Below are 44,808 nucleotides of genomic sequence, written 5' to 3' on the forward strand. Positions count from 1 at the left end.
CCCGACGCCGCGCTCGGCACCCCGCTCGCGGCCGGCGGCGGGGACGCGCACCGGCCCTGGGCGCCGCCCGTCGAGGCCGCCCCCGGGCTGTGGGCCGCCCGCGTCGCCACCGGCGAGCACTTCACCGCCCTGGCGAGCGACCTCCAGGAACGCGGCGCCGCCCTCTTCGACCTGCTCGGCGCGGCTCCCCTCGACCCCGAGGAGTTCACCGAACCCCCCGGCGCCGAACCCCTCGCCGTCCTCGCCGCCCTGCGCGCCGCGCACCGCGACGACGACGGGTGGGACCTGCTCGTCGTCGACATGCCCCCCGGGCACGAGACCGTCCGCCTGCTCGCCCTGCCCGGACAGCTCCGCCGCTATCTGCGCCGGCTGCTGCCGCCCGAGCGACAGGCCGCCCGCGCCCTGCGCCCGGTGCTCGCCCAGCTCGCCGGGGTGCCCATGCCCGCCCAGCGCCTCTACGAGCTCGCCGGGCGCTGGGACGCCGAACTCGCCGCCGTCCAGGACGTGCTCGACGCCCCGGACACCACCGTCCGGCTGGTCGCCGAACCCGGCCCGCTCGCCGGGGACGCCCTGCGCGGCGTCCGCGCGGGGCTCGCCCTCCACGGCTGCCGCGTCGACGCGGTCGTGGCCAACCGGATGCTGCCCGACAGCGCGGACCCCTGGCTCGCCGCCCGGACCGCCGCCCAGCGCACCGCCCACAAGGACCTGACCGTGGAGTACGAGGGCGACGGCGTCCCCGTCCACGAGCTGCCGCACCTCGGCCGCGACCCGCGGGGCACCGCAGACCTCGCCGAGCTGGCCGCCGCCACCGGCCCCGAGCCGGAGCCCGTGGCCCTCCCGGACCCGCTCGCCGCCGTCGAGGACCGGCTGGCCACCGACAACCTGCTCGTCTGGCGGCTGCCGCTGCCCGGCGCCGAGCGCGACCGGATCGGCCTGGTCCGGCGCGGCGACGAACTCATCGTCGCCGTCGGCCCGTTCCGCCGCGCCCTGCCACTGCCGTCCGCCCTGCGCCGCTGCACGGTCGCCGGGGCCGGGCTGCGCGACGGAGCGCTCTGCGTACGCTTCGTGCCCGACCCCGGCCTCTGGCCCCGGACACCCTGACGGGGGCGTGCAGAGCCCTGAACGGCGGGGCCTCGTTCGGGTAACGTCGAAGGAAAGAGGCCAGCCCCAGGAGTCCGTCGTGAACGATGCCACCGAGCGCCCCGCCTCCCCGGCGGGCCCCGACCCCGACGCCTGGGAGAAGGCCTGCGCCGAGGACCTCGCCGCCGAGCGCGCCCGCAGGCGCGAGCGGGCCGGGCAGGACCCGGCCCCCGGCTCCGCCGCGGAGGAGCTGCGCAAGCTCGTCGAGGCGGTCGCCGACAAGGTCTCCTCCCTCCAGCTGCCGCTCGCCGGCGCCGCCGCCCAGGGGGCCGTGCAGCAGGTCGTCGAGCGCGCCAAGGCCGTCGTCGAGCCCGTCATCGAGCGCAATCCCGACGTGTTCGACCACCTCGCGTCGGCCGGCTCCGAGCTGCTCGCCGCGTACCGGGCCGCCGTCCGCGGCCAGGAGCAGCGGTGGACCCGGAGCGCGGCCGAGGACCGGCCGGCCGGCGGACGGGACGGCGGTGGCGACGGTGACGGCGGGGGAGAGGCCGCGGGCGGCGGTCCGGAGCGGATCGACCTCGACTGAGCCGGTCCCGGCCGGTCCCTCGGTGGTTCCTCGGCCGTATCGGGCGGGACCAGGGAACTCCCCGCCTCCGGTACGGTTGTCGCGGCGGGGTTCGAGCGAATGACTGAGGGACACATGGGACTCACCATCGGCGTCGATATCGGCGGCACGAAGATCGCGGCCGGCGTGGTCGACGAAGAGGGCTCGATCCTCGCGACATGCAAGGTGCCGACCCCCGACACCCCTGAGGGCGTCGTCGACGCCATCGCCGACGCGGTGCGCACCGTCAGCGCCGACCACGACGTCGAGGCCGTCGGCATCGGCGCGGCCGGCTACGTGGACGACAAGCGGGCCACCGTCCTCTTCGCCCCCAACATCAACTGGCGGCACGAGGCGCTCAAGGACAAGGTCGAGCAGCGCGTCGGCCTCCCCGTCGTCGTCGAGAACGACGCCAACGCCGCGGCCTGGGGCGAGTACCGCTTCGGCGCGGGACAGGGCCACGACGACGTCATCTGCATCACCCTGGGCACCGGCCTGGGCGGCGGCATCATCATCGGCAACAAGCTGCGCCGCGGCCACTTCGGCGTCGCCGCCGAGTTCGGCCACATCCGCGTCGTCCCCGACGGCCTGCTGTGCGGCTGCGGCAGCCAGGGCTGCTGGGAGCAGTACGCCTCCGGCCGCGCCCTCGTCCGCTACGCCCGCCAGCGCGCCCACGCCACCCCCGAGAACGCGCAGATCCTGCTCGGCCTCGGCGACGGCACCCCCGAGGGCATCGAGGGCAAGCACATCAGCCTGGCCGCCCGTCAGGGCGACCTCGTGGCCGTCGACTCCTTCCGCGAGCTGGCCCGCTGGGTCGGCGCCGGCCTCGCCGACCTGGCCTCGCTGTTCGACCCGTCGGCGTTCATCGTCGGCGGCGGCCTCTCCGACGAGGGCGACCTGGTCCTCGACCCCATCCGCAAGTCCTTCCGCCGCTGGCTCGTCGGCGGCAAGTGGCGTCCGCACGCCCAGGTGCTGGCCGCGCAGCTGGGCGGCAAGGCCGGTCTGGTGGGGGCCGCGGACCTGGCCCGTCAGGGCTGACGGTAGGGTCCGCAGAGCTTGATCATCTGAGGGACGGATCGGACGGATCCACTTCCACTTCGGCTTCAGCGGAGGGCTCATGCTCGCGGACCTGCCGGAATCCTCGACCGACGCGGACTCCTCCGTGGTCCGTGTGCTCAGCTACAACATCCGCTCCATGCGCGACGACGTGGGGGCGCTCGCCCGGGTGATCCGGGCCTGCGCCCCCGACGTCGTCTGCGTCCAGGAAGCACCCCGCTTCTTCCGCTGGCGCAAAGCCGTCGCCCGGCTCGCCCGGGCCTCCGGTCTCACCTACGTCACCGGCGGCGCCACCGCCTCCGGCCCGATGATCCTCTCCACCCTCCGCCCCCATGTGGAGCGCACCGAGGACATCCTGCTGCCCCGCACCCCCGGTCTCCACCAGCGCGGTCTCGCCACCGCCGTCCTGCGCTTCGGGCGGGCCCGGCTGGGGGTGATCAGCTGCCACCTCAGCATCCGGGACGAGGAGCGGTACGCCCAGGGTCGGCTGCTCCTCGGGCGGCTGGCGGCGCTCGGTGTTCCGTACGGCGTGGTCGCCGGGGACCTCAACGACCGGCCGTCGGGGCGGACGTTCGGGTTGCTGGCGGGGGAGTTGCAGGATGGGTGGGCCGTGAAGGGGTGGGGGCGGGAGCATACGACGCGGCTCGGGGATCCTTTGCAGCGGATCGATGCGGTGTTTGCTACGCCTGGGGTTGAGGTTTTGGGGTGTGGGGTGCCGATGGGGTTGGCCGGGGTGAGTGAGGCGGATCTTCGCGCGGCGACGGATCATTTGCCGGTACTGGCGGCGTTGCGGGTGCCGGCGGAGCCGGCGTAGGGGTGCCCCGGTCCCTCCCTTTCACCGTTTCTTGCGGGGGCAAGCCCCCGCGCCCCCGAGCGCGCCTGCGGCGCGCGTCCTCAATCGCCGGACGGGCTGAAATCAGCCCGTCCGGCGATTGAGGACAAGCGGCGGAGCCGCTTTCACGAGGTCCGGGGCTCACCCGCCCGTCAGGGCCGCTGCTTCGCCTTGTCCGTGACCGCGTAGTCGTCCAGGTACGACCCCACGACGCACCGCTGACCCTTCCACTCCCTGCAATCACCCAGGTACGCATACGTCTTCTCGTCGAAGACGAAGGTCACCCCCGGCGTCCGCAGGTCGTTCGCCCCGGCGAAGAAGACGCCGACACCACGACGCCCCTCGATGTCCTCGACGCCGCGCGTCGCCTTCACGCCCGGGATCGTCGCCATGGCGCGGTAGGCGGCGGGCCGCAGGCCGTCGGGGAGGACCTGGACGTTGCGGAGGAGTCGGGCGAGGTTGTCGAAGAGCATCCGCCGGCCCTCGGGGGTGGATTCCTCTCCCTCGTCGTAGGGGGCGGCCTTGCGGACGGCGGCCAGCAGGGCGGCGGGGTCGCGGGGCAGCTTCTCCAGGGCGGCCCAGTCGTGGACGGGCCACTGGGTCTGGCCGGGCTTCAGGGGCTCGGCCTCGTGCGGCTTCTCGCCGGTCTCGGAGACCCAGGAGGAGTTCGTGTAGGGATCGGCCGCGTGCCAGGACTCGGCGACGTACCGCTTGCCCGAGCCCTCCGCGACGCCGATGGTCCGGGTGTAGATGTACTGGTCCTTGCGCGGGGCGAGACGCTTCGCGCCGGTCTTCTCCCGGGCGGCGGCCCGGTCGAGGACCGTGCTCGCGCTCATGTAGTCCAGCCGTTCCGGCGCCGGTGCGCCCGGCGGGCGTCCCTCGCCGTCCGACGTCACCAGCAGCGTCGCCGTGACGGCCGCCGCCACCGCCCCCGCCAGGGCGATCCGGGGGACGAGCCGGCCGCGCCGCGGGAGGCGGACGGGCCGGGCCGTCGACTCGTTCATCACGGCGAACAGGCGGACGCGCACCCGGTGCCGGGCCTCGTCGGTGAGGGGGGCCGCGGCCGCGTCCCAGGAGCGGAGTTCGCGGAGATCGGGGTCGAGTTCACGCATGGGTCTCTGCCTCTCGGAAAGCTGTGGGGTCGATACCGCCCAGCGCCGCGCGCAGGGTCTTGCGGGCCCGGTGCAGCCGTGACCGGACCGTGCCGACGGGGATGTCCAGGGCCCGCGCGGCCTCCTCGTAGGCGAGGTCGCCCCAGGCCACCAGCAGCAGCACGTCGCGGTGGCGGGGCGAGAGCCGGGCCAGGGCGGCGGCCAGTTCCCGGCGGACGCCCTGGGCGCCGGCCCGGGCCACCGCGCGGTCGGCCGGGCCCTCGTCGTGGCCGACGTCGGCGGGGAGCGCGGCGAGCGCCTTGAAGCGGCGGGCCTCGGAACGGCGGTGCCGGTGGATCAGGTTGGTCGCGATGCCGAAGAGCCACGGGCGGGCGCTGTCCTGCCCGGTGTCGTAGCGGTGGCGCAGGCGGAAGGCGGTGGTGAAGGTCTCCGCCATGACGTCCTCCGCCGCCTCGGGACCCAGCCTGCGGGCCGCGTAGCGGTGGACGGAGTCGGCGTGGCGGTCGAAGAGCGCGGCGAAGGCCTCGGGGTCGTCCTGGGACCGTGCGATCACCGTGGCGTCGGAATCCTCCTTCGGTGGTGAGCTTCTGACGCCTGGTACGACGGTCATCGGGGCTCCTCTCATCCGTGCGAACGCCGTGAAGGCTCGGGCTTTTCACCCGTCCTTCGCCGCTCGCCGGATCCGGGTTCCCTTCTCGCCCCGGACGCGCGGAAGCCCGTCCGGAAGGTCCGGACGGGCTCCTGTGCGAGGTACGCGAGGGGGACGGGGGTCAGACGACCGCGCCGCGCCCCGGATCGTCGTCGTCCTCGTCGTCGTCCCGCATCCGCAGGACGAGGGTGGCGAAGCCGCCGAGGAAGCCGCCGATGCCCAGGGTGGTGATCCACCAGGTCAGTTCCTGCCGCAGCAGCACCATGACGAGGAGCAGCAGCGGGCCGCCGAGCACCGCGATCCAGGCGAAGCGGGAGGTGACGTCGCCGGCCGGCAGCGGCGGGGGCTCGGGCGGGACGAAGTGCCCCTCGTCGTCGTCCTCGTCCGCGGGGTCGGGGAGGGGCGCGTCGCGCGGGCCGACGCCGGGGGCGTAGACGATGAAGCTGCCCGGACGGTCGGGCAGCGCGGGCGGGCGCGGGGTCTCGGGCGCCGGGGGCGCCTCGTCGGCCGGGGGCGCGGGGGCGCCGTCACCGCCCGTCGCGGGCCAGCGGCCCTTCTCCGGGTCGGGCTGCTCGCCGTAGGCCGCGACGAGTTCGGCCCAGGCCGCGTCCTCGTCGAGCGGGTCCCGGCTGTCGTCGCGGTCGTGGCCCGCGTCGCGCTCAGCCACGGGGGGCCGTCCCCTGTCGGGTGAGGCGGCCGATGAACGCGTGCGTGTCCTCGAAGACCGCCGGGGCGTCGTGGTCCAGGGTGGCCACGTGGTAACTGCGCTCCAGCAGTCGTTCGGTGACATCGCGCGAGGAGACCCGGGCCAGGATGCGGGTCGAGTCGGCGGGCGGGACGACATGGTCCTCGGGGCTGTGCATCAGCAGCAACGGCTGGGTGACCTGGGGCAGTTCGCGGTCCACGAGCTGGAGGAAGCGATGGAAGGAGTACGCGGCGTGCAGCGGAACCCGGTCGTAACCCACCTCCCGGCCGCCCGGCTTGGCGATGTCGCTGGCGATGCCGGCGGTCGTGGGGACCAGGTGGCGGAGGAGCGGCAGGGCCTTGACGCCGAGGCCGTGCATCCTGTTGGCCGGATTGACGACGGCGACGCCGGAGACCGCGTCCCCGTGCCGGGCCGCGAGCCGCAGGGCCAGCGCACCGCCCATCGACAGCCCGCAGACGAAGACCTGCGCACAGCGCTCGCGCAGGGCCCACAGTTCGCGGTCCACCTCGGCGTACCAGTCCTGCCAGCCGGTGATCTGCATGTCCTGCCACCGGGTGCCGTGCCCCGGGAGCAGGGGGAGCGAGACGGTCAGCCCGCGCTCCGCGAGGTGGTCGGCCCAGGGCCGTACGGACTGCGGGGAACCGGTGAAGCCGTGGCAGACGAGGACGCCGACCTCTCCGCCGTCATGGCGGAACGGCTCGGCGCCGGGGAGGAGCGGCACCGGGATCTCCGATCGATGGAGCGTGACCGCGGGCACGACGCGCGACGGCCGCGGAAGGACAGGGTCTGTCCCTCAGCCTACGCGGAGCGCCGCACGGCGGGTAGGCAGGTTAAGGTCTCCTCGTCACACACAGGAGGTTCTCGGTTGTTCTACGGCGCTATGAAGCTGTCCATCGGCGGGTCGCTGAAGCTTGCCTTCCGGCCGTGGGTGGAGGGTTTGGAGAACGTGCCCGCCGAGGGGCCCGCGATCCTCGCGAGCAACCACCTGTCGTTCTCGGACTCGTTCTTCCTCCCCGCGGTGCTCGATCGCAAGATCACGTTCATCGCGAAGCAGGAATACTTCACCTCCCCCGGGGTCAAGGGGAAGCTGACGGCCGCGTTCTTCAAGGGCGTCGGCCAGCTCCCGGTGGACCGCTCGGGCGCCCGCGGCGCGGGCGAGGCGGCCATCAAGAGCGGTATCGAGGTGCTGGAGCGCGGTGAGCTCTTCGGTATCTACCCCGAGGGCACCCGGTCCCCCGACGGCCGCCTCTACCGCGGCAAGCCGGGCGGTCTGGCCCGGGTGGCGCTGGCCACCGGGGCTCCGGTGATCCCCGTGGCGATGATCGACACCGAGAAGATCCAGCCGCCCGGCAAGGTCGTGCCCAAGCTGATGCGGCCCGGCATCCGGATCGGCAAGCCGCTGGACTTCAGCCGCTACCACGGCATGGACGGCGACCGCTTCATCCTGCGCTCGGTGACCGACGAGGTCATGTACGAGATCATGAAGCTTTCCGGTCAGGAGTACGTGGACATCTACGCCACGGCGGCCAAGCGCCAGATCGCCGACGCGGCCAAGAAGAAGGCCGAGGAGGAGAAGGAGGCCGAGAAGGCCGCCAAGGCCTCAGGGCTCGACCAGCCGGAGAAGAAGAAGTGGCGCAAGGGCACTGAGTGACGCGCGTTCCGGCCGCGCGGGGGGGAAGGGCGGGGGGAATGACGGACGGCGCCGAGGGCACCGGACGCTCAGCGCGGGTACGCATGTCGGTGGAGCTGCCCCTGTGGCGGGCGCTCACCGGCTACCGGCTCGTGACCCTCTGCTACGCACTCGCCCTCTTCATTCCCAACTACCACGACTACGCACATCCGCTCGGTGCCGCGCTCTACATGGGCGTACTCACCCTATGGACCCTGGCCACCTGGAACCGCGTCTCCTCCGCCGAACGCTGTAACGGATGCTTCCTCGTCGTGGACCTCGGCATCGCGCTGACCGGCATCCTGCTCACCGGCGTGCTGGACACCCGGTTCCGCATCGAGGACGGCGCCGCCACCCTCCCCTCGGTCTGGACCGCCGGCGCGGTCCTCGGCTGCGCCATCAAGGGCGGCTGGCGGTGGGCGGCCGGTGCCGCGACCCTCGTCGCCCTGGCCAACACCGTCGAACGTGAGGGCCTGCCCCGCGACACCCTCCACGACGTCCTGCTCGTCTGGGTCGCCAGCATCGCCATCGGCTACGTCGTCGAGGTCGCGCGCGTCAGCGAGCGCACCCTCGCCCGAGCGCTCCAGATCGAGGCCGCCAACCGCGAGCGCGAACGGCTGGCCCGCGACATCCACGACAGCGTCCTCCAGGTGCTGGCCATGGTCCAGCGCCGCGGCGCCGCCCTCGGCGGCGAGGCCGCCGAGCTGGGCCGGATGGCCGGCGAACAGGAGATCGCCCTGCGCACCCTGGTCGCCGGCGGCCTGCTGCCCCCGCGCCGCCCCTCCGGGCCGTTCACCGACACCCCGGCCGACCCCCTGCCCGTCCCCGCCGCCCGCCTCCCCGAAGGCCCCTGCGACCTGCGGGCCCTCCTCGCCCCCTGCGCCGGCCCCGCGGTCACCCTCTCCGCGCCCGGCACCCCCGTACTGCTGGAGGCGGCGGCCGCGGCGGAGCTCGCGGCGGCCGTCGGCGCCGCCCTCGACAACGTCGAGCGGCACGCCGGCCCGGACGCCCGGGCCTGGATCCTCGTCGAGGACGAACCGGACCAGGTGATCGTCACCGTGCGGGACGACGGACCCGGCATCGCCGAGGGCCGGCTCGCGGACGCCGAACGGGAGGGCCGGATGGGCGTCGCCCTCTCCATCCGCGGCCGGCTCCGCGACCTCGGCGGCACCGCGGAACTGGTGTCCGTGCCCGGCCAGGGCACCGAAGTAGAGCTGACAGTCCCCCGGAAGAGCACGGTCCCCCGGAAGAGCACGGAAGAGAGAGTCCGATGACGGTTGCGGAACAGGCCGTGAAGGTCATGGTGGTCGACGACCACCCGATGTGGCGCGAGGCCGTCGCCCGTGACCTCGCCGCCGCCGGGTTCGACGTGGTGGCCACCGCGGGCGACGGCCCCCAGGCCGTCCGCCGCGCCCGGGCCGCCGCCCCCGACGTGCTCGTCCTCGACCTCAACCTGCCCGGTCTGCCCGGCGTCGCCGTCTGCAAGGAGCTCGTCGGCGAGAACCCGGCGCTCCGCGTCCTCATCCTCTCCGCCAGCGGCGAGCACGAGGACGTCCTGGAGGCGGTGAAGTCCGGCGCCACCGGCTACCTCGTCAAGTCGGCCGGCACCGAGGAGCTGCTGGCCGCCGTCCGCAGCACCGCCGCCGGCGACCCCGTCTTCACCCCCGGCCTGGCCGGACTCGTCCTCGGCGAGTACCGCCGCCTCGCCGCCGAACCCGCCCCGGCCACCCCCGCCGGCAAGACCGCCGCGCCGGAGACACCGCGCCTCACCGACCGCGAGACCCAGGTGCTCCGGCTCGTCGCCAAGGGCCTCTCCTACAAGCAGATCGCGGAACGGCTGGTTATTTCCCACCGGACGGTGCAGAACCATGTGCAGAACACCTTGGGCAAGCTCCAGCTGCACAACCGGGTGGAGCTCGTCCGCTACGCGATAGAGCGAGGTCTCGACGACGCCTGAGCCCGCCGCGGCCGGGCGGTTCGTCCCGGCTGGAGGGAAGGTGTGCGTCATGCGCGTCGGAGTGCTGACCGGCGGTGGTGACTGCCCGGGGCTCAACGCGGTCATCCGCGCCGTCGTCCGCAAGGGCGTCCAGGACCACCAGTACGAGTTCACCGGCTTCAGGGACGGCTGGCGCGGGCTGCTCACCGGCGCCGGCGTCCCCCTCGACGTTCCCGCGGTCCGGGGCATCCTGCCCCGCGGCGGGACCATGCTCGGCTCCTCCCGGACCAACCCCTTCAAGGAGCGCGACGGCGTCCGCAGGATCCGCGAGAACCTGGCCGCGCAGCGCGTCGACGCCCTCGTCGCCATCGGCGGCGAGGACACTCTCGGCGTCGCCGCCCGGCTCTGGGAGCAGTACGGCGTCCCCTGCGTCGGCGTCCCCAAGACCATCGACAACGACCTCTCCGCCACCGACTACACCTTCGGCTTCGACACCGCCGTCAACATCGCCACCGAGGCCATCGACCGGCTCCACACCACCGCCGAGTCCCATATGCGTGTCCTCGTCGTCGAGGTCATGGGCCGCCACGCCGGCTGGATCGCCCTCCACTCGGGCCTCGCCGGCGGCGCCAACGTCATCCTCATCCCCGAACAGCGCTTCGACCTCGACGAGGTCTGCGGCTGGGTCACCTCCCGCTTCCGCGCCAGCTACGCCCCCATCGTCGTCGTCGCCGAGGGCGCCATGCCCGTCGACGGCGACCTCGTCCTCAAGGACGCCTCCGCCGGCCTCGACTCCTTCGGCCATGTCCGGCTCTCCGGGGTGGGGGAGTGGCTCGCCAAGGAGATCGAACGCCGGACCGGGAAGGAGGCGCGGACGACCGTCCTGGGGCACATCCAGCGGGGCGGGACGCCGAGTGCGTTCGACCGGTGGCTGGCGACGCGGTTCGGGTTGCATGCGGTTGACGCGGTGCGGGACGGGGATTTCGGGGTGATGGTGGCGCTTCAGGGGACGGAGATTGTGCGTCGGCCGTTGGCGGAGGCGACTGCTCGGTTGAAGACGGTGCCGCGGGAGCGGTATGAGGAGGTGAAGGTGTTCTTCGGCTGAGGGTGGGGAGGGTGCCCCGGTCCCTCCCCCAGAGGGGGCACCCCCATTTCACCGTTTCTGCGGGGGCAAGCCCCCGCACCCCTTGAGCGCGCCTGCGGCGCGCGTCCTCAAACGCCGGACGGGCTGTCTCAGCCTGTCCGGCGTTTGAGGACAAGCGGCGAAGCCGCTTTCACGGGGTCCGGGGCGGAGCCCCGGGAAACGGTGAAAGGGCGGGACTGGGGCCTACCCCACTGTCGCCACCGCCGACAGCAACTGCCCCACAATCCCCACCCCGTTCCGCGTCAACACCGACTCCGGATGAAACTGCACCCCCGCGAACCCCGGCCCGCGCAGCGCATGCACCTCCCCGCTCCCGAGGTCCCGGCTGACCTCGATCCCGTGCGCCCCCAACTCCCCAGCCGCAGCGTCATCACACCGAGCCACAAACGTGTTGTAGAACCCCACCGTCTCACCCACCCCGAAGAAATCGATCCGCTCCTGCGCCCCCTGAAAAGGCACCCCCTTCCGCACAATCTCCAGCCCCACCTCCGCCGCGATCAGCTCATGCCCGAGGCACACCCCGAGCACCCCGTGCCGATGCCCGGCCAGAAGCTCGGCGGTCAGCCCGCGCAGCAGCCGCATCCGGGGATCGGCGGCGTCGGAGGGGTCCCCGGGGCCGGGGCCCAGGACGACGGGGCCCGGGTGGGTGAGGGCGGCGTCGCGCAGGCCGGGCTCGTCGAAGCGCCGGACGGAGACGGCGAGGCCGGAGGCGCGGAGCAGATGGGCGAGCATCGCGGTGAAGGTGTCCTCGGCGTCGACGACGAGGGCGTGCCCGGACACCGGACGGGCGGACGGCTCCCGCATCCGCAGCCAGAACGGCGCGAGATCGGCCCGCCGGGCGTCGAGGGCGGCCCGCACCCGGGGATCGTCGGCGAGCCGCACGGGGGCGCCGGAGGCGGGGCGGCCGGCAGGAGGCCGGACGACGCCGAGAGCCGCGAGGACAGCCGCGGCCTTGGCGTGGGTCTCGGCGACCTCGGCGCGCGGATCGGAGTGGCGGACGAGGGTGGCGCCGACGGGGAGGCGCAGCCGGCCGTGCCGGTCGATGTCGGCGGTGCGGATGAGGATGGGGGAGTCCAGGGTCCGGGCGCCGCCGGCGTCGCGGCCGAGGAGGGCGAGCGCGCCCGCGTAGTAGCCGCGCCCGCCGGCCTCGTGGCGGCGGATGACGCGGCACGCGTTCTCCACCGGCGACCCGGTGACCGTCGCGGCGAACATGGTCTCCTTCAGCACCTCGCGCACGTCCAGCGACGACTGCCCCCGCAGCTCGTACTCGGTGTGCGCGAGATGGGCCATCTCCCGCAGCCGCGGACCGATCACCACGCCGCCCCGGTCGCCGACGGTGCACATCATCTTCAGCTCCTCGTCCACGACCATGGACAGCTCCTCCACCTCCTTCCGGTCGTGGAGGAACGCGAGCAGCCCGTCCGCGGTGGGCCCGCCCGCCGGATAGCGGTAGGTGCCGCTGATCGGGTTCATCACCACCGTGCCGCCGGACATCCGGACGTGGACCTCGGGGCTGGCCCCCACCAGCGTCCGCCCGCCGGTGTGCACGAGGTGCGTCCAGTACGCGCCGCGCTCGCCGGACAGCAGCCGCCGGAAGAGGGCCAGCGCGTCGGCGGCGGTGAAGCCGTGCACCTCGCCCTCGAAGGTGCGGCGGACGACGAAGTCGGCGCCCTCGCCGGCGCCGATCTCGTCCCGGACGACCCGCTCGACGATCCGCCCGTACTCCGCGTCGTCGACGTCGAACGCCCCGCCCTCCACCCGCACCTCGTGCGCGGGCAGCGCGGCCAGGACCTCCGCGAGCGGCAGCTCGTACGTCTCCTCCGGCCGGAGGACGAGCAGCGGCGTCCCGTCGTCGTGGACCTCGAAGCCGCGCTCGCGCAGCTGCCGGAAGGGGATCAGGGCCAGGGCGTCGAGCACGGGCCCGGAACCGGCCGGTGGGCCCTCGGGCAGGGGGATGTCCGCCAGCCGCCCGGCCTCGGCGACGGGTCCGATGAGGAGTTCGACGGTGTCCCCGGAGAGGCCGGGGGTGCGGCGGTGGAGCAGGGCGAACGGCGGACAGCCGGGGGAGGCGAGCCGGCGCAGGAGGGCTGCGGTGTCGGGGTGCGGCATGAGGGGTTCCTTCCGGAGGAGGGGAGGAACGGCCGCGGATGCACCGAAGGCCGCCCCTCGGGGCGGCCTTCGTGCGTGGATCGTGACGTACGCGATCAGTGGGCCGCCGGAGGAGCGGTCCACCACCAGGTGCGGTTGATGCGTGCGTACATGCGGCGCACCCTACCGGATGCCGGAGAACTTCGTCTCAGAGTCCGGTCCTCCGGATGGACCGGTGTCCGGACCCCGTAATGTGGGAGCGTGACCGTGAACGCTGAAATCCACGCCGGTGGCAACACCTGGCGCTCCCTGCCCGCGGCGCAGCAGCCTGACTGGCCGGACCAAGAGGCTCTGCGCGATGTGATCGCCGAGCTGGAGGGCTATCCGCCCCTGGTTTTCGCCGGCGAGTGCGACCAGCTGCGCCAGCGTCTGGCGGCGGTGGCCCGTGGTGAGGCGTTCCTGCTCCAGGGTGGCGACTGCGCCGAGGCGTTCGACGCGGTCGGCGCGGACCAGATCCGCAACAAGCTCAAGACGCTGCTCCAGATGGGCGCGGTGCTGACCTACGCCGGTTCGGTGCCGGTCGTGAAGGTCGGCCGGATCGCCGGCCAGTACAGCAAGCCCCGTTCGAAGCCGACCGAGACCCGCGACGGCGTGACCCTGCCGACCTACCGCGGCGACTCGGTCAACGGCTTCGCCTTCACGCCCGAGGCCAGGACCCCGGACCCGCAGCGGCTGAAGCGGATGTACCAGGCGTCGGCGTCCACGCTGAACCTGGTGCGCGCCTTCACCACCGGTGGCTACGCGGACCTGCGCCAGGTGCACGCCTGGAACCAGGACTTCGTCCGTTCCTCGCCCTCCGGCCAGCGCTACGAGCAACTGGCGCGGGAGATCGACCGGGCGATGAACTTCATGAACGCCTGCGGGGTGGATCCGGAGGAGTTCAGGACGGTCGAGTTCTACGCCTCCCACGAGGCGCTGATCCTGGACTACGAGTCGGCGCTGACCCGCGTCGACTCCCGGACCGGCCGGCTGTACGACGTGTCGGGCCATATGGTCTGGATCGGTGAGCGCACCCGGCAGCTGGACGGGGCGCACATCGAGTTCGCCTCGAAGATCCGCAACCCGATCGGGGTGAAGCTCGGTCCGACGACCACCCCCGAGGAGGCGCTGACCCTCATCGAGCGGCTGGACCCGGAGCGCGAGCCGGGCCGGCTGACCTTCATCACCCGGATGGGCGCGGACAAGATCCGCGACAAGCTCCCCACCCTGGTGGAGAAGGTCACGGCCTCCGGCGCCCAGGTGGTGTGGGTGTCCGACCCGATGCACGGCAACACCTTCGAGGCGGCCTCGGGCCACAAGACCCGGCGCTTCGACGACGTCCTGGACGAGGTCAAGGGCTTCTTCGAGGTCCACAAGGCGCTCGGCACCCACCCGGGCGGCATCCATGTCGAGCTGACCGGTGACGACGTCACGGAGTGCGTGGGCGGCGGCGACGAGATCTTCGTCGACGACCTGCACCAGCGCTACGAGACGGCCTGCGACCCGCGGCTCAACCGCAGCCAGTCGCTGGACCTGGCCTTCCTGGTCGCGGAGATGTACCGGGACCAGTAGGGGCACGGCCCGGCAGACGTGAGGGGCGCGGATCTGTGATCCGCGCCCCTCCGTGCTGCCGTGCGTTGTCGCCGCCCGAGCGGGACGGGTAAGGTAAGGGTTACCTTCCTTATTGATCTTCTCTTTCGCGAGGCGGTGACCGCGTGTACGTCTGCTCGTGCTTCGGCATCACGGAGCAGCAGGTGCGTGAGCACGCGGAGAACGGGGCGTGCACGCCGCGCCAGATAGCGTCCGTGAGCAAGGCGGGGACGGACTGCGGCAGCTGCGTGCGGCGCATCCAGGCGCTGCTCGGGCGCGGCGCGTGCCCGCGGCGGGAGCTGGTGGACCAGGGATCCCCGGATCCGCTGGGCGCCGGGGTGCCCGGGGCGGCGGGACCGGTGCCGCCGATACCGTCGGTGCAGACTCCTGTGGACGGGGTTCTGCGCGCGGCGTAGCCCCGTCGGCGCGGCTTTGCCCGGGGGAGCGTCGTCCTACGTCGCCTCGCCGTTCGTCTGCTCGATGTACTGCGCCAGGTACAGCGGCTCGCCCAGCTTCTTGATCAGCTCCAGCTGGGTGTCGAGGTAGTCGATGTGGTCCTCCTCGTCCGCGAGGATCGACTCGAAGATGTTGGCCGAGGTGATGTCCCCCTTGGCCCGCATCACGTCCACGCCGCGCCGGAGGCGGTCGATGGCCTCCACCTCGACCTGCCGGTCGGCCTTGAACATCTCCGTGATCGTCTGGCCGATGCGGACGTGGAAGAGCCGCTGGTAGTTGGGCAGCCCCTCCAGGAAGATGATCCGGTCGGTCAGGACCTCGGCGTGCCGCATCTCGTCGAACGACTCCGCGCGCGTGTGCTCCGCGATCTTGGTCCAGCCGTGGTGCTCCTGCAGTTTCGCGTGCAGGAAGTACTGGTTGATGGCGGTCAGCTCGCCCGTCAGCTGTTCGTTGAGGAATTCGATGACCTCCGGGTCGCCCTGCATCGCGCGACTCCTTCCTGGGGGTGTGTCTGGCAGGTTGCGCGCATCCTCGCACCGCCCTTCCGAACCGTCCAGTAAGTGCACACTTAGTGGGAGTTGTCCGGATAGCAGGCGGCCCCTGGTCATCACCATCCCCCGGGGTCTGACACCATGGAGGCATGGGTCAGCCGGAAAGCCGCAAAGGGGAACATCTCCAGCTGCCTCCGGGGCAGCGTCTCCAGCGCGGCTGGCCCGTGACCCACTACGGTCCCGTGCCCAGGTTCCGGCCCGACCGGTGGGAGTTCCGGGTGTTCGGGGCGACCGCCGACGGCGACAAGCACTGCTGGACGCACGAGGAGTTCTCCGCCCTGCCGTACACCACGGTGGTCGCCGACCTGCACTGCGTCACGAAGTACAGCGTCCTGGACGCCGAATGGGGCGGCGTCGCCACCCGGACGATCCTCGAACTCGCCCCGCCCGCCGCCGACGTCACCCATGTCATGGTCTGGGCCGAGTACGGCTACAGCTCCAACCTGCGGCTCTCCGACTTCGCCTCCGAGCAGGCCGTCTTCGCCACCCACAAGGATGGTGAACTCCTCACCGCCGAGCACGGGTTCCCCGTGCGGCTGGCCGTTCCGCATCTGTATGCGTGGAAGGGGCCGAAGTGGGTGCGGGGTGTCGAGTACATGACGGCGGATCGGCGGGGGTTCTGGGAGGAGCGCGGGTATCACAATATTGGGGATCCGTGGCGGGAGCAGCGGTATTCGTACCAGGAGCGGCCGGGGGACGGGCCGGAGCTCTAGGTTTTCCCTGCGGGGGCTGTGCCCCGGGCCCGCCCCTTCACCGTTTCCCGGGAGACCCGGACCCCTTGAAAGCGGCTTCGCCGCTTGTCCTCAATCGCCGGACGGGCTGAATAGCCCGTCCGGCGATTGAGGACGCGCGCCGCAGGCGTGCTCTGGAGGAGGGACCCGCGGGGCCTCAGCCCCGCAACCCCTTCAGCCGCGCCACATCCGCCGCATGCCCAGACGCCCCACCCGGCGTCTCAATCGTCAACGGCACCCCAGCCGTCTCCGGATGGGTGAAGAGCTCACCAAAGGGATCGGCCCCGATATGCCCGGCCCCGATGTTCTCGTGCCGGTCCTTGTGGGCCCCCACCACATCCTTGGAGTCGTTGGCGTGGATGAGCCCCAGCCGCCCGGGCCCCACCACTGACACCAGTTCGTCGAGCGCGGCCTTCATCCCGCCGGGCGCCGCGAGATCGTGCCCGGCGGCGAAGAGATGGCAGGTGTCGAGGCAGACACCGAGCTTCGGATGGGCGTCGAGGACGTCGAAGTAGGGGCCGAGGTCGGCGATCCAGGAGCAGAGGGAGGCGCCCTGGCCGGCGGTGGGTTCGAGGAGGAGCCGGGGGTCGTCGTCGTGGGTGAGTTCGTCGAGGAGGGGGAGGAGCCGTTGGCCGACCTGGGCGAGGGCTTCGGCGCGGGGGCGGCCGCCGGTGGCTGCGCCGGTGTGGACGACGACGCCGCGGGCGCCGATCTGCCGGCCGCGGCGGAGGGAGTGCCGCAGTGAGTCGACGGACCGGTCGGCGGTGGCCTCGGTGTGGGAGCCGAAGTTGATGAGGTACGGCGCGTGGACGTACACGGGCAGGCCGGCGTCGCCGCAGCCCGCGCGGAACTCCTCGTCCTGGCGCGGGCTGCCGGGCGGGGTGGCCCAGCCGCGCGGGTTGGCGACGAAGACCTGCACGGCCTCGGCGCCGATCTCGCGGGCGTAGGGCAGGCCCGTCCGGGCCAGGCCGCCGGCCACGGGGATGTGGCCGCCGACCGGGTTGCGGATCACAGGGCGCCCTTCAGCCGGATGGTGATGCTGTCGCCGCGGGCCGCCTTGTCACCGGCGCGGACCGACTGGCTCTCCACCGAGTCGCGGGGGAAGAAGAACGGCCGGTCGACGCGGACCGCGAAACCGGCGTCCGTCAGGATCCGCTTGGCGTCGGCCTCGCTCTTTCCGGTGACGTCCGGAACGGTGAGCATCTCCTTGCCCTTGGACACGGTGACGGTCACGGTGTCGCCCTTGGCCACCCGCTCGCCCCGGGCCGGCGACTGTTCGGCGACATCGCCCTTCTCCCGGGCGGAGTACACCTGCGCGTCCGAGACCTTGATCCGCAGACCCTCGTCGCTCAGCAGGGACTCGGCGTCGGCCGGCGACAGCCCGCTCACGTCCGGCACCTCGACCGGCTCGCCCTTGCTGACCACGAGGGACACCGGGGTGTCGGGCCGCCGGGCCTCGCCGGACCGGGGGTCGCTGGAGAGCACCGCGCCCTGCGGCGTCTCGTCGCTGAACTCGCCGCGGATGTCACCGACCGTCAGCCCCGCCTCGGTGATCCGTTTCTTCGCCTCGTCCAGCCGCATGCCGGCGACGTTGGGGACCTCCGCCCGCTCCGGGCCGCGGGAGACGACGACGGTCACCCGGCCGTTGTGCCGGATGCGCGCGCCCGGCTTGGGATCGGTGGACATCACATGGCCGCGCTCGACGGTGTCGCTGAACTCCGGCCGCACCCGCACCCCGAGCCCGGCCTTGTCCAGCTTCTTCTCCGCCTGAGCCTGGGTCAGGTCCAGCACGGCGGGGACGGAGGTGAACTGCCCCGCGTTGATGTACCAGACGCCCGTACCGGCCAGCAGGGCCACCAGGACGGCGGCCAGCACGAGGACCGCGCGCCGCGGCCTGCGCCGCAGGGCGGCGGGGATCCGGGACCGGGGGGCCGGGGGAGCGGGCGGCGCCGGGGGCTCCGGCGGGCGCTCGATCCGCGCCGTGTGGTCCACGTCGTGCCCGGCCGCCGCCTCCTCCGCTGTCACCGGGGGGAGGGGCTGCGCGGTCACCGGCCGGGGCAGGACGCTCGTCTGCTCCTCCTCGCCGCCCTGGGCGACCGGGCCGGCGGCCAGCGGCGGACGGGCGTCCAGCTGTTCGCGGGACAGCGTCGCGCGCGCCGCGCGCACCAGGCCGAGCATGCCGACCGCGTCGGACGGGCGCAGCTGCGGGTCGCGGGCCGTGGCCACGGTCACCAGGTCGTCCAGCTCCGGGGCCAGCCCGGGGACCTCCTCCGACGGCGGCGGCACGTCCCGGTGCAGGTGCTGGTAGAGGACCTGGGCGGGGCTGGCGCCGCTGTGCGGCTTGACGCCGGTGAGCATCTCGTAGAGGACGACACCGCAGGCGTAGACGTCGGTGCGGGTGTCCGCCGTGCCGTGCTCGATCTGCTCCGGCGCGAGGTACGAGACGGTGCCCAGGATGGAGCCCGTGTTGGTGGCGCTGTTGGTGCCCACCGTACGGACCAGTCCGAAGTCGGCGACCTTCACCCGGCCGTCGTCGCCGATCAGCACGTTCTCCGGCTTCATGTCGCGGTGCACCAGACCCGCGCGGTGCGCCGCGCCCAGCGCGGCCAGCACCGGCTCCACGATGTCCAGCGCCGCCCGCGGCTGGAGCGCGCCCCGCTCGCGCAGCACGTCCCGCAGGGTGCAGCCCGCCACGTACTCCATCGCGAGGTAGACGTATCCGCCGTCCGTCCCCTGGTCGTAGACGCTCACCACGTTCGGGTGGTCCAGGCGCGCCGCCGACTTGGCCTCGCGGATGAAGCGCTCGACGAAGACCTTGTCCGCCGCGAGGGCCGGGTGCATCACCTTCACGGCGAGCACCCGGTCGAGCCGGGTGTCCAGCGCCCGGTAGACCGTGGCCATGCCGCCCGCGGCTACCCGCGCCTCGATGCGGTAGCGGCCGTCGAGCAGCTGGTCGACGAGGGGGTCCGGCAAGGTCGTATCCACGGTCAACGAGTCTACGAGTGATCAGCGACGGTCCGTACGCTCGTGCGTCCGGACGGGGCTACGGGTGCGGAACGGTGACATGGGCGTGTCCGGGATGTTGTGCTCCCACAGGGCCGGACGGGCTGACTCAGCCCGTCCGGCGTTTGAGGACACGCGCCGCAGGCGCGTTCACCCGGGGGCGCGGGGCACTCCCCGCAGAAACGGAGAAAGGGCGGGGCGGGGAGACACCCCCTCAGCGCGCGCTGAACGCCGGGCGTTCCGGGTCCAGGGCCGCCAGGCCCTGCAAAGGCGACGACGCCTCGGCGAAGTGCCGCCGAGGAATCCGCCCCGCCCGATGCGCGAGCCGCCCCGCCTCCACCGCATGCCGCATCGCCTCGGCCATCAGCACCGGCTCCTGCGCCCGCGTCACCGCCGACGCCAGCATCACCGCCGCACACCCCAGCTCCATGGCCAGCGCCGCGTCGGAGGCGGTGCCGGCACCGGCGTCCAGAATCACCGGGACGTGTGCGCGCTCGGTGATGAGCTGGAAGTTGTGCGGGTTGCGGATGCCCAGGCCGGAGCCGATGGGCGAGCCGAGCGGCATGATCGCGGCGCAGCCGACGTCCTCCAGGCGGCGGGCGAGGACGGGGTCGTCGTTGGTGTAGGGCAGCACGGTGAAGCCGTCGTCGACCAGGATCTCGGCGGCGTCGAGCAGTTCGATGGGGTCGGGCAGCAGGGTCCGCTCGTCGGCGATGACCTCCAGCTTCACCCAGTCGGTGCCGAGCGCCTCGCGGGCCAGCCGGGCCGTCAGGACGGCCTCGCCCGCGGTGAAGCAGCCGGCGGTGTTGGGCAGCACCCGGATGCCGTGCCGCTCCAGGACCGAGAGCACCGAGCCGCGCACCGCCGGGTCGAGGCGGCGCATCGCGACGGTGGTGAGCTCGGTGCCGGAGGCGAGCAGGGCCCGTTCCAGCACGTCGAGGCTGGGTGCCCCGCCGGTGCCCATGATGAGGCGGGAGGTGAAGGGGGTGCCGGCGATGGTGAGGACGTCGTCGGCCATGTCAGCCTCCCTGGACCGCGGTGAGCACCTCGACCCGGTCGCCGTCGCGGAGGGGCGTGTCCGCCCACCGCCCGCGCGGGACGACGGCCTCGTTGACGGCGGCGGCGACGCCGCCCGGCGCGCCCGGGCGGCCGGCGGACCCGGCGAGCTCGGCGACCAGCGCGGCGAGGGTGGTCCCGCGGGGGACCGCGCGGGGCTCGCCGTTGACGTGGACGCTCACCCCGGGGGCCGCGCCGGGGCTGCCGGGGGTCACGACGTCACTGCCGGTCATGCGGACTGCTCCTGAACGACGAGGGGGGGGCGGGTGCGGGCTCGGCGGGCTCGGTGAACCGGCGGGGGCTGAAGGGCCGGGCCTCCTCGGGCAGCCGCCCGGTGGTCAGCACCTCGGCCATGACGTCCCCGGTGAGCGGGGTCAGCAGGACGCCGTTGCGGTAGTGGCCCGTGGCCAGGTGCAGGCCGGGCAGGGCGGTCGGGCCGAGCAGGGGCGCGTTGTCGGGCGAGCCGGGGCGCAGCCCGGCCGAGGTCTCGACGAGCGGCAGTTCGGTGAGGCCGGGCACCAGCTCGTGCGCGTCCCGCAGCAGCTCGTAGACGCCGCCCGCGGTGACGGTGGTGTCCCAGCCGAGCTCCTCCGTGGTCGCCCCGACCACCAGCTCGCCGTTCTCGCGCGGCACCAGGTAGACGTGGCCGCCGCGGACGACCGCCCGGACCGTGCGGGACAGGAACGGACGGTACGCCTCGGGGACGCGCAGCCGCAGGGTCTGGCCCTTGACCGGGCGGACCGGGGGCAGGACCTCGTCGGGCGGTCCGGCGATCCGCCCGCTGCGGCTGCCGGCGGCCAGCACGGTCTGGCCGGCGAGGATCCGTTCCCCGTCGGCGAGTTCGGCACCGGCGGCCCGGTCGCCGTCGAGCAGGATCCGGGCGGCCGCGGCGCGGTGGAGGGCCACGCCGGCGCGTTCGCACGCGGTCAGCAGGGCGGCGGCCAGCCGCCGGGGGTCGGTCTGGTGGTCGCCGTCCACCCGCAGCCCGCCCCGCACACAGGGGGCGAGCATGGGCTCCAGGCGGCGGCACTCGCGTCCGGTCAGCCACTGTGCGTCGAGCCCGCAGCGCAGCTGGAGCGCGTGCAGGTCCCGCAGGTGGGCGCGGTCGTCGGCGTCGAGGGCGACGGCGAGGGTGCCGCAGGCGCGGTAGCCGGTTTCCTGCCCGCTCGCCTCCTCAAGCTCCGCCGTGAACGCGGGGTAGCGGCGTGCCGAGGCCAGGTTGAGGGCGAGCAACTCCTGCTCGCCGTAGTGCAGTTCGGTGACGGCGGCCAGCATTCCGGCCGCCACGAGCGCGGCCCCGCCGCCGGGCGCGGGATCGGCGACCGCCGTCCGCAGACCCCGCTGGGCCGCCCGCCAGGCGGTCACCAGACCGATGACACCGCCGCCGACCACCAGGACGTCGTATGTCCCCGGCGGTCCCGTGCGAGAAGACGCGTGCATGGGCGTCCAGCCCCTCCCTTCGCCGGCATGACCCGGATCAGGTTCGTACGGTCGGAGGCCGTCCAGCCTCCCTCTCAGCCCGGTCCGTCCGGGCTCCCGCGAGTGCTTGTGCACCGGCCACCCTAGTACGGGCCGCGAACGGGGCGGAAGGCGGCGGGGGCCGCGCGGCGCCGTGACGTTGTGTCGGAGGTCTCGTCACCCGGTGCTCCGAAAGACCTCGCCGTCACCCCTACAGTGATCGGGTGAGTGAGCAGACGAACACCCGCAGTGGCACCGCCCCCGAGGGCCCGGAACCGACCGGCGGCCCGGCCCGGCGGCGCGTCGTCGTCGCCGGCGCGGGCATGGCAGGCGTGCAGACCGCCGTCGCCCTCCGCGAACAGGGCTGGGAGGGCACGATCACCCTGCTGGGGGCCGAACCCCACCCGCCCTACGACCGGCCGCCGCTGTCCAAGGCCGTGCTGCTCGGCAAGGCGGAGGGCTCCGCCTTCGAGGTCGACTTCGCCTCGCTCAACATCGAGCTGGAGCTCGGCGTGGAGGTCACCGGGCTGCGGGCCGCCGACCACGAGGTCGACACCCCCCGCGGACCGGTCGGCTACGACGTCCTCGTCGTCGCCACCGGCGCGGAGCCCGTCCGGCTGCCCGGCAGCGAGGACCTGCCCGGCGTCCACCTGCTGCGCACCCTGGACGACGCGACGCGGCTGCGCCCGCTGCTGGAGGGGCAGCGCGACGTCGTCGCCGTCGGCGCCGGCTGGATCGGCGCAGAGTTCGCCACCGCCGCCCGCGAGGCCGGCTGCCGGGTGACCGTCGTGGAGGCCGCCGACCGGCCGCTGGCCGGCGCCCTGCCCGCGGAGGTCGCCGCGCACATGGCCGACTGGTACGCGCACAGCGGCGCCCGGCTGCTCACCGGCGCCCGCGTGGCGGCGCTCGAACCGGGCGCGGTCCTGCTGGCCGACGGCACCCGGCTGACCGCCGACGCCGTGGTCGTCGGCATCGGGGCGCGGCCCGCGACCGGCTGGCTCGACGGCTCGGGCATCGAGCTCGCGGAGGATCGTTCCGTCGTCACCGACGACCGGCTGCGCACCTCGCTCCCCGACGTCTACGCGGTCGGCGACTGCGCGTCGTTCCCCTCCGCCCGCTACGGCGAACGGCTGCTCGTCCACCACTGGGACAACGCCCTCCAGGGGCCCAAGACGGTGGCGGCCACCATCGTCCACGGCCCGGCCGAGGGGCCGGTCTACGATCCGGTGCCCTACTTCTGGTCCGAGCAGTTCGGGCGGTTCGTGCAGTACGCGGGGCACCACGCGGCCGCCGACGAGCTGGTGTGGCGCGGCGACCCGCGGACCGCCGCGTGGACGGTGTGCTGGCTGCGGGACGGCGTGCTGGTGGCCGTGCTTGCGGTGGGCCGGCCGCGGGACCTGGCGCAGGGGCGCAAGCTCATCGAGAAGGGCGCGGCGGTCGACCGGGAGCGGGTGGCGGACCCGTCGGTGCCGCTGAAGTCGGCGGTGGGCTGAGGCGGTGGGCTGAGGGGCCGGTCCGGGCCTCCGGGGCACGCCCGGGCGTACCCGGCTACCGACTGTCAGTGGCGGATGGCAGGCTTGTCCCGTGACCGAGATTGACGCAAAGATCGATGCTCTCGTCCCCGCCTGGCTCACTCTCCCCGACATCGCCGAGATGCTCGACGTCGAGGTGACGCGCGTCCGGCAGCTGGTCAAGGAGGGCCAGCTGATCGCCGTGCGCCGTGGCGAGAACCGAGTGCTCCAGGTGCCCGCCGACTTCGTCGGCGAGGGCAAGGTGGTCAAGGGCCTCGCCGGGACCCTGACCCTCCTGAAGGACGACGGCTTCACCGACGAGGAAATGCTGGAGTGGCTCTTCACTCCCGACCCGACCCTGCCCGGCACGCCCGCGCAGGCCCTGCGGGAGAATCGCGGCACGGAGGTGAAGCGCCGCGCTCAGGCGCTCGCCGTCTGACCGTGCCGCAGTGAACCGTCCGTGGTGCACGGGCGGGGCCCTTTCGCCGGGGCCCCGCCCGTGCACCGCCGAACCTGGGGGGAACCCGATGTCCGCCACCGCCCGCGACGCTCTCGCCGGCGCCCGGCTCTACCTGTGCACCGACGCGCGCAAGCGCCAGGGCGACCTGCCGGAGTTCCTGGACGCAGTCCTCGCCGGCGGCGTCGACATCGTGCAGCTCCGCGACAAGGGCATGGAGGCCGGGGAGGAGCTGGAGCACCTGGCCGTCCTGGCCGACGCCGCCCGCCGGCACGGCAGGCTCCTCGCGGTCAACGACCGCGCCGACGTGGCCCACGCGATCCGCTCCGACGTGCTGCACCTGGGCCAGGGCGACCTCCCGGTGCCCGTCGCGCGCGCCGTCCTCGGCGACGACGTGCTGATCGGCCGCTCCACGCACTCCGAGGCGGAGGCCGAGGCGGCGATCGCCGAACCCGGCGTGGACTACTTCTGCACCGGCCCCTGCTGGCCCACCCCCACCAAGCCCGGCCGCCCCGCCCCCGGCCTGTCCCTGGTGCGCCACACGGCCGCCCTGCGGCCCGGGCGCCCCTGGTTCGCCATCGGCGGCATCGACGAGGGCAATCTGGACGAGGTCCTGGACGCCGGGGCCCGGCGCGTCGTCGTGGTCCGTGCCCTCACCGAGGCGGACGACCCGGGGGAGGCCGCCGCCCGGCTGGCCCGCCGGATCCGCGAGCGCGACTGAGGCCCGTCCGTACCCCGCTCCGCCGTCCGGTAGGTTGACGTGTTCCTGATCAACTTTGGGCGACGGCAGAAGGAGACGGTGCGTGCGCGGGGCAGCACAGATCACGGGGGCGGCCCTCATGGCCGCTGTGCTGATGACGGGGTGCTCGAACGGCGGTGACGGCAAGAAGGGTGACGGCCAGAAGGACGACAGGGCCGACGTGCAGCCGACCCGGGTGACCCAGCAGTCGGGCGGCGCTGCCGAGAGCAAGCGGCGCGGCAGCTCCCGTGAGGGCGTCTTCCTGGCGCGGACCCCCGAAGGACCGGTCGCCCTGAGCATGGCCGCCGGGAAGGCGGCCCTGGTCTCCGACGGCGGCAAGCGCACCTGCACGGGCTCCGTCGACGGCACGTCCCTGATGCTCAAGTGCACCGACAACGACACCAGGCGCACCGTGGGCCTCATCGAGAAGTCCGATGCCACGTCCATGGTCGTCTCCTGGGAGGGCGGGCCGAAGGAGACCTTCGTCCGCCGGGGCGACGGCGGCCCGGTGCCCGGCGGGCCGAAGGGCCTCCCCAAGGCCGGCTGACCCGGGCTCAGCCCGTCCGCAGCACCTGTGCGGCGGCCAGCTCCCGGTAGGCGGCACAGCCGGACAGCAGCTCCTCGTGCCGCCCCGAGGCGACGGCGCGGCCCTCGTCCAGGACGACGATGCGGTCGGCGTTCTGCACGGTGGACAGCCGGTGGGCGATCACCAGCAGGGCGCACTCGCGGGTGATGTCCCGCATCACCCGTCCCAGCGCCGCCTCGTTGACCGCGTCCAGCTGGGACGTCGGCTCGTCGAGCAGCAGCAGCGCGGGGCGGGTGAGCAGGGCCCGGGCCAGCGCCACCCGCTGCCGCTCGCCGCCCGACAGGGTGCCGCCCCGCTCCCCGACCGCCCCGTCGAGCCCGCCCGGCAGCCGGTCCACCACCTCGGTGAGGCGGACGAGTTCGACCACCCGCCGCACCTCGGCACGGGTCGCCCAGGGCACGGCGTAGGTGATGTTGTCCCACAGGGAGCCGTGGACGACGTGGGTGTTCTGGTCGACGACGGCGATGCGGGCCCGGCACTCCGCACGGCTCATCCCGGCGGCGGGCCGGCCGTCGAAGAGCAGCCGGCCGGCGTCCGGTTCGTGGAAGCGGGCGGCCAGGGCGAAGACCGTGCTCTTCCCCGCGCCCGACCTGCCCACCAGCGCGACCTGCCGGTGCGGCGGCACCTCCAGGGAGAGACCGCGCAGCACCGGGCTGCCGGGGCGGTAGCCGAACCGGACGTCCTCCAGGGCGAGGACGGGGGCGGCAGGGCCGGCGGCGGGAGGGGCGGCGGCGGGAGCGGCCGGGAGCGTGCGGGCGCGCCCGGTCCGCCCGTCCGGTCCGCCCGGCGCATCCGGTTCATCAGGTTCTTCCGGTTCCGCCGGGAGGGCGAGTGCCTCCTCCACGCGCCGGAGGGCTCCCGCTCCCCGCTGGATCAGCCCCGCCGCACGGAACACCGACGACAGCGGCACCACCAGATAACTGGCGTACAGCAGGAAGGCGACCAGATCGCCGAGGCTGTTGGCGTGCCCGTTCACCCGCAGGCCGCCGATGACCAGGACGAGCAGGAACGAGCCGTGGACGGCCAGTTCGACCGCCGGGCTCATCACCGACGCCAGCCGCGCGGTGCGGACGCCGGCGCCGTACGCCGCGTCGACGCGCGCCCCGATCCGGGCCGCCTCGCGCTCCTCGGCCCGGTGCACCCGGACCATCGGCAGGGCGCCCAGGGCCCGTTCGAGATCGGCCGCGACCGCCCCGACCGCGCCCTGCATCCGCTCCGAGGCCGTACGGATCCCGGTGAGGACGCAGGTCACCACCGCGGCCGCCGCCGCCACCGTGAGGGCGACCAGGAGCAGCAGCAGCGGGTCGAGCCAGAACATCAGCGCCACGGCCCCCACCGAGACCAGCGAACCGGTGATCAGGTCCACCAGCGCCTGGGAGACGACCTCGCGCAGCACGGTGGTGTCGACGGTGACCCGGGAGATGAGGTCGCCGGTCCGGTGCCGCTCGTACTCCCGCATCTCCAGCCGCAGCAGCCGGCCGACCAGGCCGTGGCGCAGCCCGCGGACGATGCCCTCGCCCATCCGCTCCAGGAGGAAGCGGCCCACCGACGCCGTGGCGGCCTCGGCCACGAACAGCGCGCCGAGGAACAGCAACGGCCACAGCATCCGCCCGTCGGCGCTCGCGTCCACGATCCGCTTGGCGAGCAGCGGCTGCGCCAGCCCCAGCGCCGAACCCACCAGGGTGAGCACGGTGGCGGTGACCAGCGCCGCACGGTGTCCGGCGGTCAGCCGGAACATCGTGCGGACCGCGCCCGGCCCGTGCCGCCCGGACCCGGCCCCCGTCACGGCAGCGGCCGTTCCCGGGGCGCAGGGCCGGGTGCCACGGCGACCAGACGGCTGAAGTAGTCGTCCGGAACTCCCTCGTCCACCGGCCGGCCCTCCGCCTCCACCCAGGCGTGCGCGCTGAACGGCGGCACCACGCGCACCCCGGTGCACCACGTCGGCCAGCTGCCGCCGAGCCGGCACAGCAGGGCCGTGCCGAGTGACCGAGGCAGACAACCGCGCGGCCCCGCGCAGTACAGGCTGACCGCGCACACCGCCCGCCGCGCCGCCCCGGCCCGGGCGTACGAGGCGGGCACGGCCCCCCGGCGGAGCAGCGCGAGCACCGCGCGGAGGTGCCGGGGCGGCAGCAGGGCGAGCGGGAAGGCGGCGGCCAGGGCGAGCCGGGCGGCCAGCCGCCGGGGGAGCGGGACGCCGGACGGCCGGACGAGCGCGCTGGGTGTGGTCATGCCGCGAGCCCCGACGCGCGCAACTCCGCGACCAGGGCGGCGACGTCCTCGGCGGCCCGGTCCCGGCCCACGGCGAACTCGGCGACGAGCGCGTCGATCGCGTCCGTCTCCTCGCCGCCGTTCAGCAGGGTGCGGACGACGAGTGTGCCGGTGGGATTGAGCTCCCAGTACAGGCCCTTGCGCTGGTCGAGCAGGACGGTGCCGTAGTCGGTCTCCGCCGTGGCGACGTCCGTGGTGAACCGCAGTGCCATGGGGCTTCCCTTCCTGCGGACGCCGGCGTCCGCGGTCGTGGGGTCCGGGCCGGTCAGCGGCCGGGGGCGAGGGTCCGCAGCCACACCTCGCAACCGATCGTGGAGTAGAGGATCGCCTCGGTCAGACCGGGCGCGGAGGGCCGCCGGGCGAGGTCCGTCAGGGCGCGGGCGTCCACCAGCCCCAGCCGGGCCAGGTGCGAGTCCTCCCAGAGCTTCACCAGGTCACCCCGGTGCTCCCGCAGCCCGTTCGAGGCGTCCATCGACGCGTGCGCCTTGTCGGTGCGGGCCAGACAGGCGTCCGGGACGATCCCGTGCATGGCCGCTCCCAGCAGGGGTTTGTAGGCCCACGGCGTGACGCGTTCGCGCGGGTCGACGGCGAGGCACGCCTCGATCACCCGGTCGTCGAAGAACGGGGACGCCATCGGCAGCCCCGTCCGCGCGGCCATCAGGTCCCATTGGCGGACGATCCGGGTGCAGATCCGGATCTGCTCCAGGTCCTGGTGCAGTCCGCGGTCGGGATGGAGCGGTTCCGCGGTCCCGGCGGCCGAGCGCAGGGCCCGCCGGACGGCGTCGGCGGCCTCGGGGGTGACCCAGTCGAACAGCCGGGGCGGAGTACCCCAGCCCAGCGCCCCCGCGGCGCCGGGCGGCAGCGGGTCGCGCAGCCGCGCCGCCGTGCCGGCCAGCCAGCGGCCGTAGGGGCGCGAGTCGGCGAGGGTGCGCGCGGCCGGGCCGAGCGGCCACTGGTAGAGGGTGCGGAAGCCGCGCAGCCGCCGCAGCGCGAACCATGGACGCGTCCGCAGCAGCCGGTGGTAGTAGCCCTCCGAACACCAGGCCACATGGTCGCCGCCGATGCCCGTCAGATGCACCGTGCTGCCCCGCCGGGCGAGGTCCGGCAGGTGGTGCAGCACCCGGGCCCGGTCCATGACGCCGATGGTCGGCTCGTCCATCGGGTCGTCGATGCCCAGCAGGTCGGTGTAGACGAGCGGGGACTCGTCCGCGTCCCACACCACGTGCTCGGCCTCCGGGAGGTGGCGCGCGGCGCGCCGGGCCCAGTACAGATCGCTGTCGGCGGGGTCGCGCCCCGGCCAGGTACTGGCGACGACCCGGGCCGGGGAGGCCGCGGCCAGGAAGCAGACGGACGTGGAGTCGAGGCCGCCGGACAGATCGCAGCTGACCACGCCGCCCCGGTGGGTGCGGGCCGCCACGGCCTCGGTGAGCGCCCGGCGCACCAGCTGCGCGCCACCGGCCATCGAACGCACCGGTTCGGGCGGCGTCCACCAGCGGGAACACCGGGCCGAACGCCCGTCGCGGCTCACGTACAGGGCCTGTTCGGCGGGGACGGCGGTGACGCCCCGCCAGAGCGAGGTCGTGAAGAGGGGGTGGGGGACCGGCCACAGCAGCCGTACGGCCAGCTCCTCCTCGTCGGGTGCGGAGCCCAGGGCGCGGGCGAGCGGCCCGGCGTCGCTCGCGGCCACCTCGACGCCGTCGACGGTGGCCCGGAAGACCAGGCGGAGGCCGGACGCCGTGCCCTGGACGCGGACGGCGCCGTCCAGCGCGGCCACGAGGTGGAAGCTGCCGGGCAGGGTGCGGGCCAGGCGGTCCAGGGCGGTCAGGTCGCGCAGCCCGTCCGCCTGCCGCCGGAGCTCCTCGCGCCGGACGGGACAGCAGCCGACCGCCGCGAGGGCGGCCCGGCGGGTCCGGACGGCGATGACGTCCTGGTCGTGCCAGTGGCCGGCGATCCAGGGCCGGCCGGAGGGATGGGGGATGATCCGGGTGTCCCGGCGGATGAGGGAGCGGGCCGCGGCGAGCGCGTCCTCGCAGTCCGGAAGGACCACGAAACGCGCCGCACCCGGGCCCGCTCCCCCCGCCTCGCGAGGCGTCGGCATTCAGACCTCTGTCTCCGTCCGGCCTCAGTTCTTGCTGAGGATCAGACGGTCGTTGCCCGAGGTGCGGAGGAAGCCGGTCTTGGCCCGGAAGGTGCCGCGCCGGATCAGCGTGGGAGCCTCGTACGTCTTCTTCATGACGTCTCCTTTTGTGGGAGTACCTTTTCCGCCCGGAAATCCGTCGCGGTCGACTGCGCTCACCTGGGGAGATGCACCCCGGCACATGGGTGGGAACCGCTTCGGCGCAGGGCGTATGGCCATGCTATCCGCGCCAAAAGGATCCAGTACGGTTCACATCCGATAATCACGGCGGAAGTGGGGGTGCGGCGCTTTCTGCGCGCCGGTTACCGGGATGTAATGCACCGGGGGTGAAATCAGGGAAAGCGGAGGTGATCGTCGGGGCCGCCCCGCCGCGGCCTTTTCTTCGGGGAGCGGATAAATATTCGTTCGGCGAGGGCCCGGAATGCCTGCCGCCGGACCCGGAAAATCCGGAAAATCGGTGTTTGGGGGTCGGGGACCGGACACCCGGGGCCGGGAGTCGGCCACATCGTGGACACGGCTTGGGAAGATCGTCGCACCGCTGGTTAACTTGACCGGTATGGCCCTCGGCACTGCCTCCACCAGGACTGATCACGCACGGACCGTGCGTGACCTGCTCGCGTCGGGCGAGCGCTCGTACTCCTTCGAATTCGCGGCCCCGAAGACCGACAAAGGCGAGCGGACGCTCTGGAACGCCATCCGGCGGATCGAGGCCGTCGCCCCCACCTTCGTCTCCGTGACCTACGGCGCCGGCGGGTCGTCCCGCGAGGGCACCGTGCGCGCGACGGAGCGCATCGCGACCGACACCACCCTGACCCCCGTCGCCCACCTCACCGCCGTCAACCACTCCGTGGCGGAGCTCCGCAACGTCATCGGGCAGTACGCGGACGTCGGCATCCGCAATATGCTCGCCCTGCGCGGCGACCCGCCCGGCGACCCCACCGGGGAGTGGGTGCGGCACCCCAAGGGGCTGGACCACGCGGTCGAACTGGTCCGCCTCATCAAGGAGTCCGGCGACTTCTGCGTCGGCGTCGCCGCCTTCCCCGAGATGCACCCCCGTTCCACCGACTGGGACACCGACGTCCGCCACTTCGTGGCCAAGTGCCGCGCGGGCGCCGACTTCGCCATCACCCAGATGTTCTTCCACGCCGAGGACTACCTGCGGCTGCGCGACCGCGTCCAGGCGGCCGGCTGTGCGACGCCGATCATCCCGGAGATCATGCCCGTCACCAACGTCCGGCAGATCGAACGGTTCGCCCAGCTCAGCAACGCGGCGTTCCCCGCCGGCCTCGCCGAGCGGATCCGCGGGGTGAAGGACGATCCGGCGGCTGTACGCTCGATCGGGATCGAGTACGCGACGGAGCTGTGTGCCCGGTTGATGGCCGAGGAGACTCCGGGGCTGCATTTCATTACCCTGAACCACTCCACGGCCACCCTGGAAATCTACGAGAACCTGGGACTGCACCAGCGGTCCTGACGGCCCGCCGGTCGCGGCGGCCGGACGAGAGAGGCGACTCATGGGCTGGACGGTCCTCTACTTCGCGTTCGGCGTCGTCGCGCTCTGGCTGCTCGCCGAGGTGCTGCTGCAGTACAAGGCGCGGCTGCGCTGGCGGCTGCTCGCCTTCACCGGCTTCCTCGGCGTGGTGGCCGGAGTGGTCATCCCCTCCGTGGCGGTCATCGCGGTGGGCGCGATCGCCTTCGCGATCGGCCAGGTCTACGTCACGCTCTCCTTCCGGCGCGGCTTCTCCGCCGGCTGGTCCCTCCGGCGCAAGGGCCGGGGGGACGACGGCCCTGCCGCCGCTCCGGAGGCTCCGGCCGCCCCGGGCCGGTCCGGCCGCCGCCGGGGCCGCGGCGAGCGGAACGCCGGGACGCCCGCCCCCGCGCCGCCCGCCCCCGGCACCCCCGGTGCCGGCAAGCGGCTGACGGCCGCCGAGGCCGACGCCGCGACCGCCATGATGCCCGCCGTGCCCCAACAGCCCACGACCGAGCGCCCGGTGCCCGGCGACGCCTTCCCGCCGGCCGAGGAGACCGCGACCGTCTTCGGCGTCTACGACCCGCCCGCCGCGTACGACAGTGCCGCACCCGGCGGCTACAGCGCCGAGCACACCGGTCAGTACGGGTACGGGCAGGAGCAGGGGCAGTACGCCGCCTACTCCGACCCGTATATCGCGGCTCATCCGCCGGCGTATGAGCAGTACGACGCGTACGGGCAGCAGGGTGCCTACGGCGCGTATCCGCAGCCGTATCCGCAGGGCGGTGAGGGGTATGCGTCTGCTCCTGCTCCTGCCCCTGCTCCGTCCCAGCAGTACGACATGGACACCCCGCCCGGGGGCGTGTGGGTGCCGCAGCAGCGGGGGACGGAGGCGGGGCCGCAGCCGCGGGATCAGCAGGGGTACGGGTACTGAGGGGGTGCCCCCTCTGGGGGAGGGGCCGGGGCGCCCTCACTGCGACCCCCTGAACCCCTTCCCCTCCACGATCAGACCGGCCACCAGCGCCCCCGACATCCCCGCGTGCGCGAGCCCGCCCCCGGGGTGGGCGAACCCCCCGACCCGGTACACACCGGGCAGTTCGCCGGCATTGCCGGGACGCAGGAACGCCCCGCCGCCACCCGCCAGCGCGGGCGCGGGCACCCCGCCCCCGGGAGCGCCCGTCAGGGCCTCCGTGTCGGCGGGCGTGCGGATCTCGTGCCACAACAGCCGCTCCCGCAGGCCGGGTACGGCCGCCTCGGCGGCCCGGAGCATCCGGTCGGCGAAGCCGGCCGCCGTGCCGCCGGAGGTCCAGTCGACGCGGCCCTGCGGGGCGGCGGTGGCGGTGAGGGTGACGGCCTCGTGCTCGGCGTCGGGCCGGACGGACGGGTCGTCGGGGCGCAGGACGGTGACCGTCGGCGCGTAGGACGGATCGGCGGAATCAAAGATTCCTGTCAACTCGCTTTCGCGGTCGGGGGCGTGGACCACCGTACGGTGCGCCGTACCGTCGGGCCGCGCTCCGCGCAGGGCGAGGAGGACGGTGAACCGGCCCGGCACGGGAGGGGCGGTACCGGCAGGGCCCAGGGAGGGCGTGCCGGTGACCACGAAGTCCGCCTCGGCCACGCCGCCGTCGGCCAGCCGGACACCGGCCGCGCGGCCGTCCTTCTCGACCACGCCGGTCACCTCGGCGTCGAAGTGGAACGCCACCCGCCGCGCGGTGCACCGCCGGTGCAGCGCGTCGGCGAGGCCCCGCAGCCCGCCGGTGACGTACCAGCTCCCGAAGGTCTGCTCCATGTACGGCAGGACGGCCGCGCTCGCCGGGGCGGTGCGCGGGTCGAGGCCGTGGGCCAGGGCGTGGCTCTCCAGCAGCGCGGCCAGGCGCGGATCCCGCAGTTCGCGGCCGGCGACGGCGGCGAGCGTGACGGGTGCGGCGCGCCGGAACAGCCCGCGCCGGCGCACCGCCGGGTAGGGGTCGTGGCCCAGCGCGGCGCGGTCCTCGGCCCGGGCGCCCAGGGGCTCCTCCAGCAGCGGGCGTCGCGTCGCGTCCCACACCTCCCGGGCCCGGTTGACGAGGTCGCTCCAGCGCTCGCCCGCGCCGGGGCCGACCGCCTCGTCCAGAGCCCGGACGACGCCCGCGCGGGAGGCGTTGGACAGGGCGAACGCCGTGCCGTCCGCGAAGACATGAGCGCTCGCCGGGTCCACCTGGGCGAGCTCGACGCTCTGCTCCAGGGATTCCTTGCCGGTCTTGACGAAGAGGTCGCGGTAGACGGCGGGCAGGTGCAGCAGCTGGGGGCCCGTGTCGAAGACGAAGCCGTCCCGGGCGAACCGCCCGACGCCCCCGCCGTGGGTCCCCCCGCGCTCGTACACCGCCACCGAGTGTCCCGCGACGGCCAGTCGGGCGGCGGCCGCCATGGCGCCCATGCCGGCGCCGATCACCGCGATTCGTGCCATGCGGCGACTCTATCCGGAGGGGCCCGCGCCGCCCCTCCCCACCTCGGGGAACAGAGCTCAGGACCTCGGGGAACAGGGCTCAGGCGGGGGCCGCCGCGCGCCGTTCCCTCCGCTCCTTCCGCCGCCTCCAGAACGCGCGCACCCGGCGCCACAGGAAGATCACCATCCCGATCCCCAGCGCCAGCAGCGTCCCCGCGATGCCCGCCGCGACCGCCGGATGGAACAGGGCGAAGACCACGAGGATCGCGACGCCCAGGTCCTCGGCGATGCTCAGCAGGATGTTGCTCAGCGGCTCCGGCGAGCTGTTGACCGCCATCCGCGTACTCATCTTCACCAGGTGCATCACCAGCGCGGTCGTCCCGCCCAGCGCCCCGGCCGCGACCTCCGACAGCGACCCGCCGCTCTGCCCGGCCAGCATCGCCCCGACCATCGCCCCGCAGGCGGGCCGGACGAGGGTGTGGACGACGTCCCACACCGTGTCCACGTAAGGGACCTTGTCGGCGACGGCCTCGCAGAGGAACAGCACACCGGCGACGATCAGCACCTCGGGACGCTGCAACGCCTCCGGCACGTCGTCGCCGACACCGGCCCTGCCGAACAGACCGAGCAGCAGGACCACGGCGTAGGCGTTGATCCCGCTCGCCCAGCCGCTGGTGAACACCATGGGAAGTACGGACATGACGATGATCGTAGGGCTGGGTGCGGGTACTCAGGCGACGGGATGAGTAGCAGTACGGATGAGCCGACGCCCTCCGGGGCGGAAGAGTGGAGGCCGCGGAGGGGTCCGGCTCCGGACCGTCGGCACGGGGCGGCGGAACGGGGCCGTGCCCCGGCGCGACGGGGGAGGGGACGGGGGAGCGGGTGCGGGCCGCGGGGGACGGCCCGCACCCGTACGCCTCTCAGCGGCTGTTCTCAGTGGGCGTGCCCGCCCACACGTCCCTGCAACAGGCGCGACAGCGCCGAATGCACCTCGTCCACCGACCGCTCCGGCTGGAACGACTGCCAGTCCAGGGCCGCCACCAGCACCATGCCGAACAGGGCCGACGCCGTCAGCGGGACGTCGATCTCCGGGCTCAGCTCGCCGTCCGCGACGGCCTCCGCCAGCACGCCCTCCAGCACCGCGATCGCCTTCTGCCGCACCTGCATCAGCGTCGACTGCCAGGCCCGGTTCGTACGCCACAGCTCCGCCACGTACAGCTGCGTCAGCGCCGGATAGCGGGCGATGAAGTCCAGGACCGCCCGCATCATCGCGTCGAGCGCGTCCACCCGGCTGCCGCCCCGGGCGGCCGTGTCGTCGGCGGCCCTCCGGAGGGAGACGGCCAGCAGCTCGATGCCGTCCCGCATCAACTCCTCGAAGAGCACCGTCTTGCTCGCGAAGTTGTAGTAGACGGTGCCTTTGGCCACCCCGGCCCGTTCGGCGATCTCGTCCACGGTGGTGGAGGAGAAGCCCTGTTCGGCGATGAGGGTGACGGCCGCCTCGAAGAGCCGCCTCCGGGTCCTGCCGCGGCGCGTACTGCTGCTGTCCATGACGGTGATTCTCCCCGTACGCACGGTGTCCCCCGGTGCGGGCCTTCGCCCGCGTACCGCGCCCCGTGCCGCCGCCCCCGGGCGGGGCTGCCGAGACCGGTGTTTCCGCAGGTCAGAGCGATTGTCAGTGGGGCGAGGGACGATGGTCGCAGACGGTGGTCCGGTCGTCCGGCCGGGCCGCCCCGACGAAGGAGGTTCGTCATGGCCCGCAGCAGGAGCGACGTCCGCCCTTCCCCCACGTCCCCGGGGGCGTGGGAGGTGCCCCCGCCGGCCCGTGCCTCGGCCCCGCCCGCCGCCGTCGAGCTGCTCGCCCAGGCGCGGCAGGGCCTGGTGGAGGCCGCCGCGCCCGGCGCCCCGCACGAGCGGTTCGCCACCGCCCACCTCGCCGCGCTGCGCACGGCCGCCGCGGTCCTCGCCGTGCGGGGCCGCCCGGAGACCTCGCCGCGACGGCGGCAGCGGATCCGCAGCGCGTGGGAGGTCCTGCCCGAGGTCGCTCCCGAACTCGCCGAGTGGAGCGCCCTGTTCGCCTCCGGCGCCGCCCGGCGGGCGCGGGCGGAGGCCGGTATAGCCTCCGCGGCGGGCGAGCGGGAGGCCGACGACCTGATCCGCGCCGCCGGGATGTTCCTGCGGATCGTCGAACGGGGCCTGGTGCTCCAGCCCCGGCTGCCCGCACAACCGCCGCGCGGGCACGGCAGGGTGGGCTGAGCGGGCACCGCTCCGCCCCGGGGGGTGCTGTTTGCGGGCGGCCGGAGCACGGCCCATTAGGGTGGGGAAGCCGACGACCGTCATCCGCCGCCGCCCGACCGGGCGGTGCCGCCACCCGCGCCGAGGAGCCACCCGCCGTGTCCGAGCCTTCCCTGGGTGGGGAGACCCCATCGCGCCCCCGGGCGTCCCTGCGTACCGCCGTGGTCTGGGAGGTCCTGCGGGACGCCCTCGACCGCCGGGCCGAGGCCGGCGCCGGTGCCGGCGGCGTCCTGGAGGTCCTCGACGCGGGCGGCGGCAGCGGCAAGTTCGCCGTCGAGGCCGCCCGCCTCGGACACCGGGTCACCGTCGTCGACCCCAGCCCCAACGCCCTGTTCGCCCTGGAGCGCCGGGCCGCCGAGGCCGGGGTCGCCGACCGGGTGCGCGGTGTGCAGGGCGACACCCAGGGCCTGTTCGAGGTGGTCGGCCGCGACGGCTACGACGCCGTCCTCTGCCACGGCGTCCTGGAGTACCTGGACGACCCCGCCGAGGGCCTGCGCACCATCGCCGCGGCCCTGCGCCCCTCCGGCGTGCTCAGCCTGCTCGCCGCCGGCCTCGGCGGCGCGGTGCTCGCCCGCGCCCTCGCCGGCCACTTCACCGAGGCCCGGCAGGCCCTGACCGACCCCGACGGCCACTGGGGCGCCGGTGACCCGGTGCCCCGCCGCTTCACCGCGGACCAGCTGTCGGAACTGGTCGGCGCGGCCGGCCTGGACGTCACCGCCGTGCACGGCGTCCGCGTCTTCGCCGACCTCGTCCCCGGCGTCCTCGTGGACGCCCAGCCCGGCGCCCGCGACGCCCTCGCCCAGCTGGAGGCCGCCGCCGCGGCACTGCCCGCGTTCCACGCCGTGGCCACCCAGCTGCACGTCCTGGCCGAGCGGGTCTGAACCCCGTCCGCACGACCCCGCCCGATCGACCCGTTCGCCCCGTATGATCGGTAGACACCGTCCGGCATGACGGGTCGGCGGGCAGGGAATGAACGTCCCGACGTCATCACCACACCACCGGCACCGCCATCCCGGGGCCGGTGGGCGAATTGGCGCAGAGGGGCGGGTTTCACGGGGGCGATTCCCTGCCTATCCTGAAAGGGTCGCACCCCGGTCGCCCCCCGCGACCGACGAGTAGGAGGACTCCGTGCCGCTCTCGGAGCACGAGCAGCGCATGCTCGAGCAGATGGAGCGAGCGCTGTACGCCGAAGATCCCAAGTTCGCCACAGCGCTCGAAGGCAGCGGCCTGCGCACGTACACCCGGCGACGGGTCTACCAGGCGATCGCGGGCTTCCTGGTGGGCATCGCGCTCCTCATGGCCGGAATGGTCGCCCAGTGGATCTGGATCAGCGTGGTGGGATTCCTCGTCATGCTGGGGTGCGCGGTGCTCGTGGTGACGGGATGGCGCAAGGCGCCCAAGCCCGGCGGGGACCCGCAGCGTGGTGCGGGGCCGGTGGGCGGTATGGCGGCGCGCCGCCAGATGCGACAGCGTCGCTCGATGATGGACCGGATCGAACAGCGGTGGCAGCGGCGTCGGGACGAGCAGGGGCGCTGACGCGCGGTTCCGCACGGCGGGGCGGGTCGAGGGGGGTTTGCCCCGGACCCGCCCTTTCACCGTTTCTGCGGGGGTGCCCCGCGCCCGCGGTGAGCGCGCCTGCGGCGCGCGTCCTCAAGCGCCGGACGGGCTGGTTGTCGCGCCCGGGCGCACGATTCAGCCCGTTGGGGATGCCCCCTCTGGCGGAGGGACCGGGGGCACCCTCACCGCTTCACCAGCCCCGCACACCGCCCCCACACCCCCCGCAGAAGCCCCGCCGCCGACCGAGGCGCCAGAACCGCCCGCAACCGCACAGAACGCCCCGCCGCAGCCCGCAGGCCGCTCCGGACGAGGGCGACCTCGGCCGTCGGAGGAGCCCCGGCAGCAGCGGGCTCAGGGGCGTACAGCACCTGCTCCACCGCCTCGGCGACCCGCCCGGCCGCCGACGCCGCCGCCGGGTCCAAGTCGCCGGCGCGCACGATGTGCGCCACCGCACCACGCGGCGTCCGAGCCGCATCAGGCGGAATCCCATAGTCCCAGGCGGAATCCGTCAGCTCCCGCCAGGCGGCGAGCGTGCGCTCCACGGCCTCCTGAGGAGTCCGCGGAGCGGCCCCGCCGAGCCGCCGGGCCCGCACCCGGAGCCGCCACAGCGGCGGTGTGAGCAGCAGGACGAGCGCCAGCGCACCCGCCGCCGCCAGGGCGACGGCCGGCGCGTCGGAGCCGGACGAGGGGGTGTCGAGGGGGGCGGCGCCCGCCGCCGGCCGGGCCGGGTCGTCGGGGCAGCCGTCGCGCGACGGCCCGGTGCAGGTGTCACCGGCCGAGGGGGCGGGCCGGGGGGTGGCCGACCGGCCCGGCGTGGGCAGGGGGGCGTTCGGCGCGCCCCCGGAGGACGGCTGCTCGACGGTGTACGCGGGCCGGCTGCCCCGGCTGGGCGTCGGCTCGAAGCGGGTCCAGCCGGTGCCCTCGAAGTAGAGCTCGGGCCACGCGTGGGCGTCCTTGTTGCCGACCGACATCGAGCCGTCCCCCTGCGGGTCGCCCGGGGTGAAGCCCACGGCCACCCGCGCCGGGATGTCCAGCGTCCGGGCCATCGCGGCCATCGCGAAGGAGAAGTGGACGCAGAAGCCCCGCTTCTCGTCCAGGAACCGTGCGACGGCCTCGCTGTCGCCGCCCGTGCGGACGTCGGTGTCGTAGGTGAAGCCGCCGCCGACCGCGAACCACTCCTGGAGCCGCACGGCCCGCTCGTAGTCGTTGCGGGACCCGGCCGTGACCTGCCGCGCCCGGTCCACCACCACCGGCGGCAGCGACGCCGGCACCTTGGTGTACTCGCGGCGCAGCCGCTCGGGCGGCCGCGGGGCGTCCGCCAGCTGCTCGGCCGTCGGCTGCGCCGTCAGGCTCGACACCTGGTAGCGCAGGCCGCGGGTGGTCTGCCCGTGGTCGCCGACCAGCGTCCGGCCCTCCGGCTCGTACCGCCACCGGCCCTCCGCGCGCACCCAGTCCGCCGGGTACGGCAGCGGCAGGTAGTCCTGCGCGTAGCCGTCGGCGGCCACCACCGAGGTGTTCACGCGGGCGGTGCGCACCGCGGGGGAGAGGCCCTCGGGGGTGGGCAGCCGGCCCGGGACGTCGGTGACGCTCCGCTCGGAGGCGCGCCAGGTGGAGCCGTCGAACCGGTCGAGCGCGACGATCCGCAGGTACAGGTCCTGCGGGGCCTCGGACGAGGTGCGGTACCGCAGGAGCTCCCGGTTCTGCGGCTGGTTGAGGCTGTCCCGCAGCGAGACCAGCGGGTTCACCGCCGAGATCGTGCCGCCGTCGCGGTCCTTGCCCCCGTCCCGGCCGTTCGGCGCCAGCAGACCGCCGTCGATCGTGGGCAGCACCGCCGGGACGGCCAGGGCCACGCCCAGGGCGAGCGCGCCGATCCTGCGGCCGGTGCGGCCGGTCGGGAGCGAGCCGCCCCCCGTCACGGCGGGCTCCGCCCCGCCGCCGGACGCCGGGGCCCGGCGGGCCGACCGCTCGTGGCTCTCCGCCAGCAGGAGCAGCAGGTAGCCCCCGGCGGCCGCCAGGAACCACAGCCAGTCCGTGCCGCCCCGGGCCAGCCCGGTGCCGACGGAGTACAGCGCCAGCAGCGGCAGCCCGGCGGCCGCCGCGCTGCGGTACGTGGCCGCCAGCGCGTCGACGACCAGCCCGGCCAGCAGAGCGCCGCCGACCAGCATCAGGCGGATGCCCGGCGTCGCGGGCGCCGGTATCGCGTACCGCCCGATGTCGTCGCCGCCCTGCCGCAGCAGCTGGGCGAACTCGTGGAAGGCGGCCGGGCCCGGGAGCAGCCCGCCCCACGCGTGGTCGCGGGCGAACACCAGGGTGAGCAGCAGCAGCCCGAGGAGCGCCTGCACCGCGATCGTCAGCGGCCGGGGGAGCGGGACCCTACGGGCCAGTACGCCGGCGCCGGCCTGGACCGTCAGCAGCACCGCGGCCTGGGCGACCCAGTGGGCGCCGTCCACCAGCGGGACCATCGCGCAGGCGGCCCCCACCGTCGCCGGCACCGCACACGCGGCCGCCCGCACCCCGCCGTTCATGCCCGCCCCCTGTCGTCACATCGTCCGGACCCGGCGCCCCGGTCCACCCCGGCGCCCCGGCCCGCCCCGGCCCTCCGGTCCCTCACGTCCATCCCCCCGCCCTGCCGTCGCCCGTCACCACGCCGCCCTCCCCGGCGGCCCGGCCCGCCGGGGAGCCCGCGAGCCGCCACAGGTCGGGGAGAGGGTCGTAGGGCGTCATCGGCAGGGCGGTCCAGCCCCCGGCGCGCAGCAGGCCCAGCGGTCCGGCCGCGCCGGGAAGGGTGCCGGGGTGGGCGCCGGGCCAGGCGGCCGGGTCGAGGAGGAAGCCGATCGCGGTGGTGCCGCGCTGCCGCAGGCCGGCCGCCTGCACCGCCCGCTCCTGGTCCAGCCCGCCGAAGAACGCCACGAGCAGCCCCTCGCCGACGCCGCGCAGCGCGTCGTGGGCGCCGGACAGCCCGATCCCCTCCGAGTGGTCGATCACCGCCAGCGCGTCCAGCAGCACCCCGGCGGCGTCCGCCGGGTCGGCGCGCCCGCCGACGCCCTCGGGGCCGGGGATCCAGGCGCCGGTGTCGGTCAGCAGCCGGACGGTGAAGCCCAGCTGCAGCAGGTGCACGGCGACGGACGCGGCCGCGGACACCGCCCGTTCGAACGGCGTGCCCGGTCCCGCCCCGGCGTAGGCGACGCCGCGGGTGTCGAGCAGCACCGTGCAGTGCGCCCGTCGCTGCTGCTCCTCGCGGCGCACCATGAGTTCCCCGTGGCGGGCGGTGGCCCGCCAGTGGATCCGGCGCACGTCGTCGCCGTGCCGGTAGCCGCGCGGGATGATGTCGTCGTCGCCCGCCAGGGCGAGGGTGCGGAGGTGCCCGTCGCCCCGGCCGGCCGCGTCGCCGGCATGCCGGACGGGCGGCAGCGGCTCGCAGTACGGCACCACGGTGAGCATCGCCCGGGTGCCGAAGGCCCGGGGGATCTCGCACATGCCGAACGGGTCGGTGAGGCGCAGCCGCAGCGGCCCCAGCGGATAGCGGCCGCGCAGGTCGGCGCGGACCCGGTAGGACACCTCGCGGTGGCCGCCGGGACCCATCCGGTCCACGACGAACCGGGGGTGCGGCCCCAGCATCCAGGGCACCTGGTCCTCGATCAGCAGCAGGCCGGTGGGCAGCCGGGAGGCGTTCTCCACGCGCAGGCGCACCTGCGCCTCCTGCGCGGCGGACACCCGGGACGGGGACAGCCGGCGGCTGCCGGTGATCCGGTGCCGGGTGCGGTGCAGGACGAGGACGCAGGCCACCGGCAGGACGGCCAGCAGCAGACCCACCCGCAGCAGGCCCTCCTGGCCGAGGACGTAGGCGCAGACGACGGCGGCGACGCCCGCCGCCAGGAAGGACCGGCCGCGGGTGGTCAGCCCCGCGAACGCCGCCCGCAGCCCGCCGTCGCCCTCGGCGGCGGGCTCCTCCGGGGGGTACGGGGCGTCGGTCACGGCCGTCGCGCCTCCGGGGGGCGCGCCGTGACCGGGTCGGGCACCGGGACGGGGGTGAGCCGCAGGATGTCGAGGACGATCTGCTCCGCCGTACGGCGGTTCAGCTGTGCCTGGGCGGTGGGCAGCAGCCGGTGCGCCAGCACCGCCACGGCCGGGGCCTGCACATCGTCGGGGAGGGTGAAGTCCCGGCCCGCGAGGGCCGCCGTGGCCTTCGCGGCGCGCAGCAGGTGCAGCGTCGCGCGCGGCGACGCGCCGAGCCGGACCTCGGGGTGGTGCCGGGTCCCGTTGACCAGGTCCACCGCGTACCGGCGCACGGACTCGGCGACGTGCACGGCGCGGACGGTCTCGATCAGCTTGACGACGTCGTGGGCGTGCGCGGCCGGCTGGAGGTCGTCCAGCGGGGAGGCGCCCCCGTGCAGGTCCAGCATCCGCAGCTCGGCCTCCGGGCTGGGGTAGCCCATCGAGACCCGGGCCATGAACCGGTCGCGCTGCGCCTCCGGCAGCGGGTAGGTGCCCTCCATCTCCACCGGGTTCTGGGTGGCCACCACCATGAAGGGGCTGGGCAGTTCGTGGGTCCGGCCGTCGGCGGTGACCTGGCGCTCCTCCATCGACTCCAGCAGCGCCGACTGGGTCTTGGGCGAGGCGCGGTTGATCTCGTCGCCGATGACGATCTGCGCGAAGATCGCGCCCGGTCTGAACTCGAACTCCCGCCGTTCCTGGTCGAAGACGCTGACGCCGGTGATGTCGGAGGGCAGCAGGTCCGGGGTGAACTGGATGCGCCGCACGGAGCAGTCGACCGAGCGGGCCAGGGCCTTGGCGAGCATGGTCTTGCCCACCCCCGGCACGTCCTCGATCAGCAGGTGCCCCTCGGCGAGCAGCACGGTCAGCGCGGTCCTGACGACCTCCGGCTTGCCCTCGATCACGGTCTCGACGGAGGCGCGGACCCGCTCCGCCGTACTCGTCAGATCGTTCAGGCCCGCTCGTTCGTCAAAGGTCGTCACCCCGGCCCTCCTCGGCCCGTCCACCCGTTCACGGGGCCCTGGTCCCCGGACACCGGGAACGGCCCCTCCCCAAACTCCGCCGGCGCCCCGCCCGCGGCGCGGACGGGGGCGGTGGCACCTGTCGCATTCTCGCCGCCCGTACGGTGCGATGACACCGCGGACGGTCAATCAGTGCTGCGGATCGATCTCCCGCAGAAGCCCGGTGGTCACATCGAAGACAAAACCGCGCACGTCATCGGTGTGCGGCAGGAACGGAGAGGTGCGCACCCGCTGCATGGACTGCCGGACGTCCTGGTCCAGGTCGCGGAACGCCTCCACCGCCCACGGCGGACGCTGGCCGACCTCCTCCTCGATCTCGTGCCGGAAGTCCTCCGTCAGATTCAGCAGGCCGCACCCCGTGTGGTGGATGAGGACCACCGAACGGGTGCCCAGCGCGCGCTGGCTGATGGTGAGCGAGCGGATGATGTCGTCGGTGACCACACCGCCGGCGTTGCGGATGGTGTGGCAGTCGCCGAGCTCCAGGCCGAGCGCGGCGTGCAGGTCGAGACGGGCGTCCATGCAGGCGACGATCGCGACCTTGAGGACCGGCCGGGCGTCCATGCCCGGGTCGGTGAACGCGGCGGCGTAGGTCGCGTTGGCCGCCACGAGACGGTCGGTGACCGTGGTCCGGCCGGCTTCGACGGGCCCGGAGTTCCGGCTGGGGGGCGATGACGCGGATATCGACATGTGCACGAAGGTAGTCGGCCACCGGCTCTTCGGCTTCCCGAAGAGCCGGGCAAAGGCCGTCAACGCGGCCATCTGTGAGGCAAGCCACAGCGGCGGGCGGCGTGCGGCCGTCCGGGTGAGCCCGCGGCCGCGGCCCGCCCGCGGACGCGCTGGCCGGTTGATTGACCGGGGGGACGAGTGGACTAAAGTGGCGCGAAGTGGGAGGCGAGCCGCTCCCCTTGATGCCTGTGAACAACCGCTGTACTCCAGAAACCGCACGTGCGCGACGTGTACGTACCCCTCGGCCTCCTCCCGCTCCCCGGCCGTCCCGGGCCGCCCGCCGGCGCCGGGCCGGGCGCATCCCCTTCGAGCGGGCGGGGACCCGGCGGTGCGGGCGCGCCGCGCCGCACCGCACTCCCAGAAGGGCGCATGGTCAGCAACGCGCGACACGTCCCCGTCATGCTCCAGCGCTGCCTGGACATGCTCGCTCCCGCCCTCACCGGGCCCGGCGCCGTCGTCGTCGACTGCACGCTGGGGGCCGGGGGGCACAGCGAGGCGCTGCTCACGGCCTTCCCGGACGTCCGGCTCGTCGCCCTCGACCGCGACCCCACCGCCCTGCGGCTGGCCGGCGAGCGGCTGGCCCCCTTCGGCGACCGCGCCACCCTGGTCCAGGCCGTCTACCACGAGCTCCCCGAGGTGCTGGAGCGGCTGGGCATCCCGCGGGTGCAGGGCGTCCTCTTCGACCTCGGCGTCTCCTCCATGCAGCTCGACGAGGCCGACCGCGGCTTCGCCTACGCGCAGGACGCGCCGCTCGACATGCGCATGGACCAGACGAAGGGCATCAGCGCCGCCGAGGTCCTCAACACCTACCCGCCCGGCGAACTGGTCCGCATCCTGCGCGCGTACGGCGAGGAGAAACAGGCCCGGCGGATCGTCGAGGCCGTGGTCCGGGAGCGCGAGAAGGAGCCCTTCACCCGCAGCGCCCGGCTGGTCGAGCTGATCCGCGACGCGCTGCCGCAGGCCGCCAAGCGCACCGGCGGCAACCCCGCCAAGCGCACCTTCCAGGCGCTGCGCATCGAGGTCAACGGCGAGCTGGCGAGCGTCGAGCGGGCCATCCCGGCCGCGGTCGCCGCGCTCGCGGTGGGCGGCCGGATCGCCGTCCTCTCGTACCAGTCGCTGGAGGACCGGATCGTCAAGCAGGTCTTCGCGGCGGGCGCCGCCGTCACCGCGCCCCCCGGCCTGCCCGTCGTCCCCGAGCGCTACCAGCCCCGGCTGAGACTGCTCACCCGCGGCGCCGAGCTGCCCACCGAGGAGGAGGTCGCCGAGAACCGGCGCGCCGCCCCGGCCCGGCTGCGGGGGGCCGAACGGATCCGCGAGGCCGTCGACAACACGGACACGGCGGGCACCCCGTGACAGCCGCCGCGCGCACCCGGGGGCCCGCCGGGGGGAGCCGGCTCGGCCGGCTGCTGCCGGCCGGGCCCGGTGGCGCGCGGCGGACGCCCTTCGTGCTGCTGGTGGTGGTACTGCTCGGCTCCGGCCTGATCGGGCTGCTGCTGCTCAACTCCTCCCTCAACCAGGGCTCGTTCGAGCTCAGCAGGCTCCAGCGCAAGACCACCGAGCTGACCGACCAGCAGCAGGCCCTCCAGCAGGAGGTCGACCAGCTCGCCGCCCCCGACGCGCTGGAGCGCCGCGCCCGGGAGCTCGGCCTGGTCCCCGGCGGCAGCCCCGCCTTCCTCAACCCCGACGGCACGGTCAACGGCGTCCCGGCCCCCGCGCCCGAGGCCGGCGAGTCCGCCGACGGGGCGGACCCGGCCGCGTACCGCCCGCCGGTGCCCCTGCCCTCGCCCGGCACCCCGGCGGCCGAACCGTCCCCGGCCGGACCGTCCGCGGCCGAACCTCTGCCGGCCGGACCGGCCCCCGCCGCGCC

45 protein-coding genes and 1 riboswitch are annotated in these 44,808 nt (G+C 74.4%); of the genes, 22 read left to right on the plus strand and 23 right to left on the minus strand.

Going from position 1 to position 44,808, the window contains the following annotated elements; all coding sequences use genetic code 11:
- The 4 genes from HN013_RS28215 to HN013_RS28230 all read left to right on the plus strand — a co-directional run.
- A partial coding sequence (locus tag HN013_RS28215; RefSeq protein ID WP_171171169.1) for an ArsA family ATPase occupies positions 1-1,101 on the plus strand: 1,101 nt, incomplete at its 5' end.
- Positions 1,102-1,180: 79 nt separating this feature from the next.
- Positions 1,181-1,666, plus strand: a complete 486-nt coding sequence (locus tag HN013_RS28220) for a DUF5304 family protein (RefSeq protein WP_171171170.1) — start codon at positions 1,181-1,183, stop codon at positions 1,664-1,666.
- A gap of 114 nt (positions 1,667-1,780) precedes the next feature.
- Positions 1,781-2,722 (plus strand): ROK family glucokinase, encoded by a 942-nt coding sequence (locus tag HN013_RS28225; protein ID WP_171171178.1) that lies wholly within the window; start codon positions 1,781-1,783, stop codon positions 2,720-2,722.
- Between the two features lie 79 nt (positions 2,723-2,801).
- Entirely contained in the window at positions 2,802-3,554 is a 753-nt protein-coding gene (locus HN013_RS28230; RefSeq protein ID WP_171171180.1) for an endonuclease/exonuclease/phosphatase family protein, read from the plus strand.
- A gap of 170 nt (positions 3,555-3,724) precedes the next feature.
- On the opposite strand, the gene HN013_RS28235 is transcribed toward HN013_RS28230, so the two are convergent.
- From HN013_RS28235 to HN013_RS28250, 4 genes are all read right to left on the minus strand, one after another.
- Positions 3,725-4,684: a CU044_5270 family protein gene (locus tag HN013_RS28235; protein WP_171171183.1), complete on the minus strand. Its 960-nt coding sequence runs from the start codon at positions 4,682-4,684 to the stop codon at positions 3,725-3,727.
- Positions 4,677-5,294, minus strand: a complete 618-nt coding sequence (locus tag HN013_RS28240; protein ID WP_171171184.1) for an RNA polymerase sigma factor — start codon at positions 5,292-5,294, stop codon at positions 4,677-4,679. Before HN013_RS28240 ends, HN013_RS28235 begins: the two co-directional genes overlap by 8 nt.
- Positions 5,295-5,454: 160 nt before the next feature.
- On the minus strand, positions 5,455-6,000 hold the full coding sequence (locus HN013_RS28245) for a hypothetical protein (protein WP_171171186.1): 546 nt from the start codon (positions 5,998-6,000) through the stop codon (positions 5,455-5,457).
- Positions 5,993-6,760, minus strand: a complete 768-nt coding sequence (locus tag HN013_RS28250) for a carboxylesterase (RefSeq protein ID WP_171171188.1) — start codon at positions 6,758-6,760, stop codon at positions 5,993-5,995. Before HN013_RS28250 ends, HN013_RS28245 begins: the two co-directional genes overlap by 8 nt.
- A 159-nt stretch (positions 6,761-6,919) precedes the next feature.
- Here HN013_RS28250 and HN013_RS28255 point away from each other — a divergent pair, with 159 nt between their 5' ends.
- The 4 genes from HN013_RS28255 to HN013_RS28270 are packed head-to-tail and all read left to right on the plus strand — an operon-like array spanning position 6,920 to position 10,749.
- On the plus strand, positions 6,920-7,690 hold the full coding sequence (locus tag HN013_RS28255; RefSeq protein WP_171171263.1) for a 1-acyl-sn-glycerol-3-phosphate acyltransferase: 771 nt from the start codon (positions 6,920-6,922) through the stop codon (positions 7,688-7,690).
- Positions 7,691-7,728: 38 nt separating this feature from the next.
- Positions 7,729-8,982: a MacS family sensor histidine kinase gene (macS, locus tag HN013_RS28260; RefSeq protein WP_249375519.1), complete on the plus strand. Its 1,254-nt coding sequence runs from the start codon at positions 7,729-7,731 to the stop codon at positions 8,980-8,982.
- Complete coding sequence (locus HN013_RS28265; RefSeq protein WP_171171190.1) at positions 8,979-9,665, plus strand: response regulator transcription factor; 687 nt, start codon at positions 8,979-8,981, stop codon at positions 9,663-9,665. The genes macS and HN013_RS28265 overlap by 4 nt, the downstream gene beginning before the upstream one ends.
- A gap of 49 nt (positions 9,666-9,714) precedes the next feature.
- Complete coding sequence (locus tag HN013_RS28270) at positions 9,715-10,749, plus strand: 6-phosphofructokinase (RefSeq protein ID WP_171171192.1); 1,035 nt, start codon at positions 9,715-9,717, stop codon at positions 10,747-10,749.
- Positions 10,750-10,971: 222 nt separating this feature from the next.
- Here the strand turns inward: HN013_RS28270 and HN013_RS28275 are convergent, their stop codons facing one another.
- Entirely contained in the window at positions 10,972-12,897 is a 1,926-nt protein-coding gene (locus HN013_RS28275) for an anthranilate synthase family protein (RefSeq protein ID WP_171171194.1), read from the minus strand.
- Between the two features lie 240 nt (positions 12,898-13,137).
- On the opposite strand from HN013_RS28275, the gene HN013_RS28280 reads away from it, so the two are divergent.
- Complete coding sequence (locus HN013_RS28280; protein WP_171171196.1) at positions 13,138-14,487, plus strand: class II 3-deoxy-7-phosphoheptulonate synthase; 1,350 nt, start codon at positions 13,138-13,140, stop codon at positions 14,485-14,487.
- Between the two features lie 143 nt (positions 14,488-14,630).
- On the plus strand, positions 14,631-14,921 hold the full coding sequence (locus HN013_RS28285) for a (2Fe-2S)-binding protein (protein ID WP_171171198.1): 291 nt from the start codon (positions 14,631-14,633) through the stop codon (positions 14,919-14,921).
- A gap of 36 nt (positions 14,922-14,957) precedes the next feature.
- Here the strand turns inward: HN013_RS28285 and bfr are convergent, their stop codons facing one another.
- Positions 14,958-15,446 (minus strand): bacterioferritin, encoded by a 489-nt coding sequence (gene bfr / locus HN013_RS28290; protein WP_171171200.1) that lies wholly within the window; start codon positions 15,444-15,446, stop codon positions 14,958-14,960.
- Positions 15,447-15,601: 155 nt separating this feature from the next.
- Here bfr and HN013_RS28295 point away from each other — a divergent pair, with 155 nt between their 5' ends.
- On the plus strand, positions 15,602-16,225 hold the full coding sequence (locus HN013_RS28295) for a sulfite oxidase-like oxidoreductase (RefSeq protein WP_171171201.1): 624 nt from the start codon (positions 15,602-15,604) through the stop codon (positions 16,223-16,225).
- A 175-nt stretch (positions 16,226-16,400) separates the two neighbouring features.
- On the opposite strand, the gene HN013_RS28300 is transcribed toward HN013_RS28295, so the two are convergent.
- The 5 genes from HN013_RS28300 to thiO form a co-directional block, all read right to left on the minus strand.
- Entirely contained in the window at positions 16,401-17,255 is an 855-nt protein-coding gene (locus HN013_RS28300; protein ID WP_171171204.1) for a deoxyribonuclease IV, read from the minus strand.
- On the minus strand, positions 17,252-19,228 hold the full coding sequence (pknB, locus tag HN013_RS28305; RefSeq protein ID WP_171171206.1) for a Stk1 family PASTA domain-containing Ser/Thr kinase: 1,977 nt from the start codon (positions 19,226-19,228) through the stop codon (positions 17,252-17,254). Before pknB ends, HN013_RS28300 begins: the two co-directional genes overlap by 4 nt.
- Positions 19,229-19,460: 232 nt before the next feature.
- Entirely contained in the window at positions 19,461-20,264 is an 804-nt protein-coding gene (locus HN013_RS28310) for a thiazole synthase (protein ID WP_171171208.1), read from the minus strand.
- Between the two features lies 1 nt (position 20,265).
- On the minus strand, positions 20,266-20,535 hold the full coding sequence (gene thiS, locus HN013_RS28315) for a sulfur carrier protein ThiS (RefSeq protein ID WP_171171209.1): 270 nt from the start codon (positions 20,533-20,535) through the stop codon (positions 20,266-20,268).
- Complete coding sequence (thiO, locus tag HN013_RS28320) at positions 20,522-21,742, minus strand: glycine oxidase ThiO (protein WP_171171211.1); 1,221 nt, start codon at positions 21,740-21,742, stop codon at positions 20,522-20,524. The genes thiS and thiO overlap by 14 nt, the downstream gene beginning before the upstream one ends.
- A riboswitch (TPP riboswitch) is annotated at positions 21,740-21,852 on the minus strand. It overlaps the preceding gene by 3 nt.
- A 132-nt stretch (positions 21,853-21,984) precedes the next feature.
- Between thiO and HN013_RS28325 the strand changes: the two genes are divergently transcribed.
- The 4 genes from HN013_RS28325 to HN013_RS28340 all read left to right on the plus strand — a co-directional run bounded on the left by HN013_RS28325 (position 21,985) and on the right by HN013_RS28340 (position 25,014).
- On the plus strand, positions 21,985-23,253 hold the full coding sequence (locus tag HN013_RS28325; RefSeq protein WP_171171213.1) for an FAD-dependent oxidoreductase: 1,269 nt from the start codon (positions 21,985-21,987) through the stop codon (positions 23,251-23,253).
- A gap of 91 nt (positions 23,254-23,344) precedes the next feature.
- Positions 23,345-23,710: a helix-turn-helix domain-containing protein gene (locus HN013_RS28330; protein ID WP_171171215.1), complete on the plus strand. Its 366-nt coding sequence runs from the start codon at positions 23,345-23,347 to the stop codon at positions 23,708-23,710.
- 88 nt (positions 23,711-23,798) lie between these two features.
- On the plus strand, positions 23,799-24,449 hold the full coding sequence (thiE, locus tag HN013_RS28335; protein WP_171171217.1) for a thiamine phosphate synthase: 651 nt from the start codon (positions 23,799-23,801) through the stop codon (positions 24,447-24,449).
- Between the two features lie 82 nt (positions 24,450-24,531).
- A complete protein-coding gene (locus HN013_RS28340; RefSeq protein WP_171171219.1) occupies positions 24,532-25,014 on the plus strand; it encodes a hypothetical protein in 483 nt (160 codons plus the stop codon).
- A 7-nt stretch (positions 25,015-25,021) separates the two neighbouring features.
- Here the strand turns inward: HN013_RS28340 and HN013_RS28345 are convergent, their stop codons facing one another.
- Genes HN013_RS28345 through HN013_RS28365 form a run of 5 tightly spaced genes read right to left on the minus strand, consistent with a single transcriptional unit; the run spans position 25,022 to position 29,554 of the window.
- Positions 25,022-26,839: an ABC transporter ATP-binding protein gene (locus tag HN013_RS28345; RefSeq protein ID WP_398980899.1), complete on the minus strand. Its 1,818-nt coding sequence runs from the start codon at positions 26,837-26,839 to the stop codon at positions 25,022-25,024.
- Positions 26,836-27,282, minus strand: coding sequence for a lasso peptide biosynthesis B2 protein (locus tag HN013_RS28350; RefSeq protein WP_171171223.1), 447 nt, complete (start codon positions 27,280-27,282; stop codon positions 26,836-26,838). Before HN013_RS28350 ends, HN013_RS28345 begins: the two co-directional genes overlap by 4 nt.
- Positions 27,279-27,533, minus strand: coding sequence for a lasso peptide biosynthesis PqqD family chaperone (locus tag HN013_RS28355; RefSeq protein ID WP_171171224.1), 255 nt, complete (start codon positions 27,531-27,533; stop codon positions 27,279-27,281). Before HN013_RS28355 ends, HN013_RS28350 begins: the two co-directional genes overlap by 4 nt.
- A gap of 53 nt (positions 27,534-27,586) precedes the next feature.
- Positions 27,587-29,419 carry a lasso peptide isopeptide bond-forming cyclase gene (locus HN013_RS28360; RefSeq protein WP_171171227.1) on the minus strand — a complete coding sequence of 611 codons (1,833 nt, stop codon included), beginning with the start codon at positions 29,417-29,419 and terminating at the stop codon, positions 27,587-27,589.
- Between the two features lie 24 nt (positions 29,420-29,443).
- Positions 29,444-29,554: a keywimysin-related RiPP gene (locus tag HN013_RS28365; protein WP_171171236.1), complete on the minus strand. Its 111-nt coding sequence runs from the start codon at positions 29,552-29,554 to the stop codon at positions 29,444-29,446.
- A gap of 460 nt (positions 29,555-30,014) precedes the next feature.
- Here HN013_RS28365 and metF point away from each other — a divergent pair, with 460 nt between their 5' ends.
- Positions 30,015-30,932 (plus strand): methylenetetrahydrofolate reductase [NAD(P)H], encoded by a 918-nt coding sequence (metF, locus tag HN013_RS28370; protein ID WP_171171238.1) that lies wholly within the window; start codon positions 30,015-30,017, stop codon positions 30,930-30,932.
- A gap of 40 nt (positions 30,933-30,972) precedes the next feature.
- A complete protein-coding gene (locus HN013_RS28375; RefSeq protein ID WP_171171240.1) occupies positions 30,973-31,860 on the plus strand; it encodes a hypothetical protein in 888 nt (295 codons plus the stop codon).
- 36 nt (positions 31,861-31,896) lie between these two features.
- Here the strand turns inward: HN013_RS28375 and HN013_RS28380 are convergent, their stop codons facing one another.
- The 3 genes from HN013_RS28380 to HN013_RS28390 form a co-directional block, all read right to left on the minus strand.
- On the minus strand, positions 31,897-33,372 hold the full coding sequence (locus tag HN013_RS28380) for an NAD(P)/FAD-dependent oxidoreductase (RefSeq protein WP_171171242.1): 1,476 nt from the start codon (positions 33,370-33,372) through the stop codon (positions 31,897-31,899).
- Positions 33,373-33,451: 79 nt separating this feature from the next.
- The gene (locus HN013_RS28385; protein WP_171171244.1) at positions 33,452-34,051 is read right to left on the minus strand and encodes a DUF4126 domain-containing protein; all 600 of its coding nucleotides are present in this window, start codon (positions 34,049-34,051) and stop codon (positions 33,452-33,454) included.
- 233 nt (positions 34,052-34,284) lie between these two features.
- On the minus strand, positions 34,285-34,899 hold the full coding sequence (locus tag HN013_RS28390; protein WP_171171246.1) for a TetR/AcrR family transcriptional regulator: 615 nt from the start codon (positions 34,897-34,899) through the stop codon (positions 34,285-34,287).
- A 201-nt stretch (positions 34,900-35,100) separates the two neighbouring features.
- Here HN013_RS28390 and HN013_RS28395 point away from each other — a divergent pair, with 201 nt between their 5' ends.
- From HN013_RS28395 to HN013_RS28405, 3 genes are all read left to right on the plus strand, one after another.
- Positions 35,101-35,604, plus strand: a complete 504-nt coding sequence (locus HN013_RS28395; RefSeq protein ID WP_171171248.1) for an SAV_6107 family HEPN domain-containing protein — start codon at positions 35,101-35,103, stop codon at positions 35,602-35,604.
- 137 nt (positions 35,605-35,741) lie between these two features.
- Positions 35,742-36,524, plus strand: a complete 783-nt coding sequence (locus HN013_RS28400) for a methyltransferase (protein ID WP_171171249.1) — start codon at positions 35,742-35,744, stop codon at positions 36,522-36,524.
- Positions 36,525-36,771: 247 nt separating this feature from the next.
- On the plus strand, positions 36,772-37,179 hold the full coding sequence (locus HN013_RS28405; RefSeq protein ID WP_171171252.1) for a DUF3040 domain-containing protein: 408 nt from the start codon (positions 36,772-36,774) through the stop codon (positions 37,177-37,179).
- 203 nt (positions 37,180-37,382) lie between these two features.
- On the opposite strand, the gene HN013_RS28410 is transcribed toward HN013_RS28405, so the two are convergent.
- From HN013_RS28410 to HN013_RS28425, 4 genes are all read right to left on the minus strand, one after another.
- Positions 37,383-39,725, minus strand: a complete 2,343-nt coding sequence (locus tag HN013_RS28410; protein ID WP_171171253.1) for a DUF3488 and transglutaminase-like domain-containing protein — start codon at positions 39,723-39,725, stop codon at positions 37,383-37,385.
- Positions 39,726-39,807: 82 nt separating this feature from the next.
- Complete coding sequence (locus tag HN013_RS28415) at positions 39,808-41,175, minus strand: DUF58 domain-containing protein (RefSeq protein WP_171171255.1); 1,368 nt, start codon at positions 41,173-41,175, stop codon at positions 39,808-39,810.
- Positions 41,172-42,176 (minus strand): AAA family ATPase, encoded by a 1,005-nt coding sequence (locus HN013_RS28420; protein ID WP_171171257.1) that lies wholly within the window; start codon positions 42,174-42,176, stop codon positions 41,172-41,174. The genes HN013_RS28415 and HN013_RS28420 overlap by 4 nt, the downstream gene beginning before the upstream one ends.
- Positions 42,177-42,344: 168 nt before the next feature.
- Positions 42,345-42,902, minus strand: coding sequence for a carbonic anhydrase (locus HN013_RS28425; protein ID WP_212764915.1), 558 nt, complete (start codon positions 42,900-42,902; stop codon positions 42,345-42,347).
- 408 nt (positions 42,903-43,310) lie between these two features.
- On the opposite strand from HN013_RS28425, the gene rsmH reads away from it, so the two are divergent.
- Positions 43,311-44,294 carry a 16S rRNA (cytosine(1402)-N(4))-methyltransferase RsmH gene (rsmH, locus tag HN013_RS28430; RefSeq protein ID WP_171171259.1) on the plus strand — a complete coding sequence of 328 codons (984 nt, stop codon included), beginning with the start codon at positions 43,311-43,313 and terminating at the stop codon, positions 44,292-44,294.
- Positions 44,291-44,808 (plus strand): septum formation initiator family protein (locus tag HN013_RS28435; RefSeq protein ID WP_171171261.1); only part of this gene is annotated, 518 nt, incomplete at its 3' end. The genes rsmH and HN013_RS28435, both read left to right, overlap by 4 nt.

Source organism: Streptomyces sp. I05A-00742 (assembly GCF_013055795.1).
Lineage (GTDB): Bacteria > Actinomycetota > Actinomycetes > Streptomycetales > Streptomycetaceae > Streptomyces.

Excerpts from the sequence above, each read along its gene's own strand:
- metF (WP_171171238.1), top strand. The coding sequence starts at position 30,015 with ATGGCCCTCGGCACTGCCTCCACCAGGACTGATCACGCACGGACCGTG.
- rsmH (WP_171171259.1), top strand. The coding sequence starts at position 43,311 with ATGGTCAGCAACGCGCGACACGTCCCCGTCATGCTCCAGCGCTGCCTG.
- bfr (WP_171171200.1), bottom strand. The coding sequence starts at position 15,446 with ATGCAGGGCGACCCGGAGGTCATCGAATTCCTCAACGAACAGCTGACG.
- HN013_RS28310 (WP_171171208.1), bottom strand. The coding sequence starts at position 20,264 with ATGGCCGACGACGTCCTCACCATCGCCGGCACCCCCTTCACCTCCCGC.
- thiS (WP_171171209.1), bottom strand. The coding sequence starts at position 20,535 with ATGACCGGCAGTGACGTCGTGACCCCCGGCAGCCCCGGCGCGGCCCCC.
- HN013_RS28240 (WP_171171184.1), bottom strand. The coding sequence starts at position 5,294 with ATGACCGTCGTACCAGGCGTCAGAAGCTCACCACCGAAGGAGGATTCC.
- HN013_RS28385 (WP_171171244.1), bottom strand. The coding sequence starts at position 34,051 with ATGTCCGTACTTCCCATGGTGTTCACCAGCGGCTGGGCGAGCGGGATC.
- HN013_RS28360 (WP_171171227.1), bottom strand. The coding sequence starts at position 29,419 with ATGCCGACGCCTCGCGAGGCGGGGGGAGCGGGCCCGGGTGCGGCGCGT.
- HN013_RS28230 (WP_171171180.1), top strand. The coding sequence starts at position 2,802 with ATGCTCGCGGACCTGCCGGAATCCTCGACCGACGCGGACTCCTCCGTG.
- HN013_RS28390 (WP_171171246.1), bottom strand. The coding sequence starts at position 34,899 with ATGGACAGCAGCAGTACGCGCCGCGGCAGGACCCGGAGGCGGCTCTTC.
- HN013_RS28380 (WP_171171242.1), bottom strand. The coding sequence starts at position 33,372 with ATGGCACGAATCGCGGTGATCGGCGCCGGCATGGGCGCCATGGCGGCC.
- HN013_RS28410 (WP_171171253.1), bottom strand. The coding sequence starts at position 39,725 with ATGAACGGCGGGGTGCGGGCGGCCGCGTGTGCGGTGCCGGCGACGGTG.
- thiO (WP_171171211.1), bottom strand. The coding sequence starts at position 21,742 with ATGCACGCGTCTTCTCGCACGGGACCGCCGGGGACATACGACGTCCTG.
- HN013_RS28425 (WP_212764915.1), bottom strand. The coding sequence starts at position 42,902 with ATGTCGATATCCGCGTCATCGCCCCCCAGCCGGAACTCCGGGCCCGTC.
- HN013_RS28255 (WP_171171263.1), top strand. The coding sequence starts at position 6,920 with ATGAAGCTGTCCATCGGCGGGTCGCTGAAGCTTGCCTTCCGGCCGTGG.
- macS (WP_249375519.1), top strand. The coding sequence starts at position 7,729 with ATGACGGACGGCGCCGAGGGCACCGGACGCTCAGCGCGGGTACGCATG.
- HN013_RS28270 (WP_171171192.1), top strand. The coding sequence starts at position 9,715 with ATGCGCGTCGGAGTGCTGACCGGCGGTGGTGACTGCCCGGGGCTCAAC.
- HN013_RS28365 (WP_171171236.1), bottom strand. The coding sequence starts at position 29,554 with ATGAAGAAGACGTACGAGGCTCCCACGCTGATCCGGCGCGGCACCTTC.
- HN013_RS28295 (WP_171171201.1), top strand. The coding sequence starts at position 15,602 with ATGGGTCAGCCGGAAAGCCGCAAAGGGGAACATCTCCAGCTGCCTCCG.
- HN013_RS28395 (WP_171171248.1), top strand. The coding sequence starts at position 35,101 with ATGGCCCGCAGCAGGAGCGACGTCCGCCCTTCCCCCACGTCCCCGGGG.
- HN013_RS28265 (WP_171171190.1), top strand. The coding sequence starts at position 8,979 with ATGACGGTTGCGGAACAGGCCGTGAAGGTCATGGTGGTCGACGACCAC.
- HN013_RS28235 (WP_171171183.1), bottom strand. The coding sequence starts at position 4,684 with ATGCGTGAACTCGACCCCGATCTCCGCGAACTCCGCTCCTGGGACGCG.
- thiE (WP_171171217.1), top strand. The coding sequence starts at position 23,799 with ATGTCCGCCACCGCCCGCGACGCTCTCGCCGGCGCCCGGCTCTACCTG.
- HN013_RS28225 (WP_171171178.1), top strand. The coding sequence starts at position 1,781 with ATGGGACTCACCATCGGCGTCGATATCGGCGGCACGAAGATCGCGGCC.
- HN013_RS28375 (WP_171171240.1), top strand. The coding sequence starts at position 30,973 with ATGGGCTGGACGGTCCTCTACTTCGCGTTCGGCGTCGTCGCGCTCTGG.
- HN013_RS28275 (WP_171171194.1), bottom strand. The coding sequence starts at position 12,897 with ATGCCGCACCCCGACACCGCAGCCCTCCTGCGCCGGCTCGCCTCCCCC.
- HN013_RS28350 (WP_171171223.1), bottom strand. The coding sequence starts at position 27,282 with ATGACCACACCCAGCGCGCTCGTCCGGCCGTCCGGCGTCCCGCTCCCC.
- HN013_RS28355 (WP_171171224.1), bottom strand. The coding sequence starts at position 27,533 with ATGGCACTGCGGTTCACCACGGACGTCGCCACGGCGGAGACCGACTAC.